Raw genomic sequence first — 57,671 nt, forward strand, 5'->3', positions numbered from 1 at the left:
TAACCTACTTGATTACATCAAGCCAGAGATGACTCACGACGAGATCCTAGGCATTATCAAAAACATGAAAGCTGACTACGAAGACCGCGTTGATGATCACATCATCAAGAGTGCAGAGATCTCTAAAGCTCGTCGCGACATCAGCCGTCGTATTCGTGAACTAACAGAAGAAGACAAGCAAACTCAAGGTAAGAAGTAATCTAACCTAGCGAATTTACTTGCAACAATGTTAGGGCGTGTTGACCTTTCGAGGTTAAATTTTGTTCGAGATAAAAGCGTTTTAATCGCGGCGAGGGGGAAGTAGCCTAGTCATTCTAAGCAAATCTCCCTCAACAAAGAGTAAAGCGCTTTTAGCCGAACCCTTCGGGCAGCGTTTGCTGGTCATTTCTACTGCGTTATCGGCTTCTCATGTAGGCTAGCTACACATCGACGCCTCTGTCTTGTATAAATACCCAGCAATTCGCTGCAAAAACCAGCTCGAAAGGTCAACACGCCCTCATAACCCACTCTTTGTAGTGGGTTTTTTTGTGCCTAAATTCCGGCGTCTATACTTAATCGAACGTAATATCCTTAGTGTACGTAAGTAACTAGGTGAACGTTAATAACTAGGCGAACCTAAGCGATGGAGAGACTTTATGTACGGAAGTATTCTGATTACCTTGGCACTATCAACAACGCAACCTTACCCTGAAAAATTTGAGAAACTTTATACCGAAGAAACCGAAATCACTTATGACGACCTCGTAGTCGATGTTCATGGCTACAAAGTTCCCACGAGATCAGCATTTCGAGGTTGGATGCTCCTTAACCACGCCCAAGATCAAGTCAAGGCGATCGGACAGCAACTCAAAGATAACGGCATCACCCAAAGCATGCCTCTGCACTTAGTCTTGTTGCAAGGCACCGACTGGGCAATGAGCAACACCACTCTGTTTACCCTACCCAATAAAAAGCATGTACCAAAAATGATTAATACCCTTAAGTACATTCAACAATATATTGAGCCTGAGATTGGCGTTGTAATTCCTGTGTCTGGAGAAAGAACCGATATCTACAATAAGCAAGCGGGTGGCGCACTGCGAAGTAAACACTTAGAGTTCTGCGCTTTAGACTTAGTGCCTGCTAATGATATTACTCGCGAAAATCTACACGTGAAGCTTAAAAAGATTCATGCGGAATTTGGGCAAAAGAATAACGTTGGACTGGGTTTGTATTCTGGTGTTCGATTCCACATCGATACTTGTGGATTCAGACAGTGGTAAGAACACGGATGGGTCATTAAGACACACAAAGAAACAGAGTCATTACGACTTAAAAATAGAAACAATAAAATTAAACCATTGATTTAATGATAAAAATATAACTGGAACGCTAATTGCTATTGATAACAAGTATCATAATTATTAATAGCAATTAGGAATTCAATATGAAGACGATGACTCAACGCTTTCAAACTCTACTTTCTGTTTCAAATTTCAGTTTAGCTATCACCGCCTTGCTAATGCTACTCAGTATTATTGTTGCTTATCCGATGGCCGATTACTTCTCACTACCCATTCAAATTTTCGCACACATCAGCACCATATTAGTGGCCGGGTTACTAAAAATCAGCTACGTAGGCCGCTGTGTTGCACAATACAGCCTTGGGCAAGAAGTACGCTAAATCACACAGCGCTAGCCTTGATACTGGAACCATTAGACAATATCAAGGCTACTGAAAAGATCATACAGTTGGTGGGATTTATAAGGTTTCGGCAAGTAGGCGTTCATACCTGCTTCAAAGCAATTTTTGATGTCCTCTTCTAAGACACTAGCGGTTAAAGCAATAATGGGTAGTGGTGGGGTTTGTTGATCTGTCTCCCACTCTCGAATCACACGAGTCGCCGTTATACCATCCATAACTGGCATCATGCAGTCCATTAGAATGGCATCAAACTGAGCGCCCTGGGTGATGACATCGACCGCCTCTTGGCCATTGCTGGCAATCAAATATTCATAGCCCGCTTGCTCAAGGAAGAAGCTCGCTATCTTCTGATTCATCAGGTTGTCTTCAACAATCAGAATACGTCGATTCAGAGAACGAACTTCTTCATCTTTTACTTCCACAGTCGGTGTTTGTACTTCACCAGCATCAAGCGATCGTAGGCTGTTTAAGAAGCGTCTACCCAAAAATGGTAATGTATGAGTCGAGTGAACCGTTTCTGTGATTAGATTGGTTTTAAATAGGTGATGCTGGCACACAATAACGCGAGTCAGCGGATACAACGCCTTTAACGCCTCAAGATCTTTCCTCATAGAGTGATGCAGCGTGTGACAATAAAGCACCAAGTCACTTTCTTTCAGGCTCTCACCAAGATCCGAAATGGATGACACAACATTAGGTCGAACATTTAAGCGCTCGCACTCTTTGACCAATTGATCGAGGTAATTGAAAGAATTAGAAATAATTGTCGCACGGCTTAGGTTATCGAACGTTTGAGCGTGAGCCTCGACCGTGTCTACGTACAAACAAAAGGTGAATGTAGAGCCTCCTCCTTTCACTGAGCGTGCGGTAATATAGCCGCCCATCAAGTCAACAAGCTGCCGACAAATCGCAAGCCCTAGCCCTGTACCGCCGAATTGGCGAGTAATACTGCCATCTTCTTGAGTGAAAGGTTCAAAAATGGACTCTAGCTTCTCTGGCTCAATCCCAATCCCGGTATCAGACACACTGCATTCAAGCTTACCTCGCCCCAAAGACATCGGTGTATAAGCAATATCCGTTGTAATCGTGCCTTTTGAGGTAAATTTAATAGCATTAGACAGCAAATTGGTTAGCACTTGTCGAACACGATACTCATCGAAAAACAGCTGTGTTGGGGTTTGAGCATCAATGTTGATATCGAGTTCAATGTCTTTACTGATCGCTTTCGACAAAATTACGCTCACAGAGTCGTAAACCGCTTCTCGCAAATCGGCATTATGCGGCGACAACATTAAGTTACCCGACTCTATCTTAGAAAGATCGAGAATGTCATTGAGTAACACCAACAACGAATGTGAAGACGACTCGATATCCTCAAGTACCTCTTGTTGGTTAGCACTCAGTTGACTCTGAGATAAAATTTCCGCCATACCTATAATTCCATTAAGCGGCGTACGTATTTCATGAGACATGTTTGCTAAAAATACACTCTTGGCCTTGTTAGCCGAAATTGCATCTTCTTTTGCTATTATCAGCTCTTTGTTGTGATGATAGTTACGTTCCATCACTCGATTGAGGGTTTCAGTAAACTCGGCAAGTTCATCGTTACCTTGAATATGAATCACCTTAGGCTTGCCGTAACTATCCGCGTATTCAGACACCCCTTTCACGATAATCGATAAGTTTCTATTTAAGCGCAAAGATGTCGCGACACCAAGCCATAACAAAGCACCTGAAACAACAAGGATAAGCAATGTCATAACCGCCGTTTGCCTTTTCTGTAGCGCTATATTTTTTGTCAAATCAAACTTTAATTGATCGGTATAAGCACCAACCGCCTTTGAGATCGCCAGCTTCTTTCGCTCTAAACTTTCCACATGTTCATATATTTCAGGTGTCGAGAAGTCACCTTTGAGAAGCCGCGCCGTAAATCGGTCTTGAAATTCATCTTGGGAGAACATGTTTAACAGTTTGCTAATTTCCAGCGAGTGGCTGTCTGATCGTAAAAACGTATCTAACAGCTGTTGTTGCCTTTCTAAAGCACCAACATAGCTCAATAAATATTGATCAATCAGCTCTGGAGAACGATACAAGCGGTAACTCAGCCACGCTTCTCGCTGAGTCCAGAACACGTAGTGAGTAAGATTGATAAACATCGTATCTGTTTGGCTGATCTTTTCGTCCACTATATTGGCACGATATTCAGACAGCTCCATTAACACGCCTTTTAACAGGTCAAAGGCTCGTTCTGTTTGCTGTGCGTTGCTGACAGTAATCTGTGATGCGTCGCTGTCAATACTAGTGGTTACCCGCGCGAGCTTCTTTAACACACTCTTTAACTCAATCAACTGCGGCTCGACAGTCCAACTGTTGTCGAACTGTTGAAGTTGTATTTCGTAATGAGCAAGCCTATCCACTTCCACTTGCAGCTCTAAAAACAACGGACCTTTCTCTGGCGAGTCTTTAGACAGCACTAACCATTGATAAGCACCACTTGAAACAGCATTAAAAGATTGAAGTGCTTCCACCTTAATTCGCGTTACTTCAAGGTGATTCATCTTCTTATCGTTCTTGAGCACTTCATTGACTGTAAACCCAAACATGATGAATACAGAAACTGTTGAAAGAAAAATAAGACGCCATCTAATTGACATATTTATCATTTTTATAACGACTCCTTTCCCGATAGTATTTTTACCTAGCTCAATATAAGAATAGGACATTAACAGGAGTTATTGATCAAATTGAATATGAACAAATGACATTATGAGCTAATCATAGGGAATTGGCGTCAGTCGTTATCCACATACAGGATTTAAAGAGGAAGGTCTATTTTAAACAAGTGAAAGGATAAGGTTATGCCTCTAGATGACCGCAAGTCACTGCTCTAGAAACCAATAAACACCAAAGTTAAGTCAAATTTGTGAGATCTAATCGTTTGCGTCACTAACTTTCTGTACTCAAACTCAGCTTATTCAAAAGTCGAACAAGAAAACTCGCTGAATACCTTATCTGTCGTTTACTTTTTAAGTGTAACTAGTGCTAATGATCACATCTTTAATGATCGCAATTCCCTTTATTACACATTATGTTTTGATCTGAGTATTTTTTGGCGAAAATTAAGTACTACAGACTGTTAAAGTCAATAGCCTTTCTTGACACTAAAATCTTGATTTATGACCAATTAAAAGCCAATTTTCAGACAATTAATCTGCATTTATTTTTCCTAGCAGAATAACTCGTCGTACCTTACAATCCTGCCACATAAAAATTACAAATTACACACAAGGCATATCAAGCAAATTTAAGTGGCGTTAAAGACCACCAAAGCTTAGATAGCTCAACTCCCCCATGCACTCATGGCTACCCTACATTCGCTATGATTGCAGACATTAACGTGAAAGGTCCCGAGTAAAGATGAGTCCCGAAAAGCACCTCCTAGACTGGCAAACTAGTCAAACTATTGCTGAATCAATCGCTCCTACTTTAGGTCAGTTGTATCGCCAAAAAGGCGTTGAAGTTATCCTCTTCGGTAAAACACTGGTTAACGCAACAACTATCGACATCATCAAAGCTCACCGCATCGCAAAACGTTACACAGGTTCTCCGCTTACCGCAGAACAGACTCAACCCATCATTCAACACCTTCTCTCTATGGACTTATCTCCATGTCGTATCGATGTTGGTCGCCTTGCTCATACATTCTGGCAAGATCGCGAAGACACACACGGGTTGGATGATTTCCTACAAACTGCACTTTTAGAATCGCTTGAAGGCGAGGCGATGACAGAACCTCGCGATGTTGTATTGTACGGTTTTGGTCGTATTGGCCGCTTGCTTACTCGTCTATTGATCGAGAAAAGTGGCCCAGGTTACCCACTGCGTTTACGTGCAATTGTTGTTCGTGGCGGCAAAGATGGTGACTTAGAAAAACGTGCAAGCTTGCTACGTCGTGACTCTGTTCATGGCCAATTCAACGGCAGCATTGTTGTAGACCAAGAACGTAAAGCGATCATCGTTAACGGTAACTTCATCCAAGTTATCTACGCAAACAAGCCAGCAGAAGTGGATTACACATCTTACGGTATCGAGAATGCACTTGTGGTTGATAACACAGGTGTGTGGCGTGACGCTGAAGGCCTAAGCCAACACGTTGCGTGTAATGGCGCAAAGAAGGTTCTACTGACTGCGCCAGGCAAAGGTGAAATCAAGAACGTTGTATTTGGTGTAAACCAAAATGACATTCAACCAGAAGACACAATCATCTCTGCTGCAAGCTGTACAACCAACGCGATTACGCCAGTATTAAAAGCGGTTCACGACAAGTTTGGTGTCCTATCAGGTCACATCGAAACGGTTCACTCATTTACCAATGACCAAAACCTAATCGATAACTTCCACTCAGGTGATCGTCGTGGTCGTGCTGCTTCATTGAATATGGTACTGACATCGACTGGTGCTGCTAAAGCGGTATCAAAAGCGATGCCAGAAATGGAAGGTAAGCTAACAGGTAATGCGATTCGCGTACCTACGCCAAACGTTTCAATGGCAGTAGCAAACCTAAACCTTGAGAAAGGCACAAACAAAGAAGAGTTGAACGAATACCTGCGTGAAATGGCGCTATCTTCAACTTTATCTGCACAGATTGATTACACCGACTCAACCGAGATTGTATCTACCGATTTGGTTGGTTCTCGCCACCCAGGTGTGGTTGACGGTGTTGCAACTATCGCGCAAGACAACCGCGCTGTTCTTTACATTTGGTACGACAACGAGTTTGGCTACAGCTGCCAAGTTGTTCACTGTATGGAACAGATGATGGGTGTTCGTTACAAGACATACCCTGAAGTTTAAACGACTTCGATCTTGTAACTAACTCAGCGCAAACGGCTCCACAACATAATAATTATATCTGCGAAGTCTATTATGGGCTTCGCAACCCTTCTTGTTTTACTCCCCCGTATAAACAGGAAGGTTGCCACTTAGATCTGCTCTCTCTATCTGATCTAAGTGGCCTTTTTACATCTGGTACTTTAATTTTGGTCTCTATTATGCCAACTTTGTTTTTACCGTTCTAACAAAACTCGACTTCACATCTGCTACAGCTCAACCTCAACATCTGACTGAATCGTACTCGAACACGCAAGGACATAACCTTGCTCAATCTGTTCTGGCGTCAATGTTTCTTGGCTGCTTGATTCCACTGAACCTTTGGTTACTTTGCACTTGCAAGAACCACAAATCCCACTGCGACAAGCAATAATAATCGGAACTCCAGCTTTCTCTAATGAATCAGCCAGTGGTGTACCCGCTTCCGCTTCTACTTCTGCGCCAAATGCAGGAACAAACACCTTAACGGCACCATTTGAATCTGCAGACGCTTCCGCTTGTGACTCTTCTGAAGCTGTATTGCTATTGGCTAGTGAATCCGTGTTTGGGTTCGCTGGCGTGAAACTTTCTTGATAGAAATTTTCCATGTTGAATTCTAGTTCTTTCAGGTAGCTTTCTATGTTTTGCATAAAGCCAACTGGGCCGCACAGATAAACAGTTCGGTCTAAAATATCTGGGCTTAGTTTTACTAACCAATTCTTATCTAATCGACCTTGAGGAGCTAATGTTCCTTCACTGTCTTTTAGCAGCAATTTAAGATTGAAGTTGCTGTGCGCCTCATCTAATTGATGCAGTTCTTGAAAGTAAATGGTCTCACGCTTATTGCGTGCCATGTGGACGAAGTCGATCTCAATATCACTGCCTTGAGCCAACCAATACTTTGCCATCGCCATCACAGGAGTGATACCGCAACCCGCACTCACTAGCGTCACTTTTTTGGTCGTCGTTGGCATGCAATCAATACAGTTAAACGCACCAGCAGGCTTCAATACAGAAACCTCATCACCTTCATCAAGTTCATCAACAATAAAGTTCGAAACCAAACCACCTTCCACACGCTTTACCGTCAGTTTCAGGCGGTTATCTTCAGGACAAGACGCTACAGAATAAGCACGGTAATCGGTTTTCGCCGGCATATACAAACCCAGAGTAATAAATTGCCCTGGCTTAAAGTTGAAATGTAAGTCTTGTGGAACGCTGCCAAGCTCAAAGCTGACCGTATCTGGCGTCTCGTGCCATTTCTTTAAACACACTAAATTGATTGAATCGCTATCCGACCATGCATACATAGTTCGTGTACCTTGCTAATGACTAAAGATTTAAATCGAAAAAGCCCCGCCGTTGTCTGTTTTAGAAAAACGTCACAACAACGGGGCTTAGAGTTGGCTTAAATTAAGCCGCTAAGATTGTTTTAAGATCTTGCTCTGGCGTTGAGATAGAACGCATATCGAACTCGTCTTGCATAATCTTTAATAGGTTTTCTGTTAGGAAAGCTGGCGCTGTTGGGCCCGTGTAAATACCTTTCACACCAAGAGCGAACAGGGTAAGCAGGATAACGATCGCTTTTTGCTCGAACCAAGATAGAACCAGCGTTAACGGAAGTTCGTTGATACCACAATCAAACTCTTGAGACAGTGCGATAGCAAGCTGAATCGCTGAGTAAGCATCGTTACATTGGCCAACATCTAACAGACGTGGGATACCGTTAATGTCGCCGAATTGGTTTTTGTTGAAACGGAATTTACCACATGCCAATGTCAGGATTACTGAATCTTCTGGCGCTTGAGCTGTGAAGTCTGTGTAGTAGCTACGTTCAGATTTGTCACCGTCACAACCACCCACTAGGAAGAAGTGTTTGATGTTGCCTTCTTTCACTTGCTCAACAACCGCAGGTGCCGCTTCCATCAGTGCGTTACGACCAAAGCCGACAGTGATCATCTGCTCGATCTCGTCGTGTTTGAAACCTTCTTGCGCCAGTGCACAGTCAATTACTGCGCTGAAATCATCGCCTTCAAGGTGATCAACACCCGGCCAGCCCACGATGCTGCGTGTAAATAGACGGTCTGCGTAAGAACCTACATCAGGGTTAAGCAGGCAGTTAGACGTCATTACAATTGCGCCAGGGAAGTTAGCGAATTCTTTTTGCTGGTTCTGCCAAGCGCTACCGTAGTTACCCGCAAGGTGTGGGTACTTGTTTAGCTCTGGGTAACCGTGTGCTGGTAGCATCTCACCGTTAGTGTAAACGTTGATGCCCTTGCCTTCGGTTTGTTGAAGGATCTTTTCTAGATCATGCAAGTCGTGACCAGAAACAAGAATACAGTGTCCTTTCTTAGTTTTCACGTTCACGGTTGTTGGTTGAGGGTGACCAAATGTATCTGTCTCACCTTTATCCAGCATTTCCATGACTTTGTAGTTCATCAAGCCAATCTGCATAGACGTATCTAGCAGTTGTTTTAGGTCAGATGGATCTGTACCTAAGAACGCCATGATTTCGTGGTACTCAGCAAAAATAGCATTGTCAGTTTGACCAAGAACACGAGCGTGCTCCATGTAGGCTGCCGCACCTTTTAAGCCGTATAGGCAAAGAAGACGAAGGCCAATCACATCTTCGTGTTGAGAGTCGTGACCACGGTTTACAGCAGCTTGAGGCGCAAGTGCCAATAGCTCTGAAGAATCTGTTGGAAGATCGAACTGTGCTGCTGCAGAAAGTTCTGGAATTTCAAAACCAATCAATGTTGCTGCTGCACGAACTTTTTGCTCTAAACGCTGCTTGAATTCATGAGACTGTTGTGCGAATTCGATAATACGAGCAGGGTCGAAGTTAACGTTAGTCAGTGTTGCGAAGAACGCTTTTGGCGCCCACTCATCAACTTCTGTATCAATAACATCGCAAGCGCGACCTAGGCTTGCCCAAAAAGAAACGCCTTGAAGAGAATGCACCAACACGTCTTGAAGGTCGGATACTTCCGAGGTTTTTCCACACATGCCTTGTGCGAAAGAACAGCCTTTTACGGTTGGGGTTTGAATTGTTTGTTCACATTGAATACAAAACATATAAGGGGCTCCAGTAATTTTTTATTAGCTGTAAGTACTTTGCTTACAGTGACTTATTCCACCCCCCTATAGAGCATCAAGCGTGCCAACTTTTAAGTCGTTGATTTTATGGAACTTACTGTTATCCCGTGATTTTAGTGCGTGATTATGACTACATATAAACTCTAAATCCACACACGACTGTGTCATAGTGACTCTCTGGTATTTATTAACGGTGTTCATGTTTCGTTCAGAATAGAAGCGATATAGTAACAACATAGAGAAAAGAGGAATGAATATGAAAAATATATTAGTTACGATTGTTGCGTTGTTTACTGGCCTATTGGCGTTATTCACGAGCTTGATTCTTGCTATCCCTTTAGCTATTGCAGCTTTAATCACTGGCAAGCGCATTCAGAATCAAATGAAAAAACAGGGTTTCGCAGCTCACATGAACACACGTCAATCATCTACCAGTGATGCCGGTGTTATTGAAGGTGAATACGAAGACCTTTCAAGCAGAAAGTAATCTAAACTTCAGTTTCAGACATAGTAAAAGAACAACAGAGACAACATCAAAAAATGCATAGAAATACTATTCTAACGCTGCTCGCCTTAACGACTTTAAGTCTCGTTGGTTGTTCCAACGAGACATCGATACCTGCTTACGAAACATCTCCAAACTTGCCTGAATATCAGCAAGACAGCTTTGATGCCTACGTCAATGAAACTCAAGATTGGTTATTGAAAAACCGTGTATTCATGACCAAAGACAAGCAGCTAGAGATTCGACTCAATTCACCCACCGAATACAAACCTGCGGCACCTAACGGTAAGGCAGTTTTATTGGTACATGGTTTAGGTGATTCTCCGTACTCATTTAAAGACATCGCAACGCACTTAGCAGAACAAGGCTACCTAGTGAGAACGGTATTGCTACCGGGCCACGGCAGTCGTGTCGGTGACTTAATGCAACCAAGCTTAGAAGATTGGCAAGGTGTTGTAGCTCATCATACGAAGCTATTGGAGCAAGAGTATGATTCTGTGTGGCTTGGCGGTTATTCAACAGGTGCGAACCTTGTGACTTCACAGGCGATGAACGATCCTAAGATCTCTGGGTTACTGTTGTTCTCTCCTGCGTTTCAACCGAGCTCTTCTGCAGTTCAATATGCGGAGCTAGCAAGCTATTTTGTCACTTGGGCGGATCAAGATCCTGAAGACAATGTACTTCGCTATAACTCACTGCCAATGAATGGTGCTTCGGTTTACTACCAAACCTCAGAAGTGGTTCGTGAGGGCCTTCAAGACAAACACTTTGATAAGCCCGTGTTTATTATGATGAGTGAAGGCGACAGTGTCATTGATACCCACTTCGTTCAGCAGGCATTTACGGAATCCATGCCAAACCCAAATAACGTGTTGATTTGGCAAGGGGAAACCACACTTGACGATCCTCGCGCTGTTCAATACAGCATGAAGATCCCAGAGCAACGTATTTCGAACGGCTCTCATATGGGTTTACTGTTCTCGCCAAGCAATCCTTACTACGGGATCAATGGTAGCGAGAAGATCTGCTCCAATGGTCAAGAGGAAGGTTTTGAAGCACAGTGCAACGCGACAAGTGAAGTGTGGTACTCAGCGTGGGGATATCGTGAAGAAGGTAAAAACCATGCGCGTTTGACCTACAACCCGTACTTTTCAGATTCCATGGAAAAGCTCGATGCGGTGCTGAATTCAGAAGGCTAACAAGCTCAAGTCTTTCGAAACCAATCCATAGAAGTCAAAAAGGCTCACTAGATAACGTCTAGTGAGCCTTTTTAATGGATATCGTTTCTTACCAATATATGGACTACCGCTATATCGTCCACACCACGCGCACAGCGAGCAGAATCAACACCACGCCTGATAATCGATCGATCAACTGCGCTTTTGCTCGAATGCGCTCTACGATCAACGGGCTAGAGAGCACCAAAGTGATAAAGGTATACCAAAGGCCATCAACAATCAGCGGCGTTGAGACAATAATCACTTGATTGCTCAGTTCATTACCTAACGCCACAAATTGGCTAAATAGAGCGATAAAGAACAGAGCGATCTTAGGGCTCAAGATAGAGATCAAGAAAGCTTCGCGAGCAGACTGCATGTAGCTCATCTGTTCACCCGCTTCCAATTTCGCGGCAACTCCACCTTTCGAACGCAACGCGTTTACACCGAGATAGAGCAGATACGCGGCACCCGCTAAACTGATCCCTTTGAACAACATTGGTGATTGCTCAAGCACAACGGCTAAACCGACAATGGTTGCGAACGCGTAGATACCTATACCCGCAGCGTGTGACCAAGCTGCGATAAGTCCGTTCATACGGCCACCAGCCAAACTGTGCTTAGCGATCATCGCCAAGCTTGGGCCCGGAGACATTGCACCCAATAAGCAAATCGCTAATAAAGAAAACCAAATTGTTACTGTCATCATTCCATTCCTAGTAAAACAAAGCGTTCCAGCTGAACACTCTACAATTAATACTCAATACTTAGCGCTTACAATAAGCCGCAGTAGGTATTATTTGAAATCAAAGATTATCATCACTGGTATGATTTGAAATCATACTTATATTGTAACTCGACTTTTGGATGGCTTTAAACGCTTTCTCTCGAGCCCATTTATGGGCAGAGTCGTTGTCATACTTAGGATGCCACATCAGCCAATAGGTATGCATTTCTGTCTCAAACGGCAGCGAAAAGTAAGCGACATCGAGATGTCGACCCAAGTTGTAAGCAATATGCTCCGGCACAATCATCAAGTAGTCGTCTTGCATTAACACGTTTCCCGCCGATGAAAAGAACGGTACCTGCAATGCGATTCTGCGTTTATGTCCCTGTTTCTTTAACGCAATATCCGAATAGCTGTCTTTGTCTCCCCCACCCGTGACTTTGATATGTGAGTAATTCACGATGTCTTCCGAGCTTATGGCTGATTGCTTAGCCAGCGGATGAGAGGCTCTCATCAAACACACGGACTTATCCTCTCCGAGCTTGATACTTGAGACATGATCTGGCTTTTTGGGGAACATACTCGACGCCAAGTGAATACCTGATTCATTAAGCGTTTCAAGGAAGTTAGGCTGCCACAAACGATAAGCCAAGTTGATATGGGGCGCGTCCTTCGACACCTCGGACACAATAATGGGCAAGATATACTGAGCAACATAATCACTCGAAGCCAACACCAATTCACCTTGCCAGTCTTGTGGATCAAATGGCTTATCATCTAAGAGGTGGTCAAACTCGCCCAGCAAGTCATCGAGCTTGCCTTTAAGCAACAAAGCACGGTTGGTTGGCACCAGTTTGTTCCCATCACGAACCAGAAGAGGATCACCACATAGATCTCTAAGCTGAGCCAGTTGACGGCTAACCGCCGACTGCGTGATGTGCAGACGCTGAGCGGCTCGGCTTACATGGCACTCTTCAAGAAGCACATGCAGCGACCGCAGTAAATTTAAATTGATATTACCTAACATCAGCAACCTTAGAGTGAATAAGAATAGAGCGAGTAAGAATAAGTTGAGTAAGTACGGAAAAATGACGACACAGTGAAGGTAAGCAGCACTCACTCAAGACATATTAAAAGACGAAGTTTGCTTGTTGAAGAATTCCGTTAAGACAGTATGAGTCATAAGATGTCGAAGTTCAGGATAGCCTTGCAGCTGGTCACGAATTTGGTTCAAACGCTCCATGCTTTCAACTTCAACATAAAGCATCATGTCGGTCTCACCGCTAATAGAGTGACACCACTGCACACCATTAATGGCGTAGATATTTTTAGCGTAAGACTCACAATTATGGTTACTGCTCGACATGTCAAACTTCAAAGAGATATAAGCGCCAACGTTCTTCGGTAAATCAGGCTCGGTCACCTGTGCACAATATCCTGTGATGATCTTATCGTTTTCCAGCTTCTTGATTCTGGCGTTCACTGCAGAGCGAGACAGGCTGACATCTCTTGCGATATCGCTCACTGAGCATCGAGCGTTAATTTTTAGAATATCTAAAATTTGGCGATCAAATTTATCCATGCTTCTGATTCTTTCCATTTATTGTTCTATTTATAACGCCTAATTTGACACAACTTTCTAACTTATAACAGCCATTATGACAGCCGACACTTTCACGCTTAATCAAATTAATACCGTTAAATTGACGGTGTCTTAAGACGTTTCGCTAGCTGTATTATTGATGTCGACAATGTATGCTTTCAATCTCAGCCTCACAAGACTGCACCATAAAACCGATATCAAAGCCAATAGCAAGGACAGCGAATGACGCAACTCAAACAAGAAATCACGCTTATTTCAGGAATTGGACAACTCTCTACGACCTTGCTTGGCACAGGATTGTTTATGATCCCAGCTATCGCGGCAGGCATTGCAGGGCAGTTATCGCTACTAGCATGGTTAATCCTGTTTATCGCTATTTGCCCGATTGCACTAACCTTCGCAGCATTAGGGAAACGCTACCCCAATGCAGGAGGCACGGCCTATTTTGTACGCCAAGCATTCAGCGAGCGATTAGAAACCAGTGTGGCTTGGTTGTTTGTGAGTGTTATTCCTGTCGGTATTCCAGCGGCGATTGCATTGGCAGGTGGCTTTGCTCAACAGCTGTTACCAGCACCACTCGACACACCATTAGGTGCTCAATCCTTTACCGTCGCTTTGCTTATTGCCGTCAATTTGATGGGCAGTAAATCTTCAGGCCGCTTGCAAACCGTAATTGCCTTATCGATTTTTGCTTTAGTCAGCGCCTTTGTTTGGAAAGCCGACATCACTGCTGCTGACATCGCAGTTCCGACTATGACATCCGATTCAATGTGGTCTATTGGTGCTGCACTGGCGGTTATGTTTTGGTGCTTTGTAGGAATCGAAGCCTTTGCTCACATGGGAGAGGAATTTAAGAATCCACAGCGTGACTTCCCCATCGCCATCATTGCCGGGTGTTTCGTCGCAGGCTTAGTGTACTGGGCTTGTTCAGTGGTTATTATCAAGCTAGGCGCTTATGGTTCACCAGAATTTGATGCTGCCTCTATCCCATGGGTGACAGAGCAATTGTTTGGCAATGGCTTTAAAGCCGTTATCAGTGTACTTGGCTTCTTTGCTTGTTTTGCTAGCCTAAACCTTTACACCCAAAGCTTGTCTCGCATGATTTGGGCTCAAGCTCGCCAACACACTCCGACCAGTAAAATGGCGCAGCTCAACAGCCGTGGCGTACCACTTTATCCAACCTTAGCAATTGGCTTTATTGCGCTTATCTCGTGTGTAATCGGCGAGCTGTCTAATTTGGATCTCGAATTCTTTCTTAAACTCGCCAACGGTATTTTCGTACTGGTTTATCTGCTTGCGATGTTAGCGGCTTGCCGATTATTGACTGGCGCATCTAGATACATTGCCATGCTCTCACTGGTGATCTGTACCTTGGTGTTTATCTGCCTAAGCTGGTCGATGCTCTATGCTGTGACTGTTTTTGTGACATTGTCACTCCCTTGGCGGAAGTGGCTAGGCAAAGGTAAACCCACTGTCTCTATCGACAAGTTGTAACTCGATTAGTGATGAATCAGAAAATTGTAAACAAGCCCTACCAATATTACTGATAAAAAAGCCGAGCGATCTGTTTGATCTTCGGCTTTATGTCAGCCAGTCGGATATTACCAAACCCCAGCACTGCACCACTCCAATCACGAGCATCACTTGATCCATATTCATAAAAGTCAAAAGGACGAATGATGATATTTTCAAACTCTGCTCTACGGCTCCACTCATGTTCAGATATCCCTTGATACCACTTCACTGTCACATGTAGCCCAGCAGCCTGACTGATCACTTCAAGATCGCCATGAAACTCACTTTTAATCGCTTCTATCATCGCTTCATGCTTGAGTTTGTATGAACGACGCATCTTTCTAATATGGCGCAATAAATCGCCTTCACGTACAAAGTCCGCCAGCGCTTCTTGTGTATGTGAGGCCGTGTCTCCAGTGAGCGCATCTTTAATCTCAAGACACTTCGCCACCAGACTTTCTGGCACCACTAAATAACCTAGTCGCAAGCCATTGAACATCACCTTACTCAGGGATCCGACATAGATGATGCGATCATCGAACCCTAACTTTCCCGCTAACCCTTGCATGCTGGTATAAGGGCGATGAGCAAACTGAAACTCACTGTCGTAATCATCCTCAATGATCCATGACTGATGTTGATTGGCCCAATCGATCAGTTTAAGTCGTTGCTCGGTATTCAAGGTCGTGCCCATTGGGTATTGGTTACTCGGCGTGACATACAGAGCCTTGGCGTTACTGGACAGCACTTTTTCAATATCTAACCCAACCTTTTCACGCACACTCACACCGTCTAGCTCTAGCCTCAACAGATCGATGATTTTATGCACTTGTCGATAGCCGGGCTCTTCCACAAGGATTTTGTCCCCCATAGCTAACGTCGCCATCAAACCAATTGAGATGGCTTGCTGCGCACCTGCGGTGATGATGATTCTATCGGTACTGCAGTGAACCGAGCGACTACTCGCAAGATACCCGCTCAATGCTTCCCTCAAGGCCAAGCTTCCCTGAACCTCTTGATTTCCCGCTATGTTCTGACGTGTAGAGTGACGTTGCAGCAGCCTCTGCCATTTCGCAAAAGGGAACGCATCTAAGTCAGGAACTCCGGGGGCAAAGCTGCGGTTAATGTCGTTAGGTGTCGCTATGTTTGCAGCCGGTTTACTGACTGTTTGTTTAACCTTCGGATCCTGAACACTGTTTGGCTGAGACAAACTTAGAAAGTGCTCTGGTTGTTCAACCGAGACATAAAACCCTGAGCCTTGCTTACTCTCGATATAGCCTTCGGTGACCAGTTGTTCGTACGCATAAATCACCGTATTTCGACTTACCGACAGTTCTACGGCCAACTTACGCGTTGAGGGTAACTTACTGCCCTTACTCCATAAATCTTGAACAATCTTTTCTCTGATCGCATGAAACAAGGCGGTTTGACGCGTGTCATGTTGCTCGTCTAACTGTAGGTCACCGACATCAATAGGCTGCATAACTGGATCCAAATAGTGTTTAAAAGTGGCTCTATTTAATAAACCAGTTAATCGCTACATTAATCAAAAGGCAATGATTAAGGAGCGATTATGTTATCTAGCACGAAAAGAACCACGATTAAAAAAGGGGCTCACAAAGCCGTATTTGAACAAGAGAAACTTCATCAAATCATAGATGAGAGCTTAATCGCACACATTGCATTGCAAGGCGAACATGGACCAATGGTTATTCCAATGCTCGCGTGGCGAGTGGATGATATGGTCTACATCCATGGTGCTAAAAACAGCCGCTTGTTGAAAGGCTTAAAAAAAGGAGAGCCAACCTGTTTAACGTTCACTTTGTTCGATGGTTGGGTGTTAGCTCGTTCGGCATTTCACCACAGTGCGCATTATCGTTCTGCAGTGGTGTTGGGGTCATTTTCAATCATCGATGACAACCAAGAAAAAGATCGCTTATTGAACATCTTCATTGAGCAAATCGCGCCGGGAAGAACCGACGAAGTCAGGCTCAGTAATGAGAAAGAGCTCACCGCCACCGAGCTATTGGCGATCCCTTTAACAGAAGCCTCCGTGAAGATAGGTAAACATGGAGTGAATGATGATAAAGCTGATATGGATATCCCGGTATGGGCTGGCGTATTACCTTATCGAACGGTCGTTGGGCCATTAGAAACCGTTCCAGAGCAAGAAGGCATCATTGAAACACCAGATTACCAACAAGCCTATGGTGAGCGCTGGTATCAGAATTGATACGCAAAGATGGTCAACTTAATAAAATTGCATACAATCTGAGCTACAAAAGATTCAACATAGCAAAAGAATGTAATCAGACGATGAGAACGAATAAGGATATTCTACCATTTGAAGGCTTGCTCAATGGCATTGGGCAAGTCTATTTCACACCGTCTGTTATGACGTCGCTTCTGCTATTGTTTGCCATTTCTATTGAGTCACTTGCGCTGGCTTTTCTTACCTTGTTTGGCGCCAGTTGCAGCTATGGATTTGCCTTACTGACCAATAAACCGTCTCATGATATTGAGAATGGCATGTATGCACTAAATGGCGCACTGATTGCTTTGTTCATCGGGAATTTTTTTGAAGTAAATGGGTGGCTGATTTTAGTAGTAGCCCTCGGCTCGCTCATTACCGTACCCATCGCCAAGATCGTGTTTAGCTTTAAGAAGTATCGCGGTTACACAAGTGCCTTTATCCTCACCTCTTGGCTGATTTATACTATCCAATCAACCTTGGGGCTATCGGCGTTTTCGGCACCTGACTCCGCACTGAGGCCACTAATCAGTCTTGAGGTAGACTCGTGGTTCAGCTTACCAACACCGGTGCTACCGTTATTGAAAGGGATCAGCCAAGTCAGCTTTATCGATAATGCACTATCGGGTCTAGTCATCTTGGTTGCCATCGCACTCAACAATATCAAGCATGCGCTATGGGTAGTACTCGCAGTGTTAATCAGCACTGTTTTTAGCCACATGATTGGCGCTTCTGGCGCGCTAATTGAGCAAGGTCTTTACGGGTACAACGCCACTCTTGCCACTCTAGCACTTGTGTTCTATCCGCGAATTCCTTGGCCGTTGATCCTATTAGGCATGCTGTTGAGCTGTCTAATCACACTTGGTTTTCATGAACTGTCACTGCTACCACTCACCGCGCCTTTTGTCCTTAGTACTTGGATAACCGTTTACCTATCCACTCATTTTAAAAAGCTAGATGAAGACTAATGACGATCAGTATTGACTCTCAAAACGCTCAATATACTGCTTAGGCGTCAAACCTCGATGTTTCTTAAACATCCGATTAAAGCTCGCGACGTTGGTATAACCTAACCTCTTTGAGACCTCTTCCACTGGCACTGAATACATCAACAACTCCACGGCCACGTTACTTAATGCATACCCCATAATGGTAGAAAAATTGATGCCCGATTTATGCAAACGGCGTTGAAACTGCTGCTCAGAGAGCCCTAATAAACTGGAAACCTTGTGAAGGGTTGGTAAACCAAAGTGGCGACTGTAGTTGATCATCTCATAGGTGACCTTATGTTCATCACCAGCATCTGGCATGTTTAGATAGTTATCCAAGTCATGAAAGTTCATCGCCAGATTTGCTTTACTGTTCGATAGTGATTGATTGATAGATAACCTCGATTCACTCGGGATCCAAACCTCTGTGCGAGGCTGTCCCCATTGAATCGTACAGCCGAAATATTCATGGTAGAGGTCAACATTCTCTCGACGACCTGCTATTGAAACCGCAACGGGTTTAAAGTCATCACCCAAATATCGACGTAAAATCTTCATAATGAAAACCGCGACTCTTATTGAGTCATGCACTTTACCCGTTTCTGAGTAAGCAGGATTGTCGTAGCACCATTTAATCATTGTCCCTACCTGTGCACCGTATAAGAACGCACCAGACTGTAAACAGTGCAGGCCAATGTTCACTCGGCGGATCGTAGAAGCAAGATCATGTCCAGAAAAAAACCAGTTGGTTAACGGGCCTAATTTTTCAATATCCACTCGGTCAGACAGTTTCAGAATAATATCTGGATCATTAGTTTGCTGTTCAAGAAACCCATACCATTTATCGACTTCATTGACCGGAATAAGATTCATTGAGTTAGTAAATACAGACTTCGGAATACCTAAACGCTCCGTATTAACCACAGGGTTTGTGACAGCGTGTTGATAAATACCCAAAATCCCTAACGCTCTTAAGAAGTTACAATTGTTCATTAGTCGCTAACCCTTAGAAAGGAGATCACAGATCAAATCATATAATTGCCATTATCGAAGTAATTAGTAAATTTACAACCTGTAAATCCAACTTCCATCACACTCGGCGTTCAAATTTTACTTAGGGTTGATCAATGAGTTTACTAAGTGTCCCATTTGTTGGAACAGGCGCAGACACCGCATTACACGTCGTAGCTGGCGTTGTGTTGGTCGCAACAATCGCAGCTGCATGTTACGGCTTTTGGCGTGTTCATGAATTACCAATCAATAAAGCCCACAGTAAAGAGCATCACCAGCTCGGTTTAATCACAGCTTTAACTTGGATTGGCTTCATATGGCACTGGGTATGGGTACTTGCCGTCATTTTAGCGTTTGTTGATATGGAAAAAGCCATCATAAACCTGAGAGACACATGGAAAGCACCTGCGGAACCAACAGGACAACAAGTTAAGAATGATCAAGATGGGGAGAGCCAAACATGTTAGAAGGCTTAGCTCTGTGGGCACTGTTCATCTATCTACTTAGGCTTATTGGTATGCCATGGAACAAGGGCACCAAAGCATTTTCTTATCTAGGTGGTACATCATGGTTATTGTTTGTTTGGGTTGGACTCATTAACTACACGCCGATGGATCTCTCTGGAGGTTCAGTCGTTCAATCACCACACATTCAGCTACGTCCAGATTCAACCAATGTGTCAGGCAAAACAACCAAGGTTCACATTAGACCGAACCAAGACGTGATTGAAGGTCAGCTCATTTACGAAATTGATGACACCAAATATGTTATTGCAAGAGATAAGGCTAACGTGCAACTTGAATCGGCGAACGTTGCTTTGGATACCGCTCACCAAGAAGTGAGCATCGCTAAAGTAAGCTATCAGTCAGCGCTTGAAGATATCAAAGCCTCTGTCGCTCAGATAGAATCAGCAAAAACAGATCTTGTTCTGCAATCTAAAACACTTGACCGTTACCAAAAGCAAAACAAAGTTGTAGAACATACGATTACTGAGACTGACATCGACCAACAAACGGCAAAGGTAGACTTGGCAACGTATAACGTCACCACATTGGAATCTCAACTAAGTAAGAAAGAAGTTGATGCTGAGAACGCGAAGTTAAACATCCACAAAGCAGAAACCAACGTCAGTAAGAAACAAACTGAGGTAGATTCGGCAAAAGCAACATTGGCTCAAGCTCAATGGGATTTGAACAGTACCAAAGTAACTGCGCCGACTGACGGCTTTGTAACTAATTTCATTCTTCGTGAAGGACAGCGAGTATCAATGATGCCTCGTATCCAAATGTACACTGAAGAAAAATACGTGTTAATGCGAGTGAATCACCAAGCTATTCGTAACGTAAAAGTGGGCCAACCTGCTGAGTTTGCAACGGCGGTATACCCAGGCAAGATATTCTCCGCAACCGTAGAAGGCATTGTTGAAGCGACGGGTGAAGCACAAGCTAGCCTATTAGGTATTGATGAACAAGTTCGTGTCACCACAGGTCGAAACCTTCAGAACAAGCACCACTTTGTCCGCTTAAAAATTGACGAGGCGGAAGGTTACGATATTCCAGTCGGCTCTGTAGGGTTAGCTTGGGTAAGCGGTGAGAAGCCGATCAGCTTTATGGCGTTCCTAGACGTAATACGCGGGATCATCATTAGAATGAAGTCCCAGTTATATTTCTTCTACTCGATCTAATACTTGTTTTAGATAAAACGATACAAAGCCCGTGAGATCTGAGATCGCACGGGCTTTTATCTATTTTACCGTTAGTTGCAGACAGAGCAGCAAAAATCAAAAAACTAAGCAGTATTCAGTATTCAGTATTCAGTATTCAGTATTCAGTATTCACTTTTATCGTTTATTCCTTAATGACAAGCAATACAAATCGCAAAATGCAATTGCAAAACGCAACTGCCAACTTCCAAAATGCAAGCAAACCGTTTAAATACGCACCAAATTGCTATAAAATACCCATTTTACGTTGCTTTAAAAGTTGGCACACTAACTGCAATGTACATATTGACCCTTCTTAAGCCGAGGGTCACCTAGCCAACTGACGTTGTTAGTGAACCTTTCTTGTTCACGATATATATAGGCCAATTGCGAGTATTGCGATTGGCCATTTTTTTGCCTGCAATTTAAGAAACATCGCCCATCCAATATACAGACACCCATTCATAGTCATAATCGCTAGCATTCATAGTGAAGTTCAATTCTGGCTCATCACCTACGCCATAGAAAACGTTTTCTAATTATTTTTTAAGAATAAATATGAAAAGTAACCTTATGTTTTAAATGTCTATTTTTAACATAACCGCCTTAATAGATGGCTTATTGATAAAACTAGCATTGACTATGTTATTTATATCACGATAATGCGCACGTTTGCCTGCAATACGGCGACCGTTAATTTTAATTTTGAACAATTGCGGAGGTAAAAAATGGCTGCGGATAATAACTACAGTCTTGGGCCGGTTCCAACATCGGCTAGGAAAGGAGTTGCTTCACTCACCATGGTAATGCTTGGACTCACTTTCTTCTCTGCAAGTATGTGGACAGGTGGTTCACTCGGGACAGGTCTTTCTTTCAACGATTTCTTCCTCGCCGTTCTCATCGGTAACCTAATTCTTGGTATTTACACTTCTTTTCTTGGCTACATCGGCTCATCTACTGGCCTCTCTACTCATCTCCTTGCTCGTTTCTCTTTTGGTACTAAAGGCTCATGGCTTCCTTCTGCTCTACTTGGTGGTACACAAGTCGGCTGGTTTGGTGTAGGCGTTGCCATGTTCGCAATTCCGGTACAGAAAGCCACAGGCATTGATACCAACACCTTGATTATTGTGTCAGGCCTTTTGATGACAGGTACGGTGTACTTCGGTATTAAAGCGCTAATGGTGCTTTCAGCAATTGCGGTGCCCGCGATTGCAATTTTGGGTGGTTACTCAGTACTAACAGCCGTAGACAGTGTTGGTGGACTAGAGCAACTGCAGCTGATTAAGCCAGAGACGCCAATGGACTTCTCAATGGCACTAGCAATGGTTGTAGGTTCGTTTGTAAGTGCAGGTACGTTGACTGCCGATTTCGTTCGCTTCGGTAAAAAGCCAGCAAGCGCCGTGTTAATTACAATGGTCGCGTTCTTCATCGGTAACTCGCTGATGTTTATCTTCGGCGCAGCAGGCGCAGCAGCAACCGGTCAGGCTGATATTTCAGATGTGATGATCGCGCAAGGTCTACTGCTTCCAGCCATCATCGTGCTTGGCTTGAATATCTGGACAACCAATGAAAATGCACTTTATGCGTCAGGTCTGGGTTTATCTAACATCACAGGTCGCTCAAGTACTACAATGTCTATCATTAACGGCATTATCGGTACGATTTTCGCGCTTTGGTTATACAACAACTTCGTTGGTTGGTTAACCTTCCTTTCGTTAGCGATTCCACCCATTGGTGGCGTAATCATCGCCGACTTCTTCGCGAACCGTAAACGTTACAAAGATTTTGCAAATGCAGAGTTCCAAACCGTTAACTGGGCTGGCATTATCGCGGTAGCAACAGGCGTAGCCGCTGGTCACTTCCTACCTGGCATCGTTCCTTTGAATGCCGTGTTTGGTGGTGCAATCAGTTACCTCGTGCTAAATCCTCTATTGAACAAAAAAGCTCTGAAATCTCAGGCCGCTTAAGGACACACTATGACAACCTTATTAATCAAGAACGCGAAACTTCAAGACCAAGAGGGCTTGAAACAAATTCTGATTGAAAATGGTCAATTTTCTCGCATTCTCGATAATGACGCGCAAATCAACCATCAGGGCGAAACTCTTGATGCAGAAGGCGGCATTGTTGTTTCTCCTTTCTGTGAACCGCACATTCACCTAGACACGACTCAGACAGCTGGTGAGCCTAACTGGAATATCTCTGGTACCTTGTTTGAAGGTATTGAGCGTTGGGCTGAGCGTAAAGAATTATTATCAATCGAAGACGTAAAGTCTCGTGCCAAGCAAACACTGAAATGGCAGATAGCTAACGGGGTTCAACACGTGCGTACACACGTTGATGTGTCAGACCCAACGTTAGTGGCGTTAAGAGCGATGGTTGAAGTCCGCGAAGAGATGAAAGAGTGGGTCGACATCCAAATCGTTGCATTCCCTCAAGAAGGCATTCTTTCATACCCTAACGGCAAAGAGTTGCTTGAAGAAGCCGTGAAGATCGGCGCTGACGTTATCGGTGCTATCCCTCACTTTGAATTCACTCGTGAATACGGGGTTGAATCTCTGCATTACGTGTTCGAGCTTGCACGCAAGTACGACTGCCTGATCGACGTTCACTGTGATGAGATTGACGATGAGCAATCTCGCTTCGTTGAAACGCTGGCAGCCCTTGCGCACAAATTCGAAATGGGTGAGAAGGTAACGGCAAGCCATACCACAGCGATGGGGTCCTATAACGGTGCTTACGCATCTCGCTTGTTCCGTCTATTGAAGATGTCTGGTATCAACTTCGTGGCTAACCCGTTAGTGAACATTCACTTACAGGGTCGCTTCGACGACTACCCGAAACGTCGTGGCGTAACGCGTGTTAAAGAGATGCTCGCAGCAAATATCAATGTGTGTTTCGGCCACGATGATGTGTTTGACCCATGGTACCCACTGGGTACAGCGAATATGCTTCAAGTTCTGCACATGGGACTGCACGTAACGCAAGTGATGGGCTACGACCAAATCAACACCTCACTTGATTTGATCAGCAAGAACTCAGCACGCACACTGCATATCCAAGACAACTACGGCATTGAAGAAGGTAAGCCAGGAAGCTTACTAATTCTTCCTGCAGATAACGGTTTTGATGCAGTACGTCGCCAAGTTCCAGTGCAGTACTCTATTCGCCACGGAAAAATAATCGCAGAGACTCAACCAGCTAAGACTAAAATTAACTTAGATAAGACTGAAGATATCAACTTCAAACGATAATATCGTCTATACTAACGAAGAAAAGGAGGCTTAGGCTTCCTTTTTACTTTGTCATGGCGTGTAACTTTATAAACCTATCAGCTGTTGTAGGTAGTTTTTGTTAACAAGCGCAACATGACAAAAAAACTCGCTGATTTATCAATCAATGAGTGTACAACCCGAAAGACTGTGTTAACATGCACTCGCTCTGTTAGCCGGAGTTATTTAAGTTAGATGAATAGTAAAAAATGACATGTAAAATCGTTACCCGTTTTTGTAAGTAGTTTTTCCTTATTTCTTAGCAATATTAAATAATTCAATTATCAGCGCATTGCAGTAATGCAATCAACAATTTAGAAAATTTATGAATAAGGGACAAATTATGTCTAACACAAATACTGGCACTGTAAAATGGTTTAACGAAGAGAAAGGTTTCGGTTTCATTTCTCAAGACAACGGCGGCGCTGACGTATTCGTACACTTCCGTGCTATCGCTTCTGAAGGTTTCAAAACTCTGAAAGAAGGCCAAAAGGTTTCTTTCGAAGTTGAAAACGGTCAAAAAGGCCTACAAGCAGCAAACGTTGTTGCTCAATAATTAGCTTTTAGCTAAAAAGAATTTTAAAGCGCTGATTTTTATCGGCGCTTTTTTATGCCTGAAATAAACTTCCACTGAGTTACTACCTCTTCCACACTCACCCGTATTACCCATTTTTCGGCAGAGTGTTTGAACAAGCTTGGCTAACCCATTATTGACCGCGATTGGTATTACAGCCCCCCTCACCAACAGCCGCCCCCACCCAACCGGACCACTCCTCTTTGGTCAAATAACACCCTATTTATTATTCGATATAAATATGCAATCGATTTCCATAATGAAAATGAGTTGTTTACCCAATCCTCATCCATTAATTATATAATTTTTAAAGCAAAGATCGGTAAAATCCGCTAATCTTGGTCGCAGTGGCTTAGTTAGTTTGGTATCTGCAGTAAAAATCATGAAAAAAGACGAATTTCAAAAATCCACCGCAAATCTAAAAAAAGCGGTGCCTCTTATGATGAAGAACCGGGTGTCTACTACACCTGCAAATTACGCACTTTGGTACACCTATGTTGACAATGCTATCCCACAGCTGACTAAAGACATGGATGGTATCTTGGAATACTATGGCATTTGTCCTCCAGCCGTTGGTGAGCAGCTTTACAATAATTATGTTGCTAGCAAGTCTGAAACGAATATCAATGACCTCCGCGCTAATTTAGAGTTGTTGGTCTCGGAAGTTTCGAATTCGATGAATGACACACTGACCGATACCTCTGCTTTTTCTGAGATGATTGATAAAAGCTTCGAGGATTTGGCCCGCGTTGACAATGAAAGTTTATCGATCGATGAAGTCATGTCTTTAGTTCGTCAGTTAGTTTCTGAATCTCGTCATATTCGTCACTCTACTCAATTTTTAAATTCTCAGTTGAATTCTGCAACATCAGAAATCACTAAGCTAAAATCTCAGCTGGTAGAAGTGCAGAAAGATGCACTCTTTGACAGCACAACGACACTCTATAACCGTCGCTCTTTCGACCGTGATATAGAAACCCTGTGTGAAGCGAAACAACCTCTGTGTTTGATTCTTCTCGATATCGATCATTTTAAAAACTTCAACGACACTTATGGCCACCTATTTGGTGACATGGTTCTTAAAGGCATTGCGCGCAAATTAAAACAAATGTGCCGTGAAGGTATTTCTGCTTACCGATTTGGTGGTGAAGAGTTCGCGATAATCGTGCCAAACAAATCATTACGCATTGCACGCCAGCTTGCTGACACCAACCGCCGCTCTCTAGAAAAGCTATCGATTAAAGATCGTCGTAGCGGGCAACAGGTAGGTAGTATCACCGCATCGTTTGGTGTTGCTGAACTTGAACCCGGTGAATCGGCACAATCACTGATCGAACGCGCTGATAAGCTACTTTACGAAGCGAAGTCACTTGGTCGAAATAGAGTGATGCCGCTGTAATCTGCAATCATCTAAAAAAATTACAGTTAAACGGCGTACTTACTAAGCTCTAGACTCAAAAATAGACTCGCAATTAACATCGAAAGCAAAAAGCCCCAATCAATAACCAGTAGGTTAATCGTTGGGGCTTTGTCGTTTATGCATAGTCGTCAGTGTTTAATGCTAAATACATTCAGAGTGTTTAGCACTACACTGGCTCTACATCTTTCATAAAAACCAAAGATGTAGCTGTGACATTAAAGGGCGTAGCAATAGTTAAGACAGTAATCTTCACCACTCTTAGCTCGGAACTCTTTGTCTTCGCTGCATGCTTTTGGTTTGCCCTTCTCATCACCTTGAACTAAGCTGATCCAGTGACGTATTGCTGTAGTGATGCCTTGACGCTCAGTATTCGTTTGTACCGCTTCCATTGGCGACTGGCCAAACGTGGTGCACGACTCTAACTGAATATCATCGATATCGACCAATTCAATACACCCCGTCCCTTTATGACAACCAAACATCACTTCTAAATGGCTTCCACTGCTATCTCGGAACAAGATTGAGTCTGGGTCACACTTCTCACCCATGTAAGCTACAAACTGCTTAGGGTGCTTTAGACCGCTGTGTTGGCCATCTTTGAAATAAGCCATGATATGACGGTAATCAACTACATAGCTCGTTACATCTTGATGTGAGCCGTTCTCTAATGGGAACAATCTGTCTAGCAGTTGCTTCGCTTTGAGTTGCTTCTCAGTTTGCTGTTTGGCACTGATAGTCTCCACGGCAAAGACAGCTTCAGCGATAAATGGTTTTGTTTGTTTTTGGATTTCTGTTTTATCGAATGTCAGCATATTCATAGTCTTTCCCTCTTGACCAACCCGGTGAACATTCACCGATTTTTATAGCAAAAATGTGTCCTAGAGCAATTATTCCAAACTAACGTTTAACTTATTTGTCATTTTGTGAATTGCTTAGTTTGTAGACTAGCGCTTTTTTGCCTACAATTTCACAACAAAAATTTTACAATGTGAATTTTACAAATATGGCCTTGTCAAAAAGTTTAGTTCGTCAGTCTCATTTCCTAGGTACGAAAATACGTAACCTAAGAAAACGTAACCATTTAACGATGGAAGATCTGTCTGCGCGTTGTATTAGAATCAACCCAGAATACGCACCTTCCGTTTCTTACCTTTCAATGATTGAACGTGGAAAGCGCGTCCCAAGCATCGATATGCTAGAAGTAATCGCGCAGGTCTTTCAGAAGAACCCAACCTGGTTCCTTGACGACGAATCTGAACAACAAGCCATTGCTCCTGATAAAGGGAATCGTGGTGGGATAAGTGGCATGGCACTCGAGCCTAGCTTTCTTTTCTCCAACGACATCCTGCAAATTGCAATTCCAGAGATGCTATCTCAAACGGGGATCTCAGGCCGCCAGTTTGCACACCTCTTAATTCGAGCACACCAAGAAAGCAATCAGAACCACTTCCCTGACCTTGAGCGCGCAGCGGAAGAAGTTGGCTTAAAACGTCTTAACCTCAGCGTAGAAGATCTGATAGACATCGCTAGAAGCCTAGAAATTAACATCCGTTGGGTAACACGCACACCGAAAGACGTTGTTGATGAACTCGGAATTAATGCCAAACAGCTAGTCACTTCGTTCTTTGAACCTCCTAGCACAATCTTCTTAAACGAAATCCTGAAAGAGTACCCCACTCGTCTGAAATACGATTTATCGGTCTATATTGGCCATTGTATTCTGCATAGCAAAGAAGGCTTAAAGAGTGTGTTGTCGGTCGGCAACAACAACACATGGGACGACAACCAGGTTTCAGGCTCTTCGCAACTTAATTCTCAAGATATTCTTCAAGCATGGCGAGACTTTGAATCTAGCTTCTTTGCTGGCGCACTTCTTTGCCCCAAAGTTCCATTTAGACAGTTGCTTGACCGCACTGGTTACGAAATCGACGTTCACAAAAGAGCGGGGGTTTCCCCCTCTGTTGCTATGCGTCGAATGACGGTAGTATCGCCCTACCCTCACTGGCACTACTTTGATGCTTATGGGCCAGGGAAACTCAAGGCGGTGTACCGCGGGAACGGGATTCCACTGCCTTGGGGAAATATGAGAACTGTTGCCGACCCATGTCAACATTGGGCTGTGTTTCGTCGATTGTCAGAACCTCGCGCAGGGAGTTCGGCTCAAATATCTATTTTAAATGTGGGTGATGAACCAAGAATCTACTGTTGTGAATCCATCAATATGACGGATCCTGCAGGTAACAATCGCGTATTGTGTGCTGGCATAGACCTTAACCCTGCAATTGATGCACAAGGCGGTAATTCAAGAGACATTGCAGAGCAACTTAAAGCATCATGCGTTAACAATGGTGGCTCTGTGGTAATCCCGCGTAACATCAAGAAAGACCTCACGACAATAGCCAAGATTCTAAATATAAATTGGATTGAACGTGGGATTGAGACAGAGGCTAGGCTTATCTGCTCCCGAGGTGGAGAATGCCCGCGCCAACCAAGCTGTTACTCAAAGTGTGGTGAGTGTTAGCGCAAGAATGGTATGAGCATGATTAGTAAATTGTCGTGCTCTGCTTGTTTTGCTTTAGCTAACTGCACTTAATAATAAGTGTAGTAATAACAATTAATAAAAAGTAATACCAACAAGTAGAACTCAAAATTCAGGCAAAAAAAAACCAATCACAAAAGGGTGATTGGTCATATATTTTGTGTGAACAATATGGGTTCACTAACAACGTCAGTTGGCTAGGTGACCCTCGGCTTAAGAAGGGTCACTATTACTAATGCACTATGCGTGCCAACTTTAAATATACGTATTTACTACGCATCTGAACACGTATTCGACATAAATGCCTGTTTGTTTTGCAAACTGAAATTGCAAATTGCAAAACCCAACAAATCGCTAGTGATTATGTTGTTATTAATAGATCATTAAAGATTAATTTCTCTTCCTATAAATACCTACTTTTCAATAAATTCGATAGCTTCAACTCTGAAGAAACCTCTTCTTGTTTGCTTAGGGCGTGTTGATCTTTCGAGCTGATTTTTGCAGCGAGTTGCTGGGTATTTATACAAGGCAGAGGTTTCGATGTGTAGCTAGCCTACATGAGAAGCCGATAACGTAGTAGAAATGACCAGCAAACGCTGCCCAAAGGGTTCAGCTAAAAGCGTTTTAATCTTTGTTGAGGGAGATTTGCTTAGAATGACTAGGCGACTTCCCCCTCGCCGCGATTAAAACACTTTTAGCTCGAACAAAATTTAACCGCGAAAGGTCAACACGCCCTAATTACACCCATAAAAAAACGCGAACATTGAAATTCAATATTCGCGCTTGTTCGAGTTCGATAGCAGGAAGTCGTCAATGAACGAGAACCCTCCTACGAAGCGATCTCGTTACATAATCTTTGTAAAGCTACGTGACAAACGTTCTGTCTACTATTTCTGAGATGCAGGCTTAGAACGGCTTCTAGATGGTGAAGGTTTGTTACCTGTAGGCTTGTTACCTGATGACTTGTTAGACGGTTTGCTCGAACCATTACTTCCACCGAAACCAGACTTTTTAGGTTTACCTGCACCACCTGGCTTGCCAGAACTATTCGTAGAAGGCTTATTACCGCGCTTATAGTTGCTGCCATTATTTCTTAAAGACTTATCATCACCAGCAGCTGCAGAGTTGCTGTCTGAAGCTTTGTTGCCTGAGTTAGGCTTACGCTTTGGAGCAGATCCATTACCTGCTACATGACGCTTGTTCTTGCCTGCTGGCTTATGGCCGCGAGCATTCTCACCAGAACGTTGGCCATCCGAGTGTTCGCGTGTCTTTTTCGGTTTCTTAGGCTTAATCGGACGCGAATCCAAGCGAGATTCTGGTAATTTGTTTACGGGTGCAAAACCTTCCAGTTCACGACGCTCCAGTACTTGTTGAATAAGGCGTTCAATACCGAATAGCTCACCCACTTCATCTGCACAAACCAATGAAATTGCTTTACCAACTTCACCAGCACGGCCAGTACGACCAATACGGTGAACGTAATCTTCTGATACGTTTGGAAGGTCGAAGTTAACCACTTGAGGAAGTTGTGGGATATCAATACCACGAGCAGCGATATCGGTCGCTACGAGTACTCGTACCTTACCGGTTTTAAAGTTCTCTAAGGCTTTAGTACGCGCGCCCTGGCTCTTGTTACCATGGATAGGAGCAGAAGTGATGTCTTGTTCTTCAAGGAAACGAGCAAGCTTATTTGCACCGTGTTTTGTTTTGCTGAACACCAACACTTGTCGCCAATCATTATCTTTGATCAGCTTAGCTAGCATTGGCGCTTTTTTCTTTTTATCTACTGGATAAATACTTTGTTCAACAGTTGGTGCTGTTGAGTTTGCAGGGCTTACCGAGATTTCAACTGGGTTATTTACTAAGCCTTTAGCCAAGCTACGAATATCATCAGAGAACGTTGCAGAGAACAGTAAGTTCTGACGCTTCTTCGGTAGGAAAGCCAAGATCTTACGGATGTCGCGGATGAAACCCATGTCTAACATGCGATCAGCTTCATCTAATACTAGAATCTCTAGCTGATCAAAACGCACTGCATTTTGGTTGTATAGGTCAAGTAGACGACCCGGTGTTGCCACCAACACATCACTACCTTTACGAAGTTTTTGCATCTGAGGGTTAATTTTCACGCCACCAAACACGACCGTAGAAGTAAGCGGTAAGTTAATACCGTATTTAACTACGCTGCCATTCACTTGCGCAGCAAGTTCACGGGTAGGTGTTAGCACTAGTGCACGAACTTGGTTCTGACGTACGCGAGGGCCTTTTGATAACATTTCAAGAATAGGTAGCGTGAAGCCAGCAGTTTTACCTGTACCTGTTTGAGCAGCGGCCATTACATCTTTGCCCGTTAGGACAGCTGGTACGGCTTTCTCTTGGATTGGTGATGGCTTATCGTAACCTTGTGCTTCAATAGCTTTAAGGATCGGTTCAGAAAGGCCAAGGGAGGTAAAACTCATAGATTATTTTCTCAGTTGAATAACATTTAGTATGAGCAACGCGCAGAAATAAGTCGTTGCTACAGCTTTCGCTCATCAATAGGATTGATAAGGAGCAAAGCGCGGTATTCTGAGGCTTTTCCCCACATTCAGCAACTAAATTCTAATAGCAGATCCAATCCAACCTATAAAATTTGTCGTTTCTGTTCGTACATTTTTTCATCAGCCGCTTTGAGTAGTGCATCGACACCAGTGTAGTTATTGTTGTGAATTACCCAACCAACGCTGATTCGAAGATAAATCGAGTGCGTATCATAAACAACAGGTGTGCTACATATCGCTCTTCGAAGTTTAGCTACAATCGAAGAGACATGTTGATCATCAATGATGCGTGGTAACAAAACTAAGAACTCATCACCACCGATTCTCGCAACGATATCTGAACCACGTAGTTCACTCTTAATGCGATTAGCACACTCAATAAGCACTTGATCGCCAGCCGCATGACCAAAAGTGTCATTGATCGCTTTAAAGCCATCCAGATCGATATTTACCACAGCAAAGGTTCTTGCTCTCTGCTTTTGGGTGACTTTGAACGCCTGCTTTAGGCTGTACATAAAGTATCGACGATTAGGTAACATGGTGAGTTCATCATGCATAGAGCGGCTATCTGCAATTCGGTACAGGCGATAAATAGTAAAGAAGGCAAACGCCAGCACTACCATTATGGAGTAACCCACCAGCCTTACCGCTTGAATTCGATACCAAGGTTCATCCATCAATACATGTTCGTTACCAGAAAGAGCAAGGTACCAACCACCATGTGGGAAACTCACCTGTTCAGTGGCAAACGCATTGTCGAACACACCTTGAGTGCCATAAAAGACTGCACCATCTTTACCTGAACTGTTTGCACCACGAATCGCGAGTTCATACTTGTTCTCGATCTTGCCGATTCCGACATCGTCAAACAGCTCATCTAAACTAATAACGGCACTGGATACACCCCAATAGTCTTCGTTAAAAGGCGGGTCTCGAAAGATCGGAGTGCGCGTAATGAGGGCTTGCCCGCCTTGAAACAACTCAAAAGGGCCGGCAATAAAGGTGTTGCCAAGATTACGGGCTATCTCAACAGACTCCCATTGGTCTGGATAATCACGATAATTAATACCGAGAATCTGCTCATTGCCTTCCATAGGGTAAACAAAGTTTAGAATGTCGTCTTTGGCTAGCCCAATAAGACGAATATGGAAACCATCTTTAATAATACTTTCAGCAATCTTGTCCCAATTTTTCACCTCACCATCAGGGTTTATGGTCACTAAGGTCGAAAAATTATTGAGGATATACATATCTGACACGATCGCGGCTTCTATTCGAGAACGAATGATCGATAGCTGCTTTTTTGCCTCAGAGTAGGATTCATCTTTCAGGTAGGATAACTCTTTAGAGTGAAAAAACTCGATAGCACTCATTACCACTAAAAAAAACAGTAAAGATAATAATTTGGCAGGCCATTGCTTGCTAGAACCACTTGGCATTCAGACCCCCTAAACCTTTTTGTTCTTAAATTTGCTCATATCAGACTAACTCTTTAAGTATGCCGTTAAGCTATTTAAATACATACACTTAGCCTAGTGCTCATTTCATTATTGAGTCATTCATCACTTAAAGTCCATTAGACACATTGATTACTGAACCAAATATCGAATCAATCTTATTAAAGATTACAATGTATTGACCAAAACCTTACATTGAAAGATTCATGAGTGTTATTTTATATTCACAATTAATCAGCTTGGTACCTTACGAACATGAAGCTAAAAACGCTAACTCTGTGCACATTGTTATCAATCTCAGTTGCGGTTGCTGTTCACGCACAAGCTACTTCAGATACGCTAACGGCTTTTGACACACAACAGACTGTTACTATACAAGAGCCCGTTAACATACAAGCAACAATCGTACCAAATGTTCAATCACAAGCTGGTGTTCTCGACTCTCGAGAGCAATCTTTTAAACAATCCGCCGATCTGATTCGCACAACCTACGAAAGCCAACTTTACACTCTGCCTGCATTCAAAGAGGGTCACTATGGTTTGCGTATGTATCGACAAACATTAGACGACAAATATTCTGCCGCGGTATGGAGTGACATGGCACGTGTCGCAAGTAAGCTCAGCCGCTTGTCGAATGATGTTCACACCATGGAACAAATCGTACTGTACTCAGAAAAGCGTGTTGCTTCCTATGTTGGCGATAGCGATGAACGCAGTGTTCGACGCTACAACATCACCAAGCACATGCCAGAATATCTATATCTTGGTGTTGACCTTCTCGGCTCTATGGCGCGCGCCAATGAGTACGGTTTAGAACACAAGAACGATGTCAAACTGCGCGAGATTATTCGTCGTTATGACTTTTCACGATACGTGACCAATGAAGATATGGTGAAAGCGTGGGCAGCCCAACTCGCTAATCAAGTTTACTGGCTACGCCAATTAGGTGAACAAGATGTCGTTGATGAATTTGTCGATACCTTCAAAAAAGCCTACCCAGACGATAACGACAAGAAGCTTTCAAGCCAGCAATACGGCAATAAGATCTATGGTATGACACATGTGATCTTTGGAGATTCTGAGTATTACCAGCACCAAGTAAGCGAGCAAGAACACCAATGGGTCTACGATTACTTCAGAGAAAACATCGATACGATCCTGCTACGAGCTAAAGAGGATGTGATTGCTGAGGTTGGGTTGACTTTCTTACTAGCCGGTCTAGAGAATGACCCGGTTGTAGAGAAAACTAGGCTTGCAATCCAGGCATCTATCGATAAGACAAAAGGCATGATCCCTTCGGTCACCGGTGATTTTGATCTCAAGTATGGAGAGCACCGCAACGTACTCGCTATCATGCTACTCGATTGGCAGCAAGTGAACGAAGCACCGACTTATGAAGGTAACCCTAAAGTATTTACTAACATCCCTTACGGACTAGTTGAAAATCAACCGCTGAAGCACTAGCCATAATACTTAAGTTGATTTTAGAACCCAAAAAGCCGCAAACCTCTCAAGGTCTGCGGCTTTTTAACTCTTACCACACCAACACTTCATTCAGGCTCAGGATACGACTTTGTTCATCACTATCGTGAAATCCCCTTCAGCGTAACCTTCTATCAAGGAAACATCATCACAGAGTGTTTTACAGAATCGATATACGCCTTGAGGGTGATAACTCATCAAGGTATTACGTGAAGGATATTGGCTTGAATTGAGCAGATTAAAAATCACCGTCTGATTCGCTAGTCCAAACATACGAGTAATCATGTTAGTCAGATAATCCGAGTCGCGAGAGATGTAATTCAATGAGCCACTGGCGATAACTACATCGTGTACCTCAAGGCTCATTTGGCTCATATCACCCGACAAAAACCGACAACGATCTTCTGTATAGCTCTGTTTCGCCTTCTTTAAAAAGCCTGCGTGTTGGTCAACGCCGGTGTAAGATTGAATGCGATAGATGCTGGCGAGCAACTCAAACAGCTCGCCATAGCCACAACCCAAATCTAAAATACTCTTCTTTTCAAAGTCAGCCGAACGAGCAATCACTTCAAAGCGACATAATTGGCTCTCTTCGCTAGTCCACCCTAAAGCTTTAGCCTTATCGCCATTCGCTCGGTTAGCCTGTTTGCGATGATAGCGATACACTTTCCAACGATCGAGCCAGTGCATTCAAACAAATCTCACTTCAATGAACATAAGTACGCCTCAATAAACTTAGACGTCGGAATTTGAAGAAAAGAGCCCACCGCTTTTATAACCGATCGCATAGCAAACCACGGCGACAGTCACAAACACCAAAGCTGAGAAGACATAAGCCACCGATGCAGCGACGCCAGTGCCCCATACTACGCTAAACACCAAACCGAGATACGCTTCTTGCGGCCACTGATAGATAGGAAACTGAGTACCACCAGCAATAAGATAAATCATCGCAAACAAGCCAATGAAGGTAGCAATAAGACCGATGAGAACGCGCATGTTCATAGAGAGACCCTTGATAAATTTGAGCTTGGTTGCCGTATTCTTAGTCGGAACGGAATATTCTTATTCGGAGCCGAGTGTTCTTAATAGAAACCGGATTTTCTTAATTGAAGCCGAATGCTATTAATCGCAACCTAATGATATTCAAGTATATCGGATAAAACAGGCCTGCTCTATTACTCTTCCGAGTGAGCCTTATACACCGCATAGCAATAAAAGTGGTGGTTCAAAATCTGAATCAACTTAACGAGCAGGCACAAAAAAGCGGACACCCTTCTCACGTTAAATCCGCAAGAAAGGTGCCCGCTTCAACTGAATTTAGGCGCTTGAACTGAATCTCGCTTAAAGCAGGATGAAGATACCCGCTAAACACGCACTCATTAGGTTTGCAAGCGTACCAGCAGCGACTGCTTTCAAGCCTAAGTTTGCCACTTCAGCACGACGCTCTGGTGCCATAACACCGATCGAACCTAGCTGAATAGCGATAGAGCCAATGTTAGCAAAGCCACATAGAGCAAACGTCACGATGACTTGGCTATGTTCAGATAACAGCGCTTTGTTCTCAACGAAATCGATGAAAGCAACAAACTCGTTCATTACGATCTTCTGACCAATGTAAGAACCCGCCATTAAGACTTCATCACTCGGGATACCAATCAGCCATGCTAAAGGCGAGAACAAGTAACCGAAGATAGCTTGCAGCGTAATACCCGCAAAACCGAACGTCTCACCTAAGCTTTCTAGGCCAGTGTTCACCATCGCAATTACACTCACGAATGCAATCAACATAGTACCGACAGCCACCGCGACTTTCATACCGTTCATCGCGCCGCTTGCCAGTGCATCGATCACGTTGCTTTGGTCAGCTTTATCGAGTTCGATATGGTCGTAGTCACTTGGTGTGCTGCGCTCAGGAACGATGATCTTCGCCATTAACAGACTACCCGGAGCTGCCATGAAACTTGCTGCGATAAGGTATTTAAGTTCAACACCTAAACCAGCATAACCACCAAGCACACTACCCGCTACCGACGCCATACCACCTGCCATTACAGCAAACAGTTCCGAACGAGTCATAGACTTTAAAAACGGACGAATAAGAAGAGGAGACTCACCCTGGGAAAGAAAGATATTACCTGTCGCTACCAAGGATTCAGCTTTACTGGTGCCCAGCAGTTTTTGCACCGCTCCGCCCAAGATTTGAATCACTTTTTGCATGATACCGAGGTAGTAAAGTGCCGAAATCAGAGCACTGAAGAAGATAATGATTGGAAGTACGCGTATCGCGAAAATGAAACCTTCAGTTGCAAGGTCGCCGAAAAGGAATGCGATACCAGCGTCTGCAAAACCAAGCAGGCTAGAAACGCCATTACTTAGGCTCGTTAGCGCCAATTGTCCCCACGGGAAATATAACACCAAAGCCGCGAAGCCGATTTGAAGTAATAGTGCACGAGAGACTGTTTTCCAGTTAATCGAAGAACGACTTTCAGATAGCAGGTACGCACAAGCAATCAGTGCAAGAACACCGACAAAACCAAATAGAATATTCATAATGTGTCCTAGTAATCCTTAAAGAGTGAACATGAGCCAAACGAATGACATCAAAGGAATAGGACAAAGAACCGCAAGCAAAACGCTACGCGATGAAGGAGCTAACAGGGTTAGCGAATGTAACAACGAGTTGTTCATGTAAAAATCACCTTATACAAGCAGTGGAACGTAGCTGGTCCGGTCCGTGGGGTCATTCACATATCCATGTGACGGCTTGTATTGGCTAAGCACCGGCTTAAAACCGGAAAAGAAGTATAAACAGTTAAGTGAGACTTTCATCACATTTTTCAACGCAAACGATCGCGCGGTCAAGGATTAAACAAAACGCAGTGTTTATCGTCATTTTCGTTCTTCAAAAACTGTAAACAATCTGTATAAGGTTGAATTTGGAATGTTAAGTCCTTAAGCGTATGAGCGTAACCTCTCGGTTAATTCTGTGTGATTATTACCACTTTTCTGTGTTCTCCCTCATTTACTATGACTTCAAGATTCATCTTAAGTTTAGATGCGTATATACTTTGCATTATCTCCCCCATTCATTATCTATAAAACGAGAAGAGCTGATTAGATATAACAGCCATTGAGACTAAGAGAGGAAACACGTGAAGAAAATGGAAGCTCCGCACGACATGAACAATGGAGCTAGATTCAAAACAAATAGACACGGCTATGTGACAGTAGTTGAGTATTATAACACCTATACTGTTATTGTTGCGTTTGAAAACACCGGAAATATCCGCGCTATCAGTGCGGCGAAATTACGTACAGGTCAGTTAACCGATCGCTCTGTCGCACCTGAATCAATTATGATTGGTGAAAAGGTTGAATCCGTTAAGCATGGCATATTAACTATTACCCAAGTTGAATCTGAAAATATTGTGGTTCTGACCAATATCAATAATGAAGAAATTAGAATGTTATTGCCTGCCGTACAGAAAATGAAAGATAAAACCGAAGAAATAGATGGTGAAAATGTTACCTCGCCAAAACCGACTTCTCTTAGCCAACTAACTAAAAGAAATAAAAAGACCAAAGACGTTAATAGCATGCTTAAGAAAATGCTTACCGACTACGGTCGATACGATTAATTCTCTATTTTCTTCAACAGACCCTCTATATATTTACATTCCAATAGACAAATACATCCCCCCCAACCTTTCTCAATAGATACGTTGCATATTCGTGTGAAAAGTTAAATTTGATCAAAGTCTCACTCTGGATTTTTACCACACACAAGCGAGATCTCCGTCACAATATCATTTTAGCTTTGTGATGGAGGTCTTGTTGAAATCTCAATATTTCCATTACTATGCTCCCACACAATAAGAGAACGCAGTTTCTCAACCCCTAAAATCCAATTGAGACAAATATTATGAAAAAGATTCTTGTAGTTTGCGGTAACGGCCTTGGTACTTCACTAATGATGGAAATGGCAGTGAAAGAAGTGGCTAAAAAAATCGGTTTCGAAGCGGAAGTTGATCACGAAGATCTATCATCTGCTGCATCAAGTAATGCGGATATTTGGGTAGCAGCGACAGACGTTGCAAACCAACTGAAAGAAGGCGGAAAAGAGAACATAATCAGCCTTAAAAATATTTTTGACAAAGCATCAATCGAAGAACAACTAAAAACTTTCATGTAAGGTCAAAATTATGCAGAACTTTTTCGAATTCATGCTCGGCTTATTAAAAGAGCCAGCAATCATGGTAGGCTTAATTGCTTTCATTGGCCTTGTTGCACAGAAAGCTGATATTTCCACCATTCTAAAAGGCACAATTAAAACCGTAATGGGTTTCCTAATTTTAGGTTTTGGTGCTGGCGCTCTTGTTGGCGCACTAAATAACTTCTCAGTTGTATTTACTGAAGCATTCGGCGTAAGTGGTGTTATTCCAAATAACGAAGCAATTGTTGCATTAGCACAAGAAGCATTCGGTTATGAAATGGCTCTAATTATGTTCTTCGCATTCGTTGTGAATATTTTATTGGCTCGTATTACTCCTTTAAAATATATTTTCTTAACGGGTCACCACACAATGTTCATGTCTATGCTAGTAGCGGTAATTCTGTCTACAGCAAACATTGAAGGCACAGTTCTAGTCGCAATCGGCTCTATCATTGTGGGTACATTAATGGTTGTGATGCCAGCGCTAGGCCAAAAGTACACTGAAAAAGTGATGGGTACTGATCAACTGGCTATTGGTCACTTCTCGACACTGTCTTACATCGTGTCTGGCTTCATTGGTAGCAAATTCGGTGACACATCAAAATCAACAGAAGACATCCAAGTTCCTAAAAGCTTAATGTTCCTGCGTGATACGCCAGTAGCCGTAGCAACAACAATGGCTATCTTCTTCATGCTTGCGTCTATTATTGCGGGCGGCGAGTTTGTAGAAACAGTATCAAGCGGTCAAAACTGGGTTGTATTTACCTTCATGCAATCTCTAATCTTTGCTGGTGGTGTTTACATCGTATTGCAAGGTGTGAAGATGCTAATTGCTGAAATCGTTCCTGCATTTAAAGGTATCTCTGACAAACTAGTACCAGGAGCAAAACCTGCTCTAGACTGCCCTATGGTATTCCCAGTAGCACCAAACGCGGTACTAATCGGTTTCCTTTGTTCTTTCGCGGCTGGCCTACTAGCAATGGCAGTTCAAGGTGCACTTGGTTGGACAATCATTGTAGCGGGTGTGGTTCCACACTTCTTCGTAGGTGGTGCGGCAGGTGTTTACGGTAACGCGACTGGCGGTCTACGTGGTGCAATTCTAGGTTCATTCACGCAAGGTCTGTGTATCTCTTTCCTACCAATGCTACTACTTCCAGTACTGGGTGGTCTTGGGCTTGAAGCAACAACATTTGCTGACTTCGACTTCGGTGTTGTTGGTCTGATTCTAGGATGGATTGTTTCATGAGCCTATTCGATTTAATCGGTAACCAAGGCGTTATCATCAACTCTGAAGAGAACCTAACGGTTGATGCTGCGATTGATTTAACCTGTTCAACACTGTTAGCAAGCAAGAAAATTGAAGCAAGCTATGTTGAAGCTATCAAGCAAAAGCACAAAGACATCGGCGCGTACTATGTTCTAGCACCAAAGATTGCGATGCCTCATGCTCGTCCTGAAGATGGTGTGAACGAAGCATCACTGCAGGTGACAGTATTCAAAAAGGGTGTTGATTTAGAGTCGGAAGACAACGGTGACGTTTACCTTTCAATCACTCTGGCAGCGATGGACTCAGATAGCCATATCCATACTATTATGGCGCTATCAGAGTTGTTCCAAAATGATGATGACATTGATGCCATTATCGCAGCGGAAACAGAGCAAGAGATCATCGAGATCTTAAAGCGATACTAGTTACGCTAAAAACTGTTACTCCAGAGAAAAGCTATCAGACCGAGCCCTGCTCGGTCTTTTTTTACGCGTTTCAAATGACGATGCACCAGATGAACAAAGAGACACCCGCCAAAGAGTTTTTCAACTCAGTACTTACCAATTAAGAGCTTTTCAACTCAGAACTTACCAACTGCGAGCTTCTCACCTAAAAGCAGCTCAACTCAATAATCGACAGACAAGAGCTCCAGGCTCCCTTAATGCATCCACGTTATAGCTAAGTACACGTCCGGCAGACGGCGCATGATAACGACGACATTCATTACCAAAAGCGTCGTATTGAATCGCCAAAAGATCATCTTGCTCTACGCTTTGTAAAAGCTCGACCTGAGGCAACACAAACCCACCAATATCAGCGCGGATAGACACTACATTATTGCCCTCTATCCAATCTATACTCGGCAGTGGTTTTTTGTCTCGTAAACCTTCAGCATCAAGCATCTCGTAGTAAGAAAGAATATTAAAAACACCATCTACGGCTCGTTGAATCATGTCAGGTTGAGTAAATTTCCCCATCCCGACTTCCACTGTAATGCTCGCAATTCCACTTCGATTCCAGACCGTTTCAAGAATACCCGGATCGCCGGGATCATTAAGAACACAATCGGGCTGCATTAACCTCGCCATCTCCAAACATTGCTCTACTCGGTAATCAGCAAACACATAAAGTGGATACACGGCGCCACGAGTTTGGGTATGCAGATCAACAGCAAATGTCGCGTTGTGTTTGAGTAAGCGATCCCACAGAGATGCGACGAATCGCTCCGCGGCTAAGCCGTGTGCATCCCCCGGAAAGAGTCGATTAAGGTTGGCAGGGCAAGAGCCCGGATCCGAAGAGATAAAATCGCGGCTGTGGTTAAGCAAGCCAGACAAATTCACAGTTGGTACAACTGTCACCGTGCCTTTTAATGTGTTGCCCACTAAATCTCGGATAATTTGCTGAGCAGCCAACACACCGTTTAGCTCATCACCGTGAATCCCGGCAGTGATCATCAACTTCGGGCCGTCTTGACTGCCTTTGAAAACAGAAACAGGCATGTTTTTAGGTTGTCCTAACCCATCACTGGTTACTTGAAACCAAAACTGATGCTCTCCAATCGGTAAGTCTTCAACATTTAAGGCGCCAATAACCTGCCTACCTTGTAAAACATCGCCTAAGTACTCTGTTTTCATCCAACGTCTCCATCTTGTTGAGCAAAATTTATTCTTTTCTAAGTTTTGGCATCATAGAGGATATCTTAATCAGTACAAACAGTTAATAAGATGAAGAAGCTCTAACCTCACCATAAGGTTCACCCATATCATTATCACCTCCCCCAAATAGAAACTTGAAAAAGTAACCGAATAAGGAAATACGAGTGGTATACCCATTCACAAACCACTCAGTTTCCTGAAATAAAAGTGCAATAAAATCAACACTTAAAAAGTTCCCTATTCACGAAAATGTAATTTTACAGAAATGAAAGCTTAATTTAGCTGCTCTAGATTAGTTTCATATCGAAACGGAGAGCGCATTGCTCACGGATTTTAAAATACAAGGTAAGTGATTATGAAAAAGGCAGTTCTAGCTTCTGCAGTGGTAGCGGCACTAGTTTCAGGTTCATCGTTAGCAGCAACGGTTTACAGCTCTGATGGTACAGAACTTAAAATTGGCGGTCGTGCAGAATTCCGTGGTGATTTCATTGGTTCCGGTGGTGCTGAAGTTGAAGGTTCAATGAAAGATAAAACTCGTTTCCGTTTAAACCTTGGTGGTAAAACAGAACTTACAAATACTGCAACGGCATTCGGTTTCTACGAAGCTGAGCAAGACACAGGTTCTGATAAGTTTGAAAACCGTTACATGTACGCAGGTGTTGATTTTGACGGTCAAGCCGTTTCTGCCGGTCGCCAAGATATGGCTTCAGTTATCGTATCTGACTTTACAGATATCACTGAGTTTTCTGGTGTGCAGCAAGCATTCGGTGCAGCTTCTGATAAAGAAGATGGCGTATTTGCATACCGTGGCGGTTTTGATGCTCTGCAACTAGAAGCCACTTACCAAACCAACAGCAAAAAAGACTCTGACGGCTACGGCATTTCTGGTGTTTACTCACTGCCAATGGGCTTAGATCTTGGCCTAGCCTACTCAGGTGAAGACCTAGGGGAAAATAAAGGTAGCGCAGACCAAATCCTTGCCGGCCTAGCGTATTCTCTAGACAACCTGTACTTAGCTGCGACTTATTCAACAGGCGACCTAGATGATAAAGCGACAGGCACCGATGCTAAGTCATTCACTGCTATGGAGTTCGCAGCGCAATACAAATTCACCAAGCAAGTATCTGCTGCAGTCGTATATACTTACCAGGAAGATGAAATCAACAGCGGAGCAAAAGTAGACGCTGTCGACGGTATTGAATTAGCCGGTTACTACAAACTAAACAGCAATTTCCGCACATACCTTTCTTACTACGTTAACGGTTTAGACGAAGTTAAAAATGCAAAAGGTATCGTGACAGCTGGTGAAGACACACTTCGCCTAGGTGTCCGCTACGATTTCTAATCTAAATCGACTTTAGATAGAGACTAGAAAGGTTGGGCGGTTGCTCAACCTTTTTTCATATTCAAATATTCTGACCAACTTCATCAATGCTTTTTCTGGTTAAGTGGTGCTAAATCCGTATCATAGGTGAACCACATCAAATAATTAGAAGCATCATGTCACAACACCATCCGATCCAAGGCGCTAGCTGGATGCTAACCGCAGGCTTAGCCTTTGCCGTTATTAATAGCCTGACTCAAGTCGCTAGCATTCATTTCGGACTTACTTCTACCACCGTTGCCGTCATTCAATACGCCATCGCGTTGTTCGCTATTCTTCCTTATCTGAAAACGCTGGGCATTCGCCGCGCGCTAAAAACCGACAACCTAAAGTTGCACGTATTCCGTGTCTTCTTGTCTGTTATTGGTATTCAACTTTGGATATGGGCATTGGCTTACCCAGTACCTATTTGGCAAGGCATTGCCCTTCTCATGACGTCGCCATTGTTTGCAACCATAGGCTCAGGACTTTTCCTCAAAGAGAAAGTTGGGGCAGCTCGCTGGGGCGCGACCTTAGCCGGCTTCGCTGGTGCTATGGTGATTCTAGAGCCGTGGGCAGAAGACTTTAACTGGGCAACACTGCTACCGGTTGGCGCAGCTTTCTTCTGGGCATGCTACTCACTCATGGTGAAAAAACTCTCTTCGCAAGACAGTCCTTCAACCATGGTGGCGTACTTGCTGCTATTGATCACACCATTTAACATCCTGCTTGCCGCGCCAGATTGGCAGACTCCAAGCGGCGGTACAATTTGGGCTATCTTGATTGTTATCGGTGTTATGACGGCACTCGCTCAATGGGCAATTGTAAAAGCCTATTCTGTTGCTGATGCTTCGTTTGTGCAACCTTTTGACCACGCAAAATTACCGTTAAATGTTCTAGCGGGTTGGATTGTATTTAGTTGGGTTCCACCGGGTCGTTTATGGCTAGGGGCTGCTATTATTATTGCGTCAGTTGCATTTATTACCCATTGGGAAACGAAAAAACCGGCGAAAATAAAGAAAGTTTAGGATCGATGAAATAAATAGTTCAACTGTCCGTTCTATATGGATAAGAGAATTCAAACGAGGCCGTAAGCATGAAGAAACCAGTCAAGATTACACTATACCGTTGGGCAGGCAGCTGGGGTCCATTTAAAGTTAACATCCCATGTGGAGAATGCACCCTTACCAAAGACATTCTTAAGGATACTTTTGAGAATGAGTTATCAGATGTCGATGTTGAACTGGAAGTGAAAGATTGGTTGTCTCACTGGTGGGAGCCTCTAAAACTTGGCTCTTGGCATGCTCCAATCCTTGTTGTTGAAGGCAAGGTTGTAAGCCAAGGCGAAGCGCTTAACCGCGGTGTGTTAGTTCAATCTGTGATTAAAGAGTGGACTAAACGAGACAGCCTAAAAGGCAACATTGTTTACGGAAAATCGACCTGCCCATTCTGCGTTAAGGCCAAGAAAATGCTTGATGAAGCGGGTGTTGAATACCAATACCACGATGTCGTAAAAGACAGCGCAGCTTTGTATCGTATGATTCCAGAGGTCAAAGCGCACATTGGTGAGAAAACACCAGTAACAGTTCCTCAGATTTGGCTTGATGGTAAATACATTGGTGGAGCTGACAACTTAGAAGCGTGGATGAAAGAGAACGGTTTAGATACCATCCCGAATAATGTTGTCGACCTATCCAACCAATCGACAGGCTGAATTCAGTAACAGTCATTAGTCAGAAGCTTTATCAGTGTTTTTTGTGTCCATCCACAACAAAACGAGCGATGACCTTCATTAATCGCTAAAACGCAAAAGGCCTTAAACTTAAATAAGTTTAAGGCCTTTTTAAAATCCGTTTTTGAAAATACTTATTTCGCCATTCTCTTCATCATTCGCTTAATGAATGATGCTTTTTTTGGCTTTGGCTTGCCATACAATGCTTCGTGCATCATGTTTTTTGCTACCATTTGACCAAGGTATGCGTGGCCTAGTTCGTAATTCATGCTTATCTCCGCACATAATCGATTTTCTTATGCGCGGATTCTACACTTAAATCGCTCAAAAACAAGATCCAAATCACACTTTCAATGTAATCTCACCATTAAGTTACAATTAAAATTTTCATTTAAACACCCATAAAAAAAGCAGCTCAAGAGAGCTGCTTTAAAAATAGTTTTTTAGAAACCTAATTGCTTAGAAATCAACCAACATGAAGAAATAACTTAGAAAACAAACAGTTAAGAAAACTAGCTACGCTTTGGCTGTCTGTAAGTTTTACCTGCAATTTGGTATGTGTCTTTTTGCTTTAATTCGAACATAGTTTCAAAGAACCAAGCTGCAAATTTGATTAAGTCATCGCCTTCATTCATCACATGTTCGATGTACTCTTGCTCTTCGCCTTGTTCATTTTCTTGAAGCGTCACGTGGTAAATACGCTTTTCGCCTTCAACTTCAGCTAGCGCAAATTGACCTGTTAGTGATCCAGCAGCCTCAGCGACTTCTGTATCCTCATCGGATTTCAATAACTCAAGTGCTTGAGGCAGGCCATCTAGTGCGCAGATAGCTTTTACCAGTACTTCAAATTCATTTTGCTGCATGTTTATTACCTATTAAATGGACGCAGGTATTGTAGAAAACCATCCATACAAATACAACGTATTAACGACTGTATGCTGAACTATAGCGAGCTAGCTGTTTAACTGGTCTGTACTTCAGCTGCTTAACTGTATTCAACTTCGGTAGCTGTGGCTTTCTTATTCATTCTCGTTGAAGACCAAAGTACTGTAGCCATGCAAGCACCAATAATCAGATAAAACACGCCGAGCTGTAGGTGAGTCGTCACCCAACTCTCGACTAGATATCCACCAAGTAAACCCGCCAAACACATCTGAATTGAACCTGACAGTGCCGACACCGCGCCCGCTTTCTTCTTATGAGGTTCTAATAGCATACTGATCGATAGAGGGAAGGAGATACCTTGAGCGATAGCTAACCACGTAAATGCCCACACTAAGTTAAAGATGGATAACTCATGAGTAAGTAACCAAGTCCCTGAAGCTAAAATGATCAAAATCGCAAGACTCATCAATTGTGGTGTACTAAACCTACGATTGAGCAAGTTCAAAGCCACGCTACCAATCAGTAAGCCAGCCGAAGGGACTATCATCAACGATCCGTATTCAGCGGCTGTCAGCCCCAATTGCTCTTGCATTAAGAATGGAAACAGTGATAGCGACACCAAACTCGCCATGTAACTCATCCAATTATAACTGGCACTGGTCAACACTTGGCGATTCGTCAACAAACGGCCATAGTTCTTGACCACTTGACTGACTTCAAAGCGGCTCTTTCCGTATGGTAAAGTTTCATGAAGAACAAAGTAGCCGAGAGTGAATATCGCCAGTAAATACACAAGAACAAACAGGAACACCGCCTGCCAACCGAGGTGGAATGAGATCCAACCACCAAACACGGGCGCAATAATCGGCATGATCGAAGCGGTGACCGAAATATAAGACAGCGCTTTGGTCAGTTGAAGGCCATCATAGCTGTCGCGCAGCACACTTCGCCCAAGAACCGAGGCACTACCCGCCCCTAGACCTTGCAACAAGCGACCAACCTCTAACGCCGTCATGTTGTCGGAAAAAACAACACAAACAACAGTACCAATCAAATAAACACCCTGACCTAACAAGAAGATAGGTCTTCTCCCCACGGCATCGGACATCGGCCCATAAAATAGCTGAGACAAGCCAAAACCCACAAGAAACAGCGTAACGAGCAGCTGTACATCTACCTGAGTCGCACTTAAGTCTGAAGCAATTAGCGGCAACGATGGTAAATAGATACTCACCCCTACCTGTCCTGTAGCTATGATCATCATGGCTAAGAGTAGCGGTGTTTTTTTAAAGGTCGATTGGCTCAAAAAATTCCCTATTCGTTTGTTATTTGTTCATCAGATGAGTTTACATTCAAAACCAATAATTGATAATTAGCTAAATTGGAATTTAATTAAGTCCCAACAGGAAATAATATGGATTGGATTCTTAACGTAAAAAGTTATGTAAAAGTGGTGGAAGAAGGCAGCTTCAATGGCGCAGCACGTAAACTCAATACCACCAGCTCAGCGATCAGCAAAAGAGTGAACTGGTTAGAAGAACGTATCGGCACTCAACTATTAAAGCGCACCACGCGCTCAATCAGCCAAACCGAAGCGGGAGCTCTCTTTTATCTGCGAGCCAAGGATCAGCTCGATAATTGGCAATCGATTATTGATGAAACTCGATCGGTTAACCAAACGCCTGCGGGCCTGCTAAAGATTGGCGCAACCATCGCTGTTGGTTCTAAGTTTCTCGTGCAATACATGGACGACTTCTTAGAAAAGTATCCAGACATTAAAGTACAGCTTATCACCACCACGCCAGGTCAATTACCTGAGCTTGGCTTGGACCTGGTGATCAGTCGTGAACTGGAACAACTCAACTCGTTAAGCTTCAAGAAAACACCACTGTTTGAACACAAAGCCAGCTTTTATGCCGCTCCCAGTTACTTGGCTAAACATGGTTATCCCATCAACGAGCAAGACTTAGAACAACACAACTCCTTAATATGGGGAGAGCGTCCTATTCGTGAAGTCACGCTAACTAAAGGACAACGCATCACTTTGAACGGTAACTTTGCGACCACCAATCCTGAGGCTTTGTTTCATGCCGCGAAGCGAGGAATGGGCGTACTGTTAACCATCAAAGCAATGATCAAAGAGGATCTTAAACAAGGGACACTGGTTCCAGTATTACCAAATATAACAGCCGACGAAGTGATGGTTTACGCGTACTACCCTAAGCTTGACTACTCACATACACGAACCAAGCTATTTTTAGACCACCTAAAAGATAGGCTAGACAAAGAAAGAAATAGTCAAATTTTGTGAAATATATCGCACTAAATTTGAAAAATCACACAACACGGTCGATAATAAACTAGACGCATATAAAAATTATTAATGCAAGTTGCATTGTTAATATTTAAGACGGTGCTGCTACAAGATCGTATACACAAGATCATACACATACAGCTTACACACGATTCTGGTTGGCTACGGATGGTGACTATGACTCAACATACACGCAATAGCATGATAGACACAGAGCGCATTGGGCGCTTACTCAAATTGGAAGGTATCGACCTTTTAGAGTCTGCCGTGCTTACTTTGCATCAAACCTTCGGTACTCAATACACCAGTATCATTGAGAAAAAGCACTTCCCCGATCAAATGGTTCCTTTGGTCATTGCCCATTCTGACCATGTACTGCATGACAAAATAAACGCACGCCATGGTCACATATACCAACAAGCCGTTAATCAAAAACACCCAGATTGCTCATTTGCTCAGTATATCGTTCAGTCACTCCCAACATCAGCATTTAGACAGGAAATCACCTCACAGAACTCAATCGCTATCCCAGCACGCAGTCAAAGTGGCGAAGTCATGGGTGTGCTTTTCTCAACCTTTAGTTCTCCTATGAGTACAGATCAACAACAAGACGTGATAAAACACCACCAGTTGTTCGCAGATATCGTCATTCACACCTTGCGTGAAATGTGGTTCAACGACCGTTCTGAGCAACTGGTTAATCAACTCAGCTACGAAGTATCACACGATAGTCTAACTGGGCTATTAAACCGTAGCTGCTTATCAGACACCTTGGAATCGATCACTCAGCAGAGTGTCACTCCCTTCACGCTCGCTCTGCTCGACATCAATAGCTTCAAAGCCATCAATGATATGCACGGTAATTATATTGGCGATAAGGTACTTCAGTTCGTTGCAGAGACCTTGCGCCGAACCTTGCCCGACAACAACCTGACGTTCCGGACGGCTGGCAATGAGTTCGCATTCATTACCTATCATTCAGACCCAATAGCTGTTTGCGAACAAATTCTGGATAAGATAAAGCAAGGTTACACTAGTATTGATATCAAAATCGATTTCGACGTCAGCATCGGCATTGCCCGGTCAGGTGGAGACAATAAAGACGTAGAACAAATCATCTTCAACACCAGTTTGGCGCTAAAAGAGTGCCAGCATAGTCAAGATACATACATTCAATGTTACGACACTCACCTAAGGGTTCGTTACCAAAGGAAAACCGAGTTAATCGCCGCCTTACGAAGTGAACTTGATAGCCCCATATCAGACAGTCAGGCACCTAATGACAATGGAATGTACGTGGTTGTACAACCAATCGTTGATCACATTGATACACGATGGGATTACTTCGAGGTGTTAACTCGTTGGAAAACCACAAGACATGGCGACATCTCGCCAGTGGAGTTCATTCAGGTAGCGGAAGAATCGGGGTTGATCGTGGAACTGGGTGAACGGATCATCGAATTGGTATGCCGCGCTAAAACAAGATTGGAGCGAGGCTTAGGCTACAAAGTTAAGCTTGGAATAAACTGCTCCGCTCACGAGCTTACCGATTCTAAGCGTTATATTTCCTATCTTACTCGAACGATTGAACAGCATCACTTTAAAGCAAACGAGTTTGTCATTGAGCTAACCGAAACCGTGCTGTTATCTCCAACTCAAGAAACAAAGTCAGCACTCGACTTTCTAAGGGGACAAGGGTTCACGATCGCTCTAGATGATTTCGGTACTGGTTACTCAAGCTTAAATTACATTCATAGCTACCCTATCGATTGTATTAAAATTGATGCCACCTTTATTCGAAACTTGCTGACAAACTCAACATCCGAAAGTGTTGTGTGGTTGATTGTTCAACTGGCACACAGACTCAATGTGTCATTGGTTGCGGAAGGCGTAGAGAAGCGTGAGCAATTAGAAAAGCTGCACGCAATGGGGTGTGACAAAATTCAAGGATACCTCAACTCTCCACCTATGCGACCAGAAGCTATCGTTAGCTACGTCACTCACTCAGAACCTCTAGCCTAAACGCCGTTTACTACCTCAACCTAAAATCAAAAAGCCGCGAGCGTATCACTAAACATTTAAGTATTTAGTTCTGCACTCACGGCTTTAAAGGCTACATCATTACTCGCAACCATCTAGCTAACGGTTACCTTGACGACATATAGTCAGCTGCTAGCTATTATTCGATTGTTTTTCTAGAGCTTTCTTTAATAGCTTGTCGGCTTCATCTCTAGCGGCTACGAATGTCGCTTTTTCCTTTTTAGGTACGGAATCGGCCATCGGAATATTTGCTTTCATTGCATTGACAGGACGACCACGTTCGATCAATTCGTAATGTAAGTGCGCCCCCGTCACTCGGCCCGTTTTACCTGATAAACCAATACGCTGACCACGAGATACCGTTTGCCCTTTACGAACGAGGATCTTACTCAAGTGTAGGTAGCGTGTTTTGTATGTGCTGCCATGCTGAATCACCACATAGTTACCCGCATATGGGTGCTTACGAGTCATGATCACTTTACCATCACCTGTTGCTTGAACGGGTGTGCCAATTGGCGTCGCGAAATCTGTGCCGTTATGCGGAGAGACTCGCCCAGTCACAGGGTGTAAGCGCTTAGGATTAAACTGAGAACTTTGACGCCAACCACGGCTCACAGGGTAACGTTGGAAAGCGCGTTGTAAGCTATCGCCATTGGCATCGTAATATTGTCCGTCAGTGTGTAAGTACGCTGAAACAACACGGTTACGGTTCATGATCTTGATGGCTTCTATTTCACGTTTCCCGGTTGCGACACCATCAACGAATTGCGCTTTTTGAAGCACTTCAAACTGATCACCCGCACGTAAGTCTCGGCTGAAATTCAGCTTATCTTTAAGAAGAGTCACAATATGGTCAATCTCAATACTGTTCAGGCCAACTTTGTTCGCTGACATAGAGAAACTGCCATGGATATCGCCCACTAAAGGCTTTTGCTTCCATTCACCCGGAATAGAAATGTCTTCGAATTCGTAGCTGCCGTCATCAAGCAGTCGATAAACCACTTTGTCCGCGACACTAAATTGAAGTTCCATTTTTGAAAGGTTGCCCGTCGCTTCGTCACGCCAAAAGCGTAATGTATTACCCGGACGAAGCGTGTCTAACGCAAGGAAGTTCAAATCGGTTTCCATCACGCTCATCATCGAGTTATAAGAAAACCCAAGCTGAGTGAAAATGCTACTTAAGTTATCGCCTGATTGAATTTGATATTCAAACGTCGGTGGCTCGATAACGGTAGCAGAAGGAGGTGACAGAATTGACTCAATAACGGTTGAGTCTGGCAAATCAAGATCGATCGTTTTCGTCAGATTTGATGGTGAATATTGCAAAGCAACACTTATCACTGCAATAAGTGGCAGACCTAAAATTGCTGCTTTTTTTACAGGTGAAAGCTCAGCAAACGGAGAGGAAAATATTTTTGAATACACGGTAAACAGGTCTTTCTACGATATAAAAGCACAGGATATGCTTTTCAGGCGTATAAATCATCATTGCATTGTCATAATATGATGTGAATCTGCGCAATCTCGGCTAAGTCATTGAGTTACCGTTAATGAAATAGGCACAACTCAAAAAATTAATGAACCAACGATTTAGACATTAAAAAGCAGAAACATCTCGTTCCTGCTTTTTAATTCATGCTATTTCAACTAAGCGTTAACTGTCGATACCAAGCAATTATCTTCACCAAATTCATTCGGGATATAACGATCAGCATTCGCATCGTTCACCCATTGTTGATCATCAACTAGGTAGCGAAATTGAAACTCACCATCTTTCGGAAGACGAGTTTTAAACTTGTAAACCTTCCCTTTCGCCAGTTTTTTCATTGGGGTCGCTTTCCAATCCAGAAAGTCGGCAACGATAGATACGGAATTAGCTTCTTGAGCTTCTAGCTCGAAAGTCACTTCAACTTCATCTTTCGTCTTAAAAAAACGTTTATTAATCATTCGCAAGCTCCATTTGTAAAGTAAGCAGACACAAAGCTAAGTGTGTCTAAATTTCATTCATCTACTTAAGATAATATGTAATTTAGCTCACATAAACAACAGTTCCTTGTCCTAACAAAAATGTCACTGCCCATCAATTGATTGCATATTGAAAGAAAAACTCATTAACACCTTTTCAGATTGCAATTCTGGAAAAGATTGTCCCGCAGAATGTCGAGTAAAGCCGATAAAACCTTCCCCAGAGAGTTTGCTATGTGAATCGAGCAGCTGAGTAATCTCTAAAGTTTGGATTCTCACCCGGTCACCAAGAAAGAATTGGTCAACTAACACGACGCGGCTTCGATGCTGGTCATGTTTAAACAGGCCAAGGTAATAGAAAACGCCACTGCCTTGGTTAGATACCCACATAGGTGCAACAAAGAAACTCGCCTTGCCTAACGTGACACTTGAAAGGTTGTTGGTGTCTACGGTGACCACACCACGCTCAACACCGGAGTCATACCGCCCAAACGCGATTGATCTTGGTCCATCGACTTCATTAATAAAGGCGTAGGCGTTGGTTTCAGGAACTTTGATTGTCCATGGGTTAGTCGTCTTCAAATCAAAAACGGTTTCAACAACAGGGTCATAACTGACTTGAGAAGAAGGAAACTTCGCCAAGATCTCTTCGTCACTTAAGCTAAAGCGATAAATACCCGCCAGTATCACCACAACCAGCATGACAATAGGAATCAGTAAAATCAGAGGTATAGGTAAGATTTTCTTTTTCATGAGCAATTATATTCTTTTGTTTTCATCCAGTTGTGCAGACCATAAAGGGCTTTAGTATAATTATCAATACAGGGTTAACCAGAAGTGGAGCATGGATGGATATCAATCATATTAAAGAGAAGAATATCAGAAGTTGCGAATGCCGCTGTGGAGCCGTCAATTTAGTCTGCAGAGGCGAGCCTCAACGCACCTCCGTATGCCATTGTTATGAATGTCAGAAGCGCACCGGAAGTGTGTTCGGGGTTCAGGCTCGATTTCCCATAGAACAAGTGACACTCAACGGAGAGGTCACTTCCTTTTCACGTATCAGTGACACGGGCAATGAAGTCACCTACCAGTTTTGCCCTAAATGTGGCACTACCATGCTATTGCAGTCGGTTGCCGCCGCCGATTTTTATGTCGTCCCGCTCGGACTATTTAAAGAGCAAGACTTTCCGCTACCAAGCTTTTCAGTCTACGAAGAACGCAAACACGGATGGGTCAAATTTGACCATCAGATGAGTCATTACAACTAGCTTGTTACTGACCATTATCTCTATAAAGAAACAGTATTGGAACAAACTGCAAGACTGTTGCCTAAGATCAAATATCAACGTTCTACAACGCTAGCGTATCTTTTCGCTAGCGTTATAATCGGCTCCTCTTTTTAACCCAGGGTGAACCACATGATTTCAAAACTACCTCGCTGGGTTGAATACGGCGCCTTACTGTTAGCGGGCCTTGCTGGCAGCGTTAATGCTATTGGTTTACTCGGCTTCCAACATCAAGCTATCTCCCATATTTCAGGCACCATGTCTTTACTTGGCAGCAGCCTGCTCACGCCGACTTCAACTTCTATGCACCTCCTGCTAATCATTATGAGCTTTATGCTAGGTGCCGCGTTCAGCGGATTCTTTATCGAAAATCAAGCATTGAAGTTAGGACGCCGTTACGGTGTTGCGCTATGTATTGAGGGTGGATTGCTGTTCTTGGCGCTTTGGGCACTGTTACAAGGCTACACTTCAGGCCAGTATTTCGCTTCAGCCGCGTGTGGTTTGCAGAACGCAATGATCACCACCTATAGCGGGGCGATCATTCGCACCACACACATGAGCGGGATCATCACAGACCTTGGGATCATGATTGGCGCACGCTTAAAGGGGATGCCTTTTGACCGCCGTAAAGCCAAACTTCTTATGTTCATCGTTGTTGGCTTTCTGTTTGGTGGTTTAAGTGGTGCTTGCCTGTTCCAGCGCTTTGAAATTTTGGCACTGGCTTTCCCTGCCTCTTTCGCGTTCATTGTCGCGTTTAGCTACTGGCTCTACCTAACTTATCGAACTGAAGCCTCAGTAAATTTATAAACGCCTAGTAATAACCATGAGAATATGTAACATCTGCAACACTTTATTCTAAACTCATAATTTGTTGCAGAATAACCTGCGTGAATATTTAGCGATATTTGATGAATAGTATTGCAAGTGATATTAATACTCGGTAATCTTGCACCCAATGAGAAAATACGGATGTTTAGAGAATAAAAATGCCAAGGATGTGGCTTTTTTACATGTAGAAATACGAGAATAATTAACATGTCTAACAACACGAATACTGCTCAACCAGAGAAATCTAAAGGCAGTTTCTGGGTTTTCTTAATCCCATCTCTGATTGGTTTGTTCCTCTTCATGGCGCCAATTAGCTACCAAGGTGATCTCACGATCCCTGTCGCTATTCTAGCCAAATCAATTCAAGCGGTTTTCGGTGAGTCTCTAGTTGCTATTATCACTGCAATCGTTGCCTTCATGTCTGTAGCTTCCGTGTTAAGCACCATTTTCAAACCTACATTCATTAAATCGAATTCATTTCTAAACGGCCTTTTCAACCCATCTCCACTGTGGTTGTTGGTTCGTATTATCGGTGGTGCTGCAGCATTCATGGCTTTCTTCCAAGTTGGCCCTGAGTTTATCTGGGAAGAAAACACCGGTGGTCTCGTGTTAGAGGGCCTATTGCCGACTCTATTTTCAGTATTCATCTTTGCCGGTTTACTATTACCACTTCTACTTAACTTCGGTTTGTTAGAACTGTTTGGCACCTTACTAAGTAAAGTGATGCGTCCAATCTTCAACCTGCCGGGTCGTAGTGCTATCGATTGTATGGCTTCTTGGTTAGGTGACGGCAGCGTTGGTATCCTGCTTACAAGCAAACAGTACGAGAAGAAATTCTACACTCAACGTGAAGCCGCTGTTGTTGGTACGACTTTCTCAGCAGTATCTATCACGTTCAGCCTTGTAGTGATTGCTCAAGTAGAACTAGAGCACCTATTCCTACCCTTCTACGCAGCAATCTGCTTAGCAGGTATTGTGGCCGCGGTAATCATCCCTCGCCTTCCTCCACTGAGCATGAAGAAAGACACCTTCATTGATGGTACAAAACCTCACAAAGATGCTGATGCAATCCCAGCGGGTCACTCGACTTTCTCTTGGGGTCTTGAACTCGCGGTAAATAAGGCATCACAAGTGAAGTCTGCTAAGTCTGTATTTGGTGAAGGCATTCGTAACGCAGTCGACATGGTATTCGGCGTTCTTCCTGTTGTAATGGGGCTAGGTACAATGGCATTGGTAATTGCAGAATACACCTCTGTGTTCTCATTCCTAGGCCAGCCTTTCATTCCATTCCTTGAGCTACTTGGTGTACCTGAAGCGGTTGCAGCATCTGAAACCATTGTTGTTGGTTTTGCGGATATGTTCATCCCAGCGATCCTTGCCGCTTCTATCGACAACGAGATGACTCGCTTTGTTATTGCAGCAATGTCGGTAACTCAGCTGATCTACATGTCTGAAGTGGGCGCTCTGCTTCTAGGCAGTAAGATTCCCGTGAATATCCTTGAACTGTTTATTATTTTTATTCTACGTACGTTAATTACACTTCCGGTTATCGCTGGTGTAGCGCATCTAATATTTTAAATTAGACGCACTGATACAGTGTAATAAATAACCTGATTTATAATAGCCTCACTTTTGTGGGGCTTTTTTTGCCTAATATATTCACTCTCCGGTTTAAAATACATACACTCTCCTGTTTGAAATATCGCCAATATACGAATTGAGAATATCATTTGATTTCATATTAATTCCCTTACACCTCTCCCTTATATAGTAAATCATACGCATATTAGCCTAATTAATACCCTCCTCACTTTGTTTGCCTTTGATTAAGCCAACTCTTTAACTCATTGAACCAAAAAACAAAAGTAGCAAGTATGTAATTAACTGAGTTTTACGTTGTGCGGGTTGTTGTATTTTTGTAGTCTATTTTGTGAAATTACATTCAAGTAAATCCCAACAATGTCGATATATATATAATTACAAAAACACGATTAGCTTTAGTTTTCGCAAAGCTTGTGAGAAGAGGAAAACACAATGAAATTTAGCCATAAGGTGGTTGCAGCATCATCAGCCTTGCTATTAGTGACAGTATCATTGCTTTCAATACAGCAACTTTACACCGTAAAAAGTGCTGTAGAGAACCACGTCAATGCAAGCCTGAAAGAGATGGTCTCTGGTATTAAGAACACCGTAGCATCAGAGATGAATGCTAAGAAAGCACTGGCTCAGTCGACGACTGAAGTCATTGAAATCAACCCTCAAGATCGTACCTACGTTCAAAACATCCTAGAAAAGCCAAAACTTAAAGGCAGTTTTCTCGCGGTTGGTTTTGGTTATGACGCAAACGGTTTCGTGATTGAGAATGATGACGGTTGGGACGCGGGGCCAGATTATGACCCACGAATCCGCCCTTGGTACATTGATGCTAAATCCAAAAACAGTTTAGTTGTGACAGCTCCTTATGTGGATGCATCAAGCAAAAAAGTCATCATCTCAGTGGGTACGCCAGTTAAAGACAACGGCCGCTTTACTGCGGGTATGTTCTACGACCTAGAACTGACCAACCTTGCGACCTTGGTAAACCAAGTGAACTTGTTTGACGCGGGTTACTTATTCCTAGTCACTGCCGACGGCACGACGATTGCTCACCCTAATGCTAAGAACAATGGCGAAACGCTATCAAGCTACCTGCCACAAGCGACTATTCGCGAGGGATCTCAACAAATTGAAGTCGACGGTAAAAAGTTCCTAGTGAACTTCACTCACATCCCAAGTGAAGATTGGTACATCGGCGCAATACTTGATGAAGAGATCGCTTACCAAACCGTTGAAGATCTGAAAAACAGCTCGATAATCTACTCTTTAATTGCGGTTATTCTCAGCATCATTGCATTAACCGTCCTTATTCGTGTGTTAATGCGCCCGCTTGAGACGCTTAACCAAGCCATTCAAGATGTTGCGAGCGGACAAGGTGACTTAACTAAACGTCTAGATACCAATACAGATAAAGAGTTCTCTGACCTTGCGAAAGGCTTCAACACCTTTACTGAAAACCTGCAAAATCAAATCATTCAATCCAAAGCGATTGGTGTTGAGATTAAACGTGGCACTGAAATCACAGTAAAAGGCGCGGGTGAGTCAGCGAATGCGATGAATACTCAGCTGCAAGAGCTTGAACAGCTAGCCACCGCAATGAACGAGATGGCCGTTACCGCAACGGAAGTAGCAAACAACGCTCAAGGCGCAGCCGCCGCGGCTCGTGAAGCTGACGATGCGACACTAGACGGTACATCTGTAGTAAGTGACACGACTCAAGCGATTGATAACCTTTCAGCACGTATCGACCAAGCGGTTGCAGAAGTACAAGTACTTGAATCAGCAACAGCAAATATCGAGACGATTCTTAAAGTAATCAACGATATCGCAGACCAAACCAACCTACTTGCATTGAATGCTGCTATTGAAGCGGCGCGTGCTGGTGAATCGGGCCGTGGTTTCGCAGTCGTTGCCGATGAAGTTCGCACTCTGGCGCAACGTACTCAAGAATCGACCACTGAAATCCGCAACATGATTGAGCAGCTCCAAGCGGGTGCAAGCTCTGTATCTAACGCGATGAATCAAAGTAAAGACACAGCCACTGACGCCGTTGAACGCGCTCAGCAAGCAA

Annotated in this window: 51 protein-coding genes (2 of these 51 running past the window's edge); 30 read left to right on the forward strand and 21 right to left on the reverse strand. The window is 43.4% G+C overall.

The window, feature by feature from the left end:
* From MED222_RS17875 to MED222_RS17865, 3 genes are all read left to right on the forward strand, one after another.
* Positions 1–199 carry the 3' portion of a DUF496 family protein gene (locus MED222_RS17875; protein WP_004730049.1) on the forward strand. It extends 116 nt beyond the left edge of the window, so 199 of the gene's 315 nt are visible here — the last part of the coding sequence; its start codon lies off the left edge, out of view; the stop codon is at positions 197–199.
* Between the two features lie 436 nt (positions 200–635).
* Positions 636–1,262, forward strand: coding sequence for a D-Ala-D-Ala carboxypeptidase family metallohydrolase (locus MED222_RS17870; RefSeq protein ID WP_009845677.1), 627 nt, complete (start codon positions 636–638; stop codon positions 1,260–1,262).
* Positions 1,263–1,426: 164 nt separating this feature from the next.
* Complete coding sequence (locus tag MED222_RS17865) at positions 1,427–1,663, forward strand: hypothetical protein (RefSeq protein WP_009845678.1); 237 nt, start codon at positions 1,427–1,429, stop codon at positions 1,661–1,663.
* A 32-nt stretch (positions 1,664–1,695) separates the two neighbouring features.
* Here the strand turns inward: MED222_RS17865 and MED222_RS17860 are convergent, their stop codons facing one another.
* Positions 1,696–4,287 carry an ATP-binding protein gene (locus MED222_RS17860; protein ID WP_032555149.1) on the reverse strand — a complete coding sequence of 864 codons (2,592 nt, stop codon included), beginning with the start codon at positions 4,285–4,287 and terminating at the stop codon, positions 1,696–1,698.
* Positions 4,288–5,101: 814 nt separating this feature from the next.
* Between MED222_RS17860 and MED222_RS17855 the strand changes: the two genes are divergently transcribed.
* Positions 5,102–6,538, forward strand: coding sequence for a glyceraldehyde-3-phosphate dehydrogenase (locus tag MED222_RS17855; RefSeq protein WP_009845680.1), 1,437 nt, complete (start codon positions 5,102–5,104; stop codon positions 6,536–6,538).
* Between the two features lie 245 nt (positions 6,539–6,783).
* On the opposite strand, the gene MED222_RS17850 is transcribed toward MED222_RS17855, so the two are convergent.
* Entirely contained in the window at positions 6,784–7,863 is a 1,080-nt protein-coding gene (locus MED222_RS17850; protein WP_009845681.1) for a hybrid-cluster NAD(P)-dependent oxidoreductase, read from the reverse strand.
* Positions 7,864–7,966: 103 nt separating this feature from the next.
* Positions 7,967–9,628, reverse strand: coding sequence for a hydroxylamine reductase (hcp, locus tag MED222_RS17845; RefSeq protein ID WP_009845682.1), 1,662 nt, complete (start codon positions 9,626–9,628; stop codon positions 7,967–7,969).
* A gap of 277 nt (positions 9,629–9,905) precedes the next feature.
* Between hcp and MED222_RS17840 the strand changes: the two genes are divergently transcribed.
* Together MED222_RS17840 and MED222_RS17835 are read left to right on the forward strand one after the other, a co-directional pair.
* Entirely contained in the window at positions 9,906–10,136 is a 231-nt protein-coding gene (locus MED222_RS17840; protein ID WP_009845683.1) for a hypothetical protein, read from the forward strand.
* A gap of 53 nt (positions 10,137–10,189) precedes the next feature.
* Entirely contained in the window at positions 10,190–11,353 is a 1,164-nt protein-coding gene (locus tag MED222_RS17835) for an alpha/beta hydrolase (protein WP_009845684.1), read from the forward strand.
* Positions 11,354–11,462: 109 nt separating this feature from the next.
* On the opposite strand, the gene MED222_RS17830 is transcribed toward MED222_RS17835, so the two are convergent.
* From MED222_RS17830 to MED222_RS17820, 3 genes are all read right to left on the reverse strand, one after another.
* Complete coding sequence (locus tag MED222_RS17830; protein ID WP_009845685.1) at positions 11,463–12,077, reverse strand: LysE family translocator; 615 nt, start codon at positions 12,075–12,077, stop codon at positions 11,463–11,465.
* Between the two features lie 100 nt (positions 12,078–12,177).
* Positions 12,178–13,125, reverse strand: coding sequence for a LysR family transcriptional regulator (locus MED222_RS17825; RefSeq protein WP_009845686.1), 948 nt, complete (start codon positions 13,123–13,125; stop codon positions 12,178–12,180).
* Positions 13,126–13,218: 93 nt separating this feature from the next.
* On the reverse strand, positions 13,219–13,680 hold the full coding sequence (locus MED222_RS17820; protein ID WP_009845687.1) for an Lrp/AsnC family transcriptional regulator: 462 nt from the start codon (positions 13,678–13,680) through the stop codon (positions 13,219–13,221).
* Positions 13,681–13,923: 243 nt separating this feature from the next.
* Between MED222_RS17820 and yjeH the strand changes: the two genes are divergently transcribed.
* Complete coding sequence (yjeH, locus tag MED222_RS17815) at positions 13,924–15,195, forward strand: L-methionine/branched-chain amino acid transporter (protein ID WP_009845688.1); 1,272 nt, start codon at positions 13,924–13,926, stop codon at positions 15,193–15,195.
* A gap of 46 nt (positions 15,196–15,241) precedes the next feature.
* Here the strand turns inward: yjeH and pdxR are convergent, their stop codons facing one another.
* Entirely contained in the window at positions 15,242–16,699 is a 1,458-nt protein-coding gene (gene pdxR, locus MED222_RS17810; RefSeq protein ID WP_009845689.1) for a MocR-like pyridoxine biosynthesis transcription factor PdxR, read from the reverse strand.
* A 90-nt stretch (positions 16,700–16,789) separates the two neighbouring features.
* Between pdxR and MED222_RS17805 the strand changes: the two genes are divergently transcribed.
* Together MED222_RS17805 and MED222_RS17800 are read left to right on the forward strand one after the other, a co-directional pair.
* A complete protein-coding gene (locus MED222_RS17805; protein ID WP_009845690.1) occupies positions 16,790–17,449 on the forward strand; it encodes a pyridoxamine 5'-phosphate oxidase family protein in 660 nt (219 codons plus the stop codon).
* Positions 17,450–17,532: 83 nt separating this feature from the next.
* The gene (locus MED222_RS17800) at positions 17,533–18,435 is read left to right on the forward strand and encodes an urea transporter (protein ID WP_009845691.1); all 903 of its coding nucleotides are present in this window, start codon (positions 17,533–17,535) and stop codon (positions 18,433–18,435) included.
* Between the two features lie 6 nt (positions 18,436–18,441).
* Here MED222_RS17800 and MED222_RS17795 read toward each other — a convergent pair whose 3' ends face one another.
* Entirely contained in the window at positions 18,442–19,449 is a 1,008-nt protein-coding gene (locus MED222_RS17795) for an AraC family transcriptional regulator (protein WP_009845692.1), read from the reverse strand.
* 134 nt (positions 19,450–19,583) lie between these two features.
* Here MED222_RS17795 and MED222_RS17790 point away from each other — a divergent pair, with 134 nt between their 5' ends.
* The 6 genes from MED222_RS17790 (at position 19,584) to MED222_RS17765 (ending at position 26,414) form a co-directional block, all read left to right on the forward strand.
* Positions 19,584–19,934: a hypothetical protein gene (locus tag MED222_RS17790; protein WP_009845693.1), complete on the forward strand. Its 351-nt coding sequence runs from the start codon at positions 19,584–19,586 to the stop codon at positions 19,932–19,934.
* The gene (locus MED222_RS17785; protein ID WP_009845694.1) at positions 19,928–21,151 is read left to right on the forward strand and encodes an HlyD family secretion protein; all 1,224 of its coding nucleotides are present in this window, start codon (positions 19,928–19,930) and stop codon (positions 21,149–21,151) included. The genes MED222_RS17790 and MED222_RS17785 overlap by 7 nt, the downstream gene beginning before the upstream one ends.
* Positions 21,152–21,897: 746 nt before the next feature.
* Complete coding sequence (gene codB, locus MED222_RS17780) at positions 21,898–23,136, forward strand: cytosine permease (protein WP_032499239.1); 1,239 nt, start codon at positions 21,898–21,900, stop codon at positions 23,134–23,136.
* A gap of 9 nt (positions 23,137–23,145) precedes the next feature.
* Positions 23,146–24,423, forward strand: coding sequence for a cytosine deaminase (locus MED222_RS17775; RefSeq protein WP_009845696.1), 1,278 nt, complete (start codon positions 23,146–23,148; stop codon positions 24,421–24,423).
* Positions 24,424–24,784: 361 nt separating this feature from the next.
* Positions 24,785–24,997 carry a transcription antiterminator/RNA stability regulator CspE gene (gene cspE / locus MED222_RS17770; RefSeq protein WP_004730009.1) on the forward strand — a complete coding sequence of 71 codons (213 nt, stop codon included), beginning with the start codon at positions 24,785–24,787 and terminating at the stop codon, positions 24,995–24,997.
* Between the two features lie 400 nt (positions 24,998–25,397).
* A complete protein-coding gene (locus MED222_RS17765) occupies positions 25,398–26,414 on the forward strand; it encodes a GGDEF domain-containing protein (protein ID WP_009845697.1) in 1,017 nt (338 codons plus the stop codon).
* A 236-nt stretch (positions 26,415–26,650) separates the two neighbouring features.
* Here the strand turns inward: MED222_RS17765 and MED222_RS17760 are convergent, their stop codons facing one another.
* Positions 26,651–27,253, reverse strand: coding sequence for a malate synthase (locus tag MED222_RS17760; RefSeq protein ID WP_009845698.1), 603 nt, complete (start codon positions 27,251–27,253; stop codon positions 26,651–26,653).
* A gap of 170 nt (positions 27,254–27,423) precedes the next feature.
* On the opposite strand from MED222_RS17760, the gene MED222_RS17755 reads away from it, so the two are divergent.
* Positions 27,424–28,956, forward strand: a complete 1,533-nt coding sequence (locus MED222_RS17755) for a DUF3612 domain-containing protein (RefSeq protein WP_083784035.1) — start codon at positions 27,424–27,426, stop codon at positions 28,954–28,956.
* A 905-nt stretch (positions 28,957–29,861) separates the two neighbouring features.
* Here the strand turns inward: MED222_RS17755 and MED222_RS17750 are convergent.
* Both MED222_RS17750 and MED222_RS17745 read right to left on the reverse strand, forming a co-directional pair.
* Positions 29,862–31,433 carry a DEAD/DEAH box helicase gene (locus MED222_RS17750; RefSeq protein ID WP_009845700.1) on the reverse strand — a complete coding sequence of 524 codons (1,572 nt, stop codon included), beginning with the start codon at positions 31,431–31,433 and terminating at the stop codon, positions 29,862–29,864.
* A 164-nt stretch (positions 31,434–31,597) separates the two neighbouring features.
* On the reverse strand, positions 31,598–32,953 hold the full coding sequence (locus MED222_RS17745; RefSeq protein WP_009845701.1) for a diguanylate cyclase: 1,356 nt from the start codon (positions 32,951–32,953) through the stop codon (positions 31,598–31,600).
* Positions 32,954–33,226: 273 nt separating this feature from the next.
* Here MED222_RS17745 and MED222_RS17740 point away from each other — a divergent pair, with 273 nt between their 5' ends.
* Entirely contained in the window at positions 33,227–34,435 is a 1,209-nt protein-coding gene (locus tag MED222_RS17740) for a DUF3541 domain-containing protein (protein ID WP_009845702.1), read from the forward strand.
* 96 nt (positions 34,436–34,531) lie between these two features.
* Here MED222_RS17740 and MED222_RS17735 read toward each other — a convergent pair whose 3' ends face one another.
* From MED222_RS17735 to MED222_RS17725, 3 genes are all read right to left on the reverse strand, one after another.
* Complete coding sequence (locus MED222_RS17735; RefSeq protein ID WP_009845703.1) at positions 34,532–35,143, reverse strand: class I SAM-dependent methyltransferase; 612 nt, start codon at positions 35,141–35,143, stop codon at positions 34,532–34,534.
* A gap of 45 nt (positions 35,144–35,188) precedes the next feature.
* Positions 35,189–35,458: a hypothetical protein gene (locus MED222_RS17730; protein WP_009845704.1), complete on the reverse strand. Its 270-nt coding sequence runs from the start codon at positions 35,456–35,458 to the stop codon at positions 35,189–35,191.
* Positions 35,459–35,797: 339 nt separating this feature from the next.
* Positions 35,798–37,006 (reverse strand): NupC/NupG family nucleoside CNT transporter, encoded by a 1,209-nt coding sequence (locus tag MED222_RS17725; RefSeq protein WP_009845705.1) that lies wholly within the window; start codon positions 37,004–37,006, stop codon positions 35,798–35,800.
* Positions 37,007–37,617: 611 nt separating this feature from the next.
* Between MED222_RS17725 and MED222_RS17720 the strand changes: the two genes are divergently transcribed.
* The 4 genes from MED222_RS17720 (at position 37,618) to MED222_RS17705 (ending at position 40,361) form a co-directional block, all read left to right on the forward strand.
* Complete coding sequence (locus MED222_RS17720) at positions 37,618–38,094, forward strand: hypothetical protein (protein WP_009845706.1); 477 nt, start codon at positions 37,618–37,620, stop codon at positions 38,092–38,094.
* A gap of 284 nt (positions 38,095–38,378) precedes the next feature.
* Positions 38,379–38,648 carry a PTS sugar transporter subunit IIB gene (locus MED222_RS17715; protein WP_009845707.1) on the forward strand — a complete coding sequence of 90 codons (270 nt, stop codon included), beginning with the start codon at positions 38,379–38,381 and terminating at the stop codon, positions 38,646–38,648.
* 10 nt (positions 38,649–38,658) lie between these two features.
* Positions 38,659–39,915: a PTS ascorbate transporter subunit IIC gene (locus MED222_RS17710; protein ID WP_009845708.1), complete on the forward strand. Its 1,257-nt coding sequence runs from the start codon at positions 38,659–38,661 to the stop codon at positions 39,913–39,915.
* Positions 39,912–40,361: a PTS sugar transporter subunit IIA gene (locus MED222_RS17705; RefSeq protein ID WP_009845709.1), complete on the forward strand. Its 450-nt coding sequence runs from the start codon at positions 39,912–39,914 to the stop codon at positions 40,359–40,361. Before MED222_RS17710 ends, MED222_RS17705 begins: the two co-directional genes overlap by 4 nt.
* A gap of 195 nt (positions 40,362–40,556) precedes the next feature.
* Here the strand turns inward: MED222_RS17705 and MED222_RS17700 are convergent, their stop codons facing one another.
* On the reverse strand, positions 40,557–41,570 hold the full coding sequence (locus MED222_RS17700; RefSeq protein ID WP_009845710.1) for a succinylglutamate desuccinylase/aspartoacylase family protein: 1,014 nt from the start codon (positions 41,568–41,570) through the stop codon (positions 40,557–40,559).
* A 376-nt stretch (positions 41,571–41,946) separates the two neighbouring features.
* Between MED222_RS17700 and MED222_RS17695 the strand changes: the two genes are divergently transcribed.
* The 3 genes from MED222_RS17695 (at position 41,947) to MED222_RS17685 (ending at position 44,668) form a co-directional block, all read left to right on the forward strand.
* Positions 41,947–42,936, forward strand: a complete 990-nt coding sequence (locus MED222_RS17695; RefSeq protein WP_009845711.1) for a porin — start codon at positions 41,947–41,949, stop codon at positions 42,934–42,936.
* A gap of 155 nt (positions 42,937–43,091) precedes the next feature.
* Entirely contained in the window at positions 43,092–43,982 is an 891-nt protein-coding gene (locus MED222_RS17690; protein ID WP_009845712.1) for a DMT family transporter, read from the forward strand.
* A gap of 68 nt (positions 43,983–44,050) precedes the next feature.
* On the forward strand, positions 44,051–44,668 hold the full coding sequence (locus tag MED222_RS17685; RefSeq protein ID WP_009845713.1) for a glutaredoxin domain-containing protein: 618 nt from the start codon (positions 44,051–44,053) through the stop codon (positions 44,666–44,668).
* A gap of 152 nt (positions 44,669–44,820) precedes the next feature.
* On the opposite strand, the gene MED222_RS22715 is transcribed toward MED222_RS17685, so the two are convergent.
* From MED222_RS22715 to MED222_RS17675, 3 genes are all read right to left on the reverse strand, one after another.
* Positions 44,821–44,955 carry a hypothetical protein gene (locus MED222_RS22715; RefSeq protein ID WP_009845714.1) on the reverse strand — a complete coding sequence of 45 codons (135 nt, stop codon included), beginning with the start codon at positions 44,953–44,955 and terminating at the stop codon, positions 44,821–44,823.
* Between the two features lie 243 nt (positions 44,956–45,198).
* A complete protein-coding gene (locus tag MED222_RS17680; protein ID WP_009845715.1) occupies positions 45,199–45,549 on the reverse strand; it encodes a hypothetical protein in 351 nt (116 codons plus the stop codon).
* Positions 45,550–45,671: 122 nt separating this feature from the next.
* Positions 45,672–46,877 carry a multidrug effflux MFS transporter gene (locus tag MED222_RS17675; protein WP_009845716.1) on the reverse strand — a complete coding sequence of 402 codons (1,206 nt, stop codon included), beginning with the start codon at positions 46,875–46,877 and terminating at the stop codon, positions 45,672–45,674.
* Between the two features lie 108 nt (positions 46,878–46,985).
* On the opposite strand from MED222_RS17675, the gene MED222_RS17670 reads away from it, so the two are divergent.
* A complete protein-coding gene (locus MED222_RS17670; protein ID WP_009845717.1) occupies positions 46,986–47,882 on the forward strand; it encodes a LysR family transcriptional regulator in 897 nt (298 codons plus the stop codon).
* Between the two features lie 180 nt (positions 47,883–48,062).
* On the forward strand, positions 48,063–49,907 hold the full coding sequence (locus tag MED222_RS17665; RefSeq protein ID WP_009845718.1) for a putative bifunctional diguanylate cyclase/phosphodiesterase: 1,845 nt from the start codon (positions 48,063–48,065) through the stop codon (positions 49,905–49,907).
* A 150-nt stretch (positions 49,908–50,057) separates the two neighbouring features.
* Here MED222_RS17665 and MED222_RS17660 read toward each other — a convergent pair whose 3' ends face one another.
* The 3 genes from MED222_RS17660 to MED222_RS17650 all read right to left on the reverse strand — a co-directional run bounded on the left by MED222_RS17660 (position 50,058) and on the right by MED222_RS17650 (position 52,643).
* On the reverse strand, positions 50,058–51,350 hold the full coding sequence (locus MED222_RS17660) for a peptidoglycan DD-metalloendopeptidase family protein (RefSeq protein WP_009845719.1): 1,293 nt from the start codon (positions 51,348–51,350) through the stop codon (positions 50,058–50,060).
* A gap of 222 nt (positions 51,351–51,572) precedes the next feature.
* Positions 51,573–51,872, reverse strand: a complete 300-nt coding sequence (locus MED222_RS17655; RefSeq protein WP_009845720.1) for an isoamylase early set domain-containing protein — start codon at positions 51,870–51,872, stop codon at positions 51,573–51,575.
* A 123-nt stretch (positions 51,873–51,995) separates the two neighbouring features.
* On the reverse strand, positions 51,996–52,643 hold the full coding sequence (locus MED222_RS17650; protein WP_009845721.1) for a hypothetical protein: 648 nt from the start codon (positions 52,641–52,643) through the stop codon (positions 51,996–51,998).
* Positions 52,644–52,675: 32 nt separating this feature from the next.
* Between MED222_RS17650 and MED222_RS17645 the strand changes: the two genes are divergently transcribed.
* From MED222_RS17645 to MED222_RS17630, 4 genes are all read left to right on the forward strand, one after another.
* Entirely contained in the window at positions 52,676–53,158 is a 483-nt protein-coding gene (locus MED222_RS17645) for a GFA family protein (protein ID WP_170962705.1), read from the forward strand.
* 150 nt (positions 53,159–53,308) lie between these two features.
* A complete protein-coding gene (locus MED222_RS17640; protein WP_009845723.1) occupies positions 53,309–53,983 on the forward strand; it encodes a YoaK family protein in 675 nt (224 codons plus the stop codon).
* A 228-nt stretch (positions 53,984–54,211) separates the two neighbouring features.
* The gene (locus MED222_RS17635; protein WP_009845724.1) at positions 54,212–55,582 is read left to right on the forward strand and encodes a YjiH family protein; all 1,371 of its coding nucleotides are present in this window, start codon (positions 54,212–54,214) and stop codon (positions 55,580–55,582) included.
* A gap of 456 nt (positions 55,583–56,038) precedes the next feature.
* A protein-coding gene (locus MED222_RS17630; RefSeq protein WP_009845726.1) for a methyl-accepting chemotaxis protein crosses the window boundary here: on the forward strand, positions 56,039–57,671 show its 5' portion. The gene runs 239 nt beyond the window's last position; 1,633 of the gene's 1,872 nt are visible here — the first part of the coding sequence; it begins with the start codon at positions 56,039–56,041; the stop codon falls past the right edge of the window.

Origin of the sequence: Vibrio sp. MED222, from assembly GCF_000153005.1 — a bacterium.
Lineage (GTDB): Bacteria > Pseudomonadota > Gammaproteobacteria > Enterobacterales > Vibrionaceae > Vibrio > Vibrio tasmaniensis_A.

Excerpts from the sequence above, each read along its gene's own strand:
- pdxR (WP_009845689.1), bottom strand. The coding sequence starts at position 16,699 with ATGCAGCCTATTGATGTCGGTGACCTACAGTTAGACGAGCAACATGAC.
- MED222_RS17805 (WP_009845690.1), top strand. The coding sequence starts at position 16,790 with ATGTTATCTAGCACGAAAAGAACCACGATTAAAAAAGGGGCTCACAAA.
- MED222_RS17785 (WP_009845694.1), top strand. The coding sequence starts at position 19,928 with ATGTTAGAAGGCTTAGCTCTGTGGGCACTGTTCATCTATCTACTTAGG.
- MED222_RS17735 (WP_009845703.1), bottom strand. The coding sequence starts at position 35,143 with ATGCACTGGCTCGATCGTTGGAAAGTGTATCGCTATCATCGCAAACAG.
- MED222_RS17765 (WP_009845697.1), top strand. The coding sequence starts at position 25,398 with ATGAAAAAAGACGAATTTCAAAAATCCACCGCAAATCTAAAAAAAGCG.
- MED222_RS17745 (WP_009845701.1), bottom strand. The coding sequence starts at position 32,953 with ATGCCAAGTGGTTCTAGCAAGCAATGGCCTGCCAAATTATTATCTTTA.
- MED222_RS17850 (WP_009845681.1), bottom strand. The coding sequence starts at position 7,863 with ATGTATGCATGGTCGGATAGCGATTCAATCAATTTAGTGTGTTTAAAG.
- MED222_RS17700 (WP_009845710.1), bottom strand. The coding sequence starts at position 41,570 with ATGAAAACAGAGTACTTAGGCGATGTTTTACAAGGTAGGCAGGTTATT.
- MED222_RS17750 (WP_009845700.1), bottom strand. The coding sequence starts at position 31,433 with ATGAGTTTTACCTCCCTTGGCCTTTCTGAACCGATCCTTAAAGCTATT.
- codB (WP_032499239.1), top strand. The coding sequence starts at position 21,898 with ATGGCTGCGGATAATAACTACAGTCTTGGGCCGGTTCCAACATCGGCT.
- MED222_RS17830 (WP_009845685.1), bottom strand. The coding sequence starts at position 12,077 with ATGACAGTAACAATTTGGTTTTCTTTATTAGCGATTTGCTTATTGGGT.
- MED222_RS17710 (WP_009845708.1), top strand. The coding sequence starts at position 38,659 with ATGCAGAACTTTTTCGAATTCATGCTCGGCTTATTAAAAGAGCCAGCA.
- MED222_RS17740 (WP_009845702.1), top strand. The coding sequence starts at position 33,227 with ATGAAGCTAAAAACGCTAACTCTGTGCACATTGTTATCAATCTCAGTT.
- MED222_RS17865 (WP_009845678.1), top strand. The coding sequence starts at position 1,427 with ATGAAGACGATGACTCAACGCTTTCAAACTCTACTTTCTGTTTCAAAT.
- MED222_RS17760 (WP_009845698.1), bottom strand. The coding sequence starts at position 27,253 with ATGAATATGCTGACATTCGATAAAACAGAAATCCAAAAACAAACAAAA.
- MED222_RS17860 (WP_032555149.1), bottom strand. The coding sequence starts at position 4,287 with ATGTTTGGGTTTACAGTCAATGAAGTGCTCAAGAACGATAAGAAGATG.
- cspE (WP_004730009.1), top strand. The coding sequence starts at position 24,785 with ATGTCTAACACAAATACTGGCACTGTAAAATGGTTTAACGAAGAGAAA.
- MED222_RS22715 (WP_009845714.1), bottom strand. The coding sequence starts at position 44,955 with ATGAATTACGAACTAGGCCACGCATACCTTGGTCAAATGGTAGCAAAA.
- MED222_RS17825 (WP_009845686.1), bottom strand. The coding sequence starts at position 13,125 with ATGTTAGGTAATATCAATTTAAATTTACTGCGGTCGCTGCATGTGCTT.
- MED222_RS17685 (WP_009845713.1), top strand. The coding sequence starts at position 44,051 with ATGAAGAAACCAGTCAAGATTACACTATACCGTTGGGCAGGCAGCTGG.
- MED222_RS17800 (WP_009845691.1), top strand. The coding sequence starts at position 17,533 with ATGAGAACGAATAAGGATATTCTACCATTTGAAGGCTTGCTCAATGGC.
- MED222_RS17820 (WP_009845687.1), bottom strand. The coding sequence starts at position 13,680 with ATGGATAAATTTGATCGCCAAATTTTAGATATTCTAAAAATTAACGCT.
- MED222_RS17725 (WP_009845705.1), bottom strand. The coding sequence starts at position 37,006 with ATGAATATTCTATTTGGTTTTGTCGGTGTTCTTGCACTGATTGCTTGT.
- MED222_RS17640 (WP_009845723.1), top strand. The coding sequence starts at position 53,309 with ATGATTTCAAAACTACCTCGCTGGGTTGAATACGGCGCCTTACTGTTA.
- MED222_RS17840 (WP_009845683.1), top strand. The coding sequence starts at position 9,906 with ATGAAAAATATATTAGTTACGATTGTTGCGTTGTTTACTGGCCTATTG.
- MED222_RS17665 (WP_009845718.1), top strand. The coding sequence starts at position 48,063 with ATGACTCAACATACACGCAATAGCATGATAGACACAGAGCGCATTGGG.
- MED222_RS17705 (WP_009845709.1), top strand. The coding sequence starts at position 39,912 with ATGAGCCTATTCGATTTAATCGGTAACCAAGGCGTTATCATCAACTCT.
- hcp (WP_009845682.1), bottom strand. The coding sequence starts at position 9,628 with ATGTTTTGTATTCAATGTGAACAAACAATTCAAACCCCAACCGTAAAA.
- MED222_RS17655 (WP_009845720.1), bottom strand. The coding sequence starts at position 51,872 with ATGATTAATAAACGTTTTTTTAAGACGAAAGATGAAGTTGAAGTGACT.
- MED222_RS17790 (WP_009845693.1), top strand. The coding sequence starts at position 19,584 with ATGAGTTTACTAAGTGTCCCATTTGTTGGAACAGGCGCAGACACCGCA.
- MED222_RS17650 (WP_009845721.1), bottom strand. The coding sequence starts at position 52,643 with ATGAAAAAGAAAATCTTACCTATACCTCTGATTTTACTGATTCCTATT.
- MED222_RS17835 (WP_009845684.1), top strand. The coding sequence starts at position 10,190 with ATGCATAGAAATACTATTCTAACGCTGCTCGCCTTAACGACTTTAAGT.
- MED222_RS17730 (WP_009845704.1), bottom strand. The coding sequence starts at position 35,458 with ATGAACATGCGCGTTCTCATCGGTCTTATTGCTACCTTCATTGGCTTG.
- MED222_RS17775 (WP_009845696.1), top strand. The coding sequence starts at position 23,146 with ATGACAACCTTATTAATCAAGAACGCGAAACTTCAAGACCAAGAGGGC.
- MED222_RS17670 (WP_009845717.1), top strand. The coding sequence starts at position 46,986 with ATGGATTGGATTCTTAACGTAAAAAGTTATGTAAAAGTGGTGGAAGAA.
- MED222_RS17720 (WP_009845706.1), top strand. The coding sequence starts at position 37,618 with ATGGAAGCTCCGCACGACATGAACAATGGAGCTAGATTCAAAACAAAT.
- MED222_RS17695 (WP_009845711.1), top strand. The coding sequence starts at position 41,947 with ATGAAAAAGGCAGTTCTAGCTTCTGCAGTGGTAGCGGCACTAGTTTCA.
- MED222_RS17855 (WP_009845680.1), top strand. The coding sequence starts at position 5,102 with ATGAGTCCCGAAAAGCACCTCCTAGACTGGCAAACTAGTCAAACTATT.
- yjeH (WP_009845688.1), top strand. The coding sequence starts at position 13,924 with ATGACGCAACTCAAACAAGAAATCACGCTTATTTCAGGAATTGGACAA.
- MED222_RS17715 (WP_009845707.1), top strand. The coding sequence starts at position 38,379 with ATGAAAAAGATTCTTGTAGTTTGCGGTAACGGCCTTGGTACTTCACTA.
- MED222_RS17870 (WP_009845677.1), top strand. The coding sequence starts at position 636 with ATGTACGGAAGTATTCTGATTACCTTGGCACTATCAACAACGCAACCT.
- MED222_RS17690 (WP_009845712.1), top strand. The coding sequence starts at position 43,092 with ATGTCACAACACCATCCGATCCAAGGCGCTAGCTGGATGCTAACCGCA.
- MED222_RS17680 (WP_009845715.1), bottom strand. The coding sequence starts at position 45,549 with ATGCAGCAAAATGAATTTGAAGTACTGGTAAAAGCTATCTGCGCACTA.
- MED222_RS17635 (WP_009845724.1), top strand. The coding sequence starts at position 54,212 with ATGTCTAACAACACGAATACTGCTCAACCAGAGAAATCTAAAGGCAGT.
- MED222_RS17795 (WP_009845692.1), bottom strand. The coding sequence starts at position 19,449 with ATGAACAATTGTAACTTCTTAAGAGCGTTAGGGATTTTGGGTATTTAT.